This is a genomic window from Massilia sp. AB1 (genome assembly GCF_018119385.1).
Taxonomy (GTDB): Bacteria; Pseudomonadota; Gammaproteobacteria; order Burkholderiales; family Burkholderiaceae_D; genus Telluria.
This window is the reverse complement of sequence record NZ_JAGKSG010000002.1, coordinates 1-57671: the sequence shown is the minus strand read 5'-3', so window position 1 is coordinate 57671 and position 57671 is coordinate 1. Positions and strand designations below refer to the sequence as shown.

General features: G+C 65.2%; 52 protein-coding genes (1 of these 52 running past the window's edge). 37 read left to right on the top strand and 15 right to left on the bottom strand.

What is annotated here, in order from left to right; all coding sequences use genetic code 11:
* The 6 genes from J8847_RS01560 to J8847_RS01535 form a co-directional block, all read right to left on the bottom strand.
* Window positions 1-14, bottom strand: the 5' end (the start) of a protein-coding gene (locus tag J8847_RS01560) for an acyl-CoA dehydrogenase family protein (protein WP_211522934.1). It extends 1114 nt beyond the left edge of the window; the window shows 14 of its 1128 coding nt (coding positions 1-14); it begins with the start codon at window positions 12-14; its stop codon lies off the left edge, out of view.
* 36 nt (window positions 15-50) lie between these two features.
* A complete protein-coding gene (locus J8847_RS01555; RefSeq protein ID WP_211522933.1) occupies window positions 51-719 on the bottom strand; it encodes an SDR family oxidoreductase in 669 nt (222 codons plus the stop codon).
* 72 nt (window positions 720-791) lie between these two features.
* Window positions 792-1991, bottom strand: a complete 1200-nt coding sequence (locus J8847_RS01550; RefSeq protein ID WP_211522932.1) for an acetyl-CoA C-acyltransferase — start codon at window positions 1989-1991, stop codon at window positions 792-794.
* A complete protein-coding gene (aceK, locus tag J8847_RS01545; RefSeq protein WP_211522931.1) occupies window positions 1984-3804 on the bottom strand; it encodes a bifunctional isocitrate dehydrogenase kinase/phosphatase in 1821 nt (606 codons plus the stop codon). The genes J8847_RS01550 and aceK overlap by 8 nt, the downstream gene beginning before the upstream one ends.
* 235 nt (window positions 3805-4039) lie before the next feature.
* Window positions 4040-5224 (bottom strand): isovaleryl-CoA dehydrogenase, encoded by a 1185-nt coding sequence (locus J8847_RS01540; RefSeq protein ID WP_211522930.1) that lies wholly within the window; start codon window positions 5222-5224, stop codon window positions 4040-4042.
* Between the two features lie 117 nt (window positions 5225-5341).
* A complete protein-coding gene (locus J8847_RS01535) occupies window positions 5342-5743 on the bottom strand; it encodes a MerR family DNA-binding transcriptional regulator (protein ID WP_211522929.1) in 402 nt (133 codons plus the stop codon).
* Between the two features lie 127 nt (window positions 5744-5870).
* Between J8847_RS01535 and J8847_RS01530 the strand changes: the two genes are divergently transcribed.
* The 3 genes from J8847_RS01530 to J8847_RS01520 all read left to right on the top strand — a co-directional run bounded on the left by J8847_RS01530 (window position 5871) and on the right by J8847_RS01520 (window position 7914).
* Entirely contained in the window at window positions 5871-6935 is a 1065-nt protein-coding gene (locus tag J8847_RS01530) for an MBL fold metallo-hydrolase (protein WP_211522928.1), read from the top strand.
* 256 nt (window positions 6936-7191) lie between these two features.
* Entirely contained in the window at window positions 7192-7608 is a 417-nt protein-coding gene (locus J8847_RS01525; RefSeq protein ID WP_211522927.1) for a hypothetical protein, read from the top strand.
* Window positions 7609-7740: 132 nt separating this feature from the next.
* Complete coding sequence (locus J8847_RS01520) at window positions 7741-7914, top strand: hypothetical protein (RefSeq protein WP_211522926.1); 174 nt, start codon at window positions 7741-7743, stop codon at window positions 7912-7914.
* Window positions 7915-7937: 23 nt separating this feature from the next.
* Here J8847_RS01520 and J8847_RS01515 read toward each other — a convergent pair whose 3' ends face one another.
* Both J8847_RS01515 and grxD read right to left on the bottom strand, forming a co-directional pair.
* A complete protein-coding gene (locus J8847_RS01515) occupies window positions 7938-8531 on the bottom strand; it encodes a UbiX family flavin prenyltransferase (protein ID WP_211522925.1) in 594 nt (197 codons plus the stop codon).
* Window positions 8524-8838, bottom strand: coding sequence for a Grx4 family monothiol glutaredoxin (gene grxD, locus J8847_RS01510; RefSeq protein WP_020656899.1), 315 nt, complete (start codon window positions 8836-8838; stop codon window positions 8524-8526). The genes J8847_RS01515 and grxD overlap by 8 nt, the downstream gene beginning before the upstream one ends.
* Window positions 8839-8992: 154 nt before the next feature.
* Here grxD and J8847_RS01505 point away from each other — a divergent pair, with 154 nt between their 5' ends.
* Complete coding sequence (locus J8847_RS01505; RefSeq protein ID WP_211522924.1) at window positions 8993-9271, top strand: hypothetical protein; 279 nt, start codon at window positions 8993-8995, stop codon at window positions 9269-9271.
* On the opposite strand, the gene J8847_RS01500 is transcribed toward J8847_RS01505, so the two are convergent.
* Window positions 9272-9718 carry a GNAT family N-acetyltransferase gene (locus J8847_RS01500; RefSeq protein ID WP_211522923.1) on the bottom strand — a complete coding sequence of 149 codons (447 nt, stop codon included), beginning with the start codon at window positions 9716-9718 and terminating at the stop codon, window positions 9272-9274. It abuts the gene before it with no gap.
* A 10-nt stretch (window positions 9719-9728) separates the two neighbouring features.
* Window positions 9729-12083 (bottom strand): Tex family protein, encoded by a 2355-nt coding sequence (locus J8847_RS01495; protein WP_211522922.1) that lies wholly within the window; start codon window positions 12081-12083, stop codon window positions 9729-9731.
* A 254-nt stretch (window positions 12084-12337) separates the two neighbouring features.
* Between J8847_RS01495 and J8847_RS01490 the strand changes: the two genes are divergently transcribed.
* Window positions 12338-15451, top strand: coding sequence for a DEAD/DEAH box helicase (locus J8847_RS01490; protein WP_211522921.1), 3114 nt, complete (start codon window positions 12338-12340; stop codon window positions 15449-15451).
* Window positions 15452-15691: 240 nt separating this feature from the next.
* On the opposite strand, the gene J8847_RS01485 is transcribed toward J8847_RS01490, so the two are convergent.
* Entirely contained in the window at window positions 15692-15940 is a 249-nt protein-coding gene (locus J8847_RS01485) for a DUF3297 family protein (RefSeq protein ID WP_211522920.1), read from the bottom strand.
* A gap of 160 nt (window positions 15941-16100) precedes the next feature.
* On the opposite strand from J8847_RS01485, the gene J8847_RS01480 reads away from it, so the two are divergent.
* From J8847_RS01480 to tatC, 29 genes are all read left to right on the top strand, one after another.
* Window positions 16101-17270 carry a sensor histidine kinase KdpD gene (locus J8847_RS01480; RefSeq protein WP_211522919.1) on the top strand — a complete coding sequence of 390 codons (1170 nt, stop codon included), beginning with the start codon at window positions 16101-16103 and terminating at the stop codon, window positions 17268-17270.
* A gap of 16 nt (window positions 17271-17286) precedes the next feature.
* The gene (locus J8847_RS01475; RefSeq protein WP_211521617.1) at window positions 17287-17967 is read left to right on the top strand and encodes a response regulator transcription factor; all 681 of its coding nucleotides are present in this window, start codon (window positions 17287-17289) and stop codon (window positions 17965-17967) included.
* A gap of 291 nt (window positions 17968-18258) precedes the next feature.
* Window positions 18259-18963, top strand: coding sequence for a transposase (locus J8847_RS01470; protein WP_211522918.1), 705 nt, complete (start codon window positions 18259-18261; stop codon window positions 18961-18963).
* A 256-nt stretch (window positions 18964-19219) separates the two neighbouring features.
* The gene (locus J8847_RS01465; protein ID WP_211522917.1) at window positions 19220-23941 is read left to right on the top strand and encodes a glutamate synthase-related protein; all 4722 of its coding nucleotides are present in this window, start codon (window positions 19220-19222) and stop codon (window positions 23939-23941) included.
* Window positions 23942-24099: 158 nt separating this feature from the next.
* On the top strand, window positions 24100-25563 hold the full coding sequence (locus J8847_RS01460; protein WP_211522916.1) for a glutamate synthase subunit beta: 1464 nt from the start codon (window positions 24100-24102) through the stop codon (window positions 25561-25563).
* Window positions 25564-25934: 371 nt separating this feature from the next.
* A complete protein-coding gene (locus J8847_RS01455) occupies window positions 25935-26738 on the top strand; it encodes an ABC transporter ATP-binding protein (protein ID WP_211522915.1) in 804 nt (267 codons plus the stop codon).
* Window positions 26735-27517 carry a lipid asymmetry maintenance ABC transporter permease subunit MlaE gene (mlaE, locus tag J8847_RS01450; RefSeq protein WP_211522914.1) on the top strand — a complete coding sequence of 261 codons (783 nt, stop codon included), beginning with the start codon at window positions 26735-26737 and terminating at the stop codon, window positions 27515-27517. Before J8847_RS01455 ends, mlaE begins: the two co-directional genes overlap by 4 nt.
* A 30-nt stretch (window positions 27518-27547) precedes the next feature.
* The gene (mlaD, locus tag J8847_RS01445; RefSeq protein WP_211522913.1) at window positions 27548-28021 is read left to right on the top strand and encodes an outer membrane lipid asymmetry maintenance protein MlaD; all 474 of its coding nucleotides are present in this window, start codon (window positions 27548-27550) and stop codon (window positions 28019-28021) included.
* The gene (locus tag J8847_RS01440; protein ID WP_211522912.1) at window positions 28018-28794 is read left to right on the top strand and encodes a VacJ family lipoprotein; all 777 of its coding nucleotides are present in this window, start codon (window positions 28018-28020) and stop codon (window positions 28792-28794) included. Before mlaD ends, J8847_RS01440 begins: the two co-directional genes overlap by 4 nt.
* Before the next feature lie 77 nt (window positions 28795-28871).
* Window positions 28872-29519 carry a phospholipid-binding protein MlaC gene (locus tag J8847_RS01435; RefSeq protein ID WP_211522911.1) on the top strand — a complete coding sequence of 216 codons (648 nt, stop codon included), beginning with the start codon at window positions 28872-28874 and terminating at the stop codon, window positions 29517-29519.
* 17 nt (window positions 29520-29536) lie between these two features.
* Window positions 29537-29794: a lipid asymmetry maintenance protein MlaB gene (locus tag J8847_RS01430; protein ID WP_229512452.1), complete on the top strand. Its 258-nt coding sequence runs from the start codon at window positions 29537-29539 to the stop codon at window positions 29792-29794.
* Window positions 29795-29945: 151 nt separating this feature from the next.
* Entirely contained in the window at window positions 29946-30857 is a 912-nt protein-coding gene (locus tag J8847_RS01425; RefSeq protein ID WP_211522909.1) for an ABC transporter ATP-binding protein, read from the top strand.
* On the top strand, window positions 30854-31621 hold the full coding sequence (locus tag J8847_RS01420; RefSeq protein WP_211522908.1) for an ABC transporter permease: 768 nt from the start codon (window positions 30854-30856) through the stop codon (window positions 31619-31621). The genes J8847_RS01425 and J8847_RS01420 overlap by 4 nt, the downstream gene beginning before the upstream one ends.
* A gap of 24 nt (window positions 31622-31645) precedes the next feature.
* On the top strand, window positions 31646-31882 hold the full coding sequence (locus tag J8847_RS01415) for a BolA/IbaG family iron-sulfur metabolism protein (RefSeq protein ID WP_211522907.1): 237 nt from the start codon (window positions 31646-31648) through the stop codon (window positions 31880-31882).
* A gap of 2 nt (window positions 31883-31884) precedes the next feature.
* Window positions 31885-33138 (top strand): UDP-N-acetylglucosamine 1-carboxyvinyltransferase, encoded by a 1254-nt coding sequence (gene murA, locus J8847_RS01410; RefSeq protein ID WP_211522906.1) that lies wholly within the window; start codon window positions 31885-31887, stop codon window positions 33136-33138.
* 2 nt (window positions 33139-33140) lie between these two features.
* Window positions 33141-33815: an ATP phosphoribosyltransferase gene (gene hisG, locus J8847_RS01405; RefSeq protein ID WP_211522905.1), complete on the top strand. Its 675-nt coding sequence runs from the start codon at window positions 33141-33143 to the stop codon at window positions 33813-33815.
* Between the two features lie 2 nt (window positions 33816-33817).
* Window positions 33818-35140 (top strand): histidinol dehydrogenase, encoded by a 1323-nt coding sequence (gene hisD, locus J8847_RS01400; RefSeq protein ID WP_211522904.1) that lies wholly within the window; start codon window positions 33818-33820, stop codon window positions 35138-35140.
* Window positions 35137-35964, top strand: a complete 828-nt coding sequence (locus tag J8847_RS01395) for a site-specific DNA-methyltransferase (protein ID WP_211522903.1) — start codon at window positions 35137-35139, stop codon at window positions 35962-35964. Before hisD ends, J8847_RS01395 begins: the two co-directional genes overlap by 4 nt.
* Window positions 35961-37049, top strand: coding sequence for a histidinol-phosphate transaminase (gene hisC, locus J8847_RS01390; protein WP_211522902.1), 1089 nt, complete (start codon window positions 35961-35963; stop codon window positions 37047-37049). The genes J8847_RS01395 and hisC overlap by 4 nt, the downstream gene beginning before the upstream one ends.
* Before the next feature lie 45 nt (window positions 37050-37094).
* Complete coding sequence (hisB, locus tag J8847_RS01385) at window positions 37095-37685, top strand: imidazoleglycerol-phosphate dehydratase HisB (protein WP_211522901.1); 591 nt, start codon at window positions 37095-37097, stop codon at window positions 37683-37685.
* 4 nt (window positions 37686-37689) lie between these two features.
* Window positions 37690-38331 (top strand): imidazole glycerol phosphate synthase subunit HisH, encoded by a 642-nt coding sequence (hisH, locus tag J8847_RS01380; protein WP_211522900.1) that lies wholly within the window; start codon window positions 37690-37692, stop codon window positions 38329-38331.
* Window positions 38332-38374: 43 nt separating this feature from the next.
* Window positions 38375-39151, top strand: coding sequence for a 1-(5-phosphoribosyl)-5-[(5-phosphoribosylamino)methylideneamino]imidazole-4-carboxamide isomerase (gene hisA / locus J8847_RS01375; protein WP_211522899.1), 777 nt, complete (start codon window positions 38375-38377; stop codon window positions 39149-39151).
* A 147-nt stretch (window positions 39152-39298) separates the two neighbouring features.
* The gene (hisF, locus tag J8847_RS01370; RefSeq protein WP_211522898.1) at window positions 39299-40060 is read left to right on the top strand and encodes an imidazole glycerol phosphate synthase subunit HisF; all 762 of its coding nucleotides are present in this window, start codon (window positions 39299-39301) and stop codon (window positions 40058-40060) included.
* Window positions 40061-40062: 2 nt separating this feature from the next.
* Window positions 40063-40473, top strand: a complete 411-nt coding sequence (gene hisI / locus J8847_RS01365) for a phosphoribosyl-AMP cyclohydrolase (RefSeq protein WP_211522897.1) — start codon at window positions 40063-40065, stop codon at window positions 40471-40473.
* Window positions 40470-40808 (top strand): phosphoribosyl-ATP diphosphatase, encoded by a 339-nt coding sequence (locus tag J8847_RS01360; RefSeq protein WP_211522896.1) that lies wholly within the window; start codon window positions 40470-40472, stop codon window positions 40806-40808. The genes hisI and J8847_RS01360 overlap by 4 nt, the downstream gene beginning before the upstream one ends.
* Window positions 40809-40929: 121 nt before the next feature.
* Entirely contained in the window at window positions 40930-41304 is a 375-nt protein-coding gene (locus J8847_RS01355) for a histidine triad nucleotide-binding protein (RefSeq protein ID WP_211522895.1), read from the top strand.
* Between the two features lie 104 nt (window positions 41305-41408).
* Window positions 41409-41651, top strand: a complete 243-nt coding sequence (tatA, locus tag J8847_RS01350; RefSeq protein ID WP_211522894.1) for a Sec-independent protein translocase subunit TatA — start codon at window positions 41409-41411, stop codon at window positions 41649-41651.
* Between the two features lie 12 nt (window positions 41652-41663).
* Window positions 41664-42158 carry a Sec-independent protein translocase protein TatB gene (gene tatB / locus J8847_RS01345; protein ID WP_211522893.1) on the top strand — a complete coding sequence of 165 codons (495 nt, stop codon included), beginning with the start codon at window positions 41664-41666 and terminating at the stop codon, window positions 42156-42158.
* On the top strand, window positions 42158-42913 hold the full coding sequence (tatC, locus tag J8847_RS01340; RefSeq protein WP_211522892.1) for a twin-arginine translocase subunit TatC: 756 nt from the start codon (window positions 42158-42160) through the stop codon (window positions 42911-42913). The genes tatB and tatC overlap by 1 nt, the downstream gene beginning before the upstream one ends.
* A gap of 77 nt (window positions 42914-42990) precedes the next feature.
* On the opposite strand, the gene J8847_RS01335 is transcribed toward tatC, so the two are convergent.
* From J8847_RS01335 to J8847_RS01320, 4 genes are all read right to left on the bottom strand, one after another.
* On the bottom strand, window positions 42991-44727 hold the full coding sequence (locus tag J8847_RS01335; RefSeq protein WP_211522891.1) for a PHB depolymerase family esterase: 1737 nt from the start codon (window positions 44725-44727) through the stop codon (window positions 42991-42993).
* Between the two features lie 212 nt (window positions 44728-44939).
* A complete protein-coding gene (locus J8847_RS01330; RefSeq protein ID WP_211522890.1) occupies window positions 44940-46835 on the bottom strand; it encodes a DUF885 domain-containing protein in 1896 nt (631 codons plus the stop codon).
* A gap of 193 nt (window positions 46836-47028) precedes the next feature.
* Window positions 47029-51186 (bottom strand): DEAD/DEAH box helicase, encoded by a 4158-nt coding sequence (locus J8847_RS01325; protein WP_211522889.1) that lies wholly within the window; start codon window positions 51184-51186, stop codon window positions 47029-47031.
* Window positions 51183-53123, bottom strand: a complete 1941-nt coding sequence (locus tag J8847_RS01320) for a prolyl oligopeptidase family serine peptidase (RefSeq protein ID WP_211522888.1) — start codon at window positions 53121-53123, stop codon at window positions 51183-51185. Before J8847_RS01320 ends, J8847_RS01325 begins: the two co-directional genes overlap by 4 nt.
* A 90-nt stretch (window positions 53124-53213) precedes the next feature.
* Between J8847_RS01320 and hemE the strand changes: the two genes are divergently transcribed.
* From hemE to J8847_RS01305, 3 genes are all read left to right on the top strand, one after another.
* A complete protein-coding gene (gene hemE / locus J8847_RS01315; RefSeq protein WP_211522887.1) occupies window positions 53214-54299 on the top strand; it encodes a uroporphyrinogen decarboxylase in 1086 nt (361 codons plus the stop codon).
* A 536-nt stretch (window positions 54300-54835) separates the two neighbouring features.
* Window positions 54836-56845, top strand: coding sequence for a primosomal protein N' (locus tag J8847_RS01310; RefSeq protein ID WP_211522886.1), 2010 nt, complete (start codon window positions 54836-54838; stop codon window positions 56843-56845).
* An 81-nt stretch (window positions 56846-56926) separates the two neighbouring features.
* Window positions 56927-57671, top strand: a 745-nt coding sequence (locus J8847_RS01305) for a hypothetical protein (protein WP_211522885.1), incomplete at its 3' end; no start/stop codon positions are given.

Genomic DNA, 57671 nt, shown 5'->3' with positions numbered 1-57671 from the left:
TCGTTCAGAATCATGGTGTCTCGTTCGTTGTTATATGCGTTGTACTGCGGTTACCACGGGATCGGCGTGCCGTCGTGGTCGAGGAAGGCGCCGTTGGACGAGGCATCCACCCTGGCCAGCGTGGCGCGCAGGTCGCGCACGCTTTCCTCGGGGGTGAGCGGGGCGCCTTCGCCGCCCATGTCGGTCTGCACCCAGCCCGGGTGGAAGGACAGGCAGGTCACGCCCTGCGGTCTCCAGGTGATGGCCGCATCGGCCAGCACGGAATTGAGCGCGGCCTTGCTGGCGCGGTAGAGCGTGCCTTCGGTGCTGTGGCGTGCCCCGATCGAGCCCATCTTCGAGGACAGCACGGCCAGCTTGCCTTGCGTTGCGGCCAGCAGCGGCGCCACGATCGGGATCAGGCGCATCGCCGCCAGCACGTTGGTGTGCATGACGCTGTCGAATTCCTGCTGGGTCGGGAAGCCCGAATGGACCGGGCCGTAGACGCCGGCCACCAGCCAGGCGGTGTCGATCTTTTCGTCGTCCAGCCGCCAGCCCAGGGCGGCGATGGAGTCGGCGTTGGTGACGTCGAGCGGGTGGGCTTCCGCGCCCAGCCGCACGAGCGCGTCGCAGTCTTCCTGCTTGCGGGCGGTGGCGATCACGCGCCAGCCGTCCTGCTTGTACTGGCGCACCATCTCGCGGCCGATGCCGCGCGAAGCGCCGAGGATCAATGCGGTAGGCATGGCAGACTCCCTGGATAACACTGCTGTTGCTTGAATGCGCCGGCGGCAAGCCGCCAGCGCTACGCACTACGCTTAAACCAGCTCGACCGCCATCGCGGTGGCTTCGCCGCCGCCGATGCACAGCGAGGCCACGCCGCGCTTGCCGCCGGTGCGCTTCAGCGCGCCCAGCAGGGTGACGATGATGCGCGCGCCCGAGGCGCCGATCGGGTGACCCAGCGCGCAGGCGCCGCCGTGGATGTTGACCTTGCTGTGCGGGATGTCGAGGTCGCGCATGGCGGCCATCGGCACCGCGGCGAAGGCTTCGTTGATCTCGAACAGGTCGACGTCGCGCGGAGTCCAGCCGGTCTTCTTGAACAGCTTCTGCATCGCGCCGATCGGGGCGGTGGTGAACAGGTTCGGTTCCTGGGCGTGGGTGGCGTGGCCGATCACGCGGGCGATCGGGGTCAGGCCCAGTTCCTTGGCCTTCGATTCGCGCATCATCACCAGGGCCGCGGCGCCATCGTTGATCGACGAGGACGAAGCGGCGGTCACGGTGCCGTCCTTCTTGAATGCCGGCTTGAGCGACGGGATCTTGTCGACCTTGGCCTTCATCGGGCCTTCATCCTTCTCGACTACCAGTTCGCCGGTGCGGGTGGCGACGGAGACCGGCGCCACTTCCCAGGCGAACCAGCCTTCGTTGTTGGCGGCTTGCGCGCGCTTGACCGATTCGATCGCGAAGTTGTCCTGCTCTTCGCGCGAGAACTGGTAGGTGGCCACGCACTCTTCCGCGAAGGTGCCCATCGAACGGCCTTCGCCGGTCTTCTCGTTGCGCGAGTAGGCGTCTTCCAGGCCGTCGAGCATCATGTGGTCGAACATCGGCGCGTGGCCGATGCGGTAGCCGCCGCGCGCCTTCGGGATCAGGTAGGGCGCGTTGGTCATCGATTCCATGCCGCCCGCGACGACGATGTCGGCGCTGCCGGCGACCAGCTGGTCGTGGGCGAAGATCGCGGCCTGCATGGCCGAGCCGCACATCTTGGACAGGGTCACGGCGCCGGTCGACAGCGGCAGGCCGCCCTTGATCAGGGCCTGGCGCGCCGGGGCCTGGCCCTGGCCGGCCATCAGGCAGTTACCGAAATAGACGTGTTCCACGGCTTCCGGCGCCACGCCGGCACGCTCCACCGCGGCCTTGATCGCCACCGCGCCGAGGTCGCTCGCCGTTTTCGAGGAAAAATCGCCCTGGAAGGCGCCCATCGGGGTACGGGCGGCGCCGACGATAACGACTGGATCATTCATTGTGTAGGTTCTCCAAATAGAGTGGCGTCGATGCCACGGTGGGGGTTGCTTGGTGACAGAAACGAATCTGCTGCGGGTAAGGGAAGACGTCGTCGACGAAGCCTTCCAGGATGCGGTCCTTGTGGGATTGCCAATAGTCGCGGGTCAAAAGATCCGCGTGATGTTGCATGAAATGGCGGCGAATGGCCGGATTTCCAAGCAGGAAGCGGCCAAATTGTTCCGGAAACACGTCGTGCTTGCCGATCGGGTACCAGGGTTCCGAAGCCATCTCGTCCTCTTCGTTGCGCGCGGCCGGAATGTCGCGGAAGTTGCAGTCGGTGAGGTATTCGATCTCGTCGTAGTCGTAGAACACGACGCGGCCATGGCGGGTGACGCCGAAGTTCTTGTACAGCATATCGCCAGGGAAGATATTCGCGGCGACCAGGTCCTTGATGGCATTGCCGTATTCGACGATGCCGTGCTCGACCAGCTCCGGCTTGCCCTGCTCCTGGGCCTCGGACAGGAAGATATTCAGCGGCACCATGCGGCGCTCGATGTAGAGGTGGCGGATGACGATGCATTCGCCCTCGATCTCGACCAGCGAGGGTGCGTATTTCTGCAGCTCGCCGACCAGCTCTTCGGAAAAGCGCGCCAGCGGGAAGGCCACGTTCGAGTATTCGAGAGTGTCGGCCATGCGGCCCACGCGGTCGTGGTACTTCACCAGCAGGTATTTTTCCTTGACCTGGGCGCGCGTGGTTTCCTTGGGCGGCGGATAGAAGTCCTTGATCACCTTGAACACATACGGGAAGGACGGCAGCTCGAACACCAGCATCACCAGGCCGCGGATGCCGGGGGCGATGCGGAAATAGTCCGAGCTGTGCTTCAGGTGCTGCAGGAAGTCGCGGTAGAACAGGGCCTTGCCCTGCTTTTGCAGGCCCAGCACGGTGTAGATCTCGCTCCTGGCCTTGCGCGGCATGCAGCTGCGCAGGAAGCTCACGTAGGCCGAAGGCACTTCCATGTCCACCGAAAAGTAGGCGCGCGTGAACGAGAACAGGATGATGATCTGTTCCTGGTCGGTCAGCACGGTGTCGAGCACCAGCTGCCCCTTGCGGTTGTGCAGCACCGGGATCACGAAAGGGTACTCGCGCGCGCCGTTGATGGCGCGGCCGACGATGTAGGCGCCCTTGTTGCGGAAGAACAGGCTGGAGAGCACCTGGAACTGCTGGTTCGATTCGCGCTTGCCGAGGCCGAAGGCGGCGTTCATGCGCTCCTCGACCAGCTGGACGTCGCGGTCCAGGTCGGCGAAGGGGGCGTCGAGCTGGAAGTTGGTGACGATGCGCCTGAGCGCGACGCGCGGGCCGTCCGCGGCGGGGTAGTAGACACGGTAGGTGGGCTGCGGTTCGTCGGTGTCGATGTACTCGGTCGAGACCACCGGCCGCACGAAGATGTAATCGTTGTGATAGTAGGTGCGGTGCAGGATATGGCAGCTGACCGAGTTGAAGAAGGTCTCGGCCAGTTCCGGCTGCTTGTGGCCGGCGAGCAGGCCGATGTAGTGCAGCTTGATCTCGCGCCAGACGCGGTCGGTCAGGTCTTCGGGGGCGTAGTCGTCCTCGAGGGCGTGCACGCATTCCTGGACGCGCTGGTCGTAGAAGCCGATGCGCTCGCGCGCGGCTTGCTGGGCGGCTTTCCAGTCGGCCTTCTCGAACAGGCGCCTGGCCTGCTGGCTGGCCTGGCGGAACAGGCGGTAGTGCTTGTCGAAGCCGTCCAGGATGGCGCGCGCGATGTCGAATGCGATCTGGGAAGACAGCAGTTTGGGGAACGCAACTTGTGTCATCGTTCGTCTCGCGCGGGGCCGGAAAAGACCATTCTACGGCAACTTGTGCAGTGCAGCAGTGGCTGACATTGTTAGCCTCAAAACCGTCGTTCCGGCGAAGGCCGGAACCCAAGTTTTGCGCAAACCGTTAACGTTTGACGATATCGGTTGGCGAGCAAACTTGGATCCCGGCCTTCGCCGGGATGACGGTTTTTAAGCTGGCAAAAGAATATCTATCTTGCCGTGCCAGCTTTATTTACATCGTCTCGCCGAACAGCTCGCGGCCGATCAGCATGCGGCGGATTTCGCTGGTGCCCGCGCCGATCTCGTACAGCTTGGCGTCGCGCCACAGGCGGCCGACCGGATACTCATTGATGTAGCCGTTGCCGCCCAGGGTCTGGATCGCTTCGCCCGCCATCCAGGTCGCCTTCTCGGCGCTGTACAGGATCGCGCCGGCGGCGTCCTTGCGCAGGGCGCGCACCGCCGCCGCGTTATCGGCGCGGTCGCAAGCCTGGCCCACGGCGTACACATAGGCGCGGCAAGCCATCATGGTCGAATACATGTCCGCGATCTTGCCCTGCATCAGCTGGAACTCGCCGATCGCCTGGCCGAACTGCTTGCGCTCGTGGATGTAAGGCACCACCACGTCCATGCAGGCCGACATGATGCCCAGCGGACCGCCCGACAGCACGGTGCGCTCGAAGTCCAGGCCCGACATCAGCACGTTCACGCCCTTGCCCACGCCGCCCAGCACGTTCTCGACCGGCACTTCGCAGTCCTGGAACACCAGTTCGCCGGTGTGCGAGCCGCGCATGCCCAGCTTGTCCAGCTTTTGGGCGATCGAGAAGCCCTTGAAGCCCTTTTCGATCAGGAAGGCGGTCATGCCGCGCGGGCCCGCTTCCAGGTCGGTCTTGGCGTACACCACCAGGGTGTCGGCGTCCGGGCCGTTGGTGATCCACATCTTGGTGCCGTTCAGGACGTAGCGGTCGCCCTTGAGCTCGGCCTTGAGCTTCATGCTGACCACGTCGGAACCGGCGTTCGGCTCGGACATGGCGAGCGCGCCCACGTGCTCGCCCGAGATCAGCTTGGGCAGGTACTTGCGCTTCTGCTCTTCGTTGCCGTTGCGCTTGATCTGGTTGACGCACAGGTTCGAATGGGCGCCGTAGGACAGGCCGACCGAGGCCGAGGCGCGCGAGATCTCTTCCATGGCGACGATGTGCGCCAGGTAGCCCATGTTGGCGCCGCCGTATTCCTCGCCCACGGTGATGCCCAGCAGGCCCAGTTCGCCCATCTTCTTCCACAGGTCCATCGGGAACTGGTCGGTATGGTCGATCTCGGCGGCGCGCGGTGCGATTTCGGCAGCAGCGAACTGTTGGACTGCTTCGCGCAGCGCGGCGATGTCTTCGCCATGGTCAAAGGTCAAGCCTGGGAGATGCAGCATGTCGTCCTCACGGTGAACGGTGGTTGAGCAGAATAGCGTGAATCATACTCGCCTGTGACGTTAACGTAAACGTCAACTAAGCGACAAAAAAAGGACCCGCAAGGGTCCGGGCCAGCCTCAGGCAGCGCTCTTGTCTGCCTCATTTTCGCGCAGCAGGCGGCGGCATTCCTCTTCGTGGGCGGTGATTTCCTCCAGCGCCATCTCGATATCGGCCCGCTGCTGCTCGAGCGTCAGGCGCTGCTGGGCCAGCACGCCGAGGAAGCGGTTGATCTGGGCGTGGGTGTCCTTGGGCGACTCGTACATATCGACGATGCTCTTGATCTCGGACAAAGTCAGGCCCAGGCGCTTGCCGCGTAGGGTCAGCTTGAGCCGGGTGCGGTCGCGCGGGGTGTAAACACGGTTGCGTCCGCCCACGCCTTCGCGCATGGGGCTCAGCAGGCCCTGGTCTTCATAGAAACGGATCGCGCGGGCGGTGATGTCGAATTCGCGTGCCAGTTCGGCGATGGTATAAGTAGCCATGGTGTGCGGTGGCGGTCAAAAGGTAGGCAAACACGGAATCGCTTAAAATCTCAAAGCCGTTTTCCGTTTACGTCAACGTCAATCGCATTGTAGCGCGCCCGCCTTCCCACGAATACGAAAGATTTCCATGAACCCGCTCGAGTCCCAGCTCGCCTATCCCTTCGGCGACACCATTCCCACGCCCGGCGCCCTGCACGAGATCGTTCCCGGACTGCGCTGGGCGCGCATGCCCCTGCCTTTCGCGCTCGACCACATCAACCTGTGGCTGCTGGAGGACGAGCACGAGGGACAACAGGGCTGGAGCCTGATCGACTGCGGCGCCGCTACCGACGCCACCCGCGCCGCCTGGGAACAGGTGCTGGCGGAGGGCCTGGCGGGCGAGCCGCTGGTGCGCGTGTTCGCCACCCATTGCCATCCCGACCACGTCGGCCTGTCCGGCTGGCTGTGCGAGCGCTTCACCGCCCCGTTCTGGACCACCACCGGCGAATTCGCCTTCGCGCGCATGATGGCGGCCGCGCTGCCGGGCGTGGACGGCCCCTCGGCCATTCCCCATTTCGAACGCCACGGCCTGACCGACCCCGCGATGCTGGAGCAGATGCGCAGCCGCCGCAATTACTATCCCTCCCTGGTGCCGGCCGTCCCGGCGTCCTACACCCGCCTGCAGGATGGACAGCAGCTGCGCATCGGCGGCCACAGCTGGCGTGTGATCACCGGCTTCGGCCATTCGCCGGAACATGCCTCGCTCTATTGCGATGCGCTGAAGGTGTTGGTCTCGGGCGACATGGTGCTGCCGCGTATTTCGACCAATGTCTCGGTTTTCGCGGTCGAGCCGGAGGGCAATCCGCTGCAGCTCTACCTCGATTCGCTCGGCAAGTTCGCCGACCTGCCCGAGGACACCCTGGTGCTGCCGGCCCATGGCAAACCCTTCCGCGGCCTGCATACCCGCATCGCACAGTTGCGTGCACACCACGAAGCGCGCCTGGCCGAAGTGGTGGCGGCCTGCGAGGAACCAAAATCGGCGGTCGACATCGTACCCATCATGTTCCGGCGCCAGCTCGACGCCCACCAGCTCAGCTTTGCCTTGGGCGAGGCGCTGGCACATTTACACAAGCTGTGGCGTGATGGTGTCTTGCTGCGTAACAACAACATAGATGGCGTCATACGTTTCCAATGCAACAAGAATAAAATGTAACCGTTGTCCCGCGCGCTTGTAGTCAATACGTCCTCTGTAACGGGCTGCAAATTGTGCGGCATTCTTCGAACATTTCAGTTAGGCTACATTTACGGGAAGGTTTATCCTTCTCCGTGTTGCTACCAGTCATCATTGCAATACCGAAAATTCTCTTAAAAAATCACATCTTTGTTACTTTTTAAGGGTATGATTGCCCCGAGACTTACTCATCAGTAAGAACCGGCCATCCGCTTACGCAACATTAAGTAGTTTTACGATGAATTCGACGAATGAACGGGAGAGCTTCAGCGAGCGACTGCAGCAGGCCCTGAAAAACGCACATTATTCGCCCGACAGCCCAACCCGGCTGGCGCGCGAATTCAATATTCGCTTTGAAGGACGTCCGATCACGGTGCACGCGGCGCGCAAGTGGCTGGTGGGCGAGGCGATTCCGACCCAGGAAAAGCTGCGCATGATCGCCCAGTGGCTGGGTGTGCCGGCCGACTGGTTGCGCTTCGGCGGCGGCGAGCAGGCCGCCAGCACCGAAGCCGGCGGCGGCGCGGCGCGTTTCGAATCGGCCGACGTCAAGCTGATCGCCGACCTGCAGCGCCTGGATGAACACCACCGCCAACTGGCGCGCGAGTTCATCCGCATGCTGGTGCGCATGCACCATCAAAAGACCGACGGCAAGTAACGTTACTCAATAGACGTTGTCGTAGTGCACTTTTCGTGAAGCCGGGTCCGCACAAATGGGCGAACCTGGTTCATAATCTATTCCAGTGGAAGCGATTCGCCGCCACTGGTCACGTCAAGGAGCAGCAGCCGCATGCGAAATAACTACGCCAACACCGCTCAGCTCAAGGAACTGATGACCGCCCCGCCGATGACGGCGGCGCGCCATGCCGAGGTCATGCGAGAACGCAATGCCCGGCGGCGGAAGCTCGAGGAAGCACAAGAGCTTAAAAAGGCCGACAAGGACCTGTTCGAAGAAAAGCGCTGAGCCGCCCGGGCCAGCCATCCGGACTAGGCGTCCGGCGCAGCCTTCATGCCGCCCCAGCGGGCGGCCTGGGCGTTCTCAAGCCCAAGCAAATCCATCACCCGGTCGACACTGTGCTCGACCATCTCCTCGATCGACACCGGCCTGTGATAAAAACTCGGCAAGGGCGGGAAAATAATGCCGCCCATTTCGGTCACGGCCGTCATGTTGCGCAGGTGGGCCAGGTTGAAGGGCGTTTCGCGCACCATCAGGATCAAGCGGCGGCGCTCCTTCAGCATCACGTCCGCGGCGCGGGTAATGAGGTTGTCGGACAGGCCATGCGCGACCGCGGCCAGGGTCTTCATGGAGCAGGGGGCGACCACCATGCCGTCGGTCTGGAACGAACCGCTGGCGATCGAGGCGCCGATGTCGCGGTTGCGGTGGACGACATGGGCCAGTGCCTCGGCGTCGCGCCGCTGCAGGCCGAGTTCCTGGTGCAGGGTGAGGGTGGCGGCGTCGGAGACGACCAGGTGGCTCTCGACGCCTGGCGTGGCGTGCAGCCGCCGCAGCAGCTGCACGCCGTAGGTTGCGCCGGTGGCGCCGGTAATGGCGACCGTTATCCGGCGCGGGCGATCAGCCATTCTTCAGCAGGGTTTGCAGTTCGCCCGATTCGTACATCTCGTTCATGATGTCCGAGCCGCCGATGAATTCGCCGCGCACGTAGAGCTGCGGGATGGTCGGCCAGTTCGAGTAGTCCTTGATGCCCTGGCGGACTTCCGCGTCTTCCAGCACGTTGACGGTGGCGATGTTGTCCACGCCGCATGCCTTCAGGATCTGGATGGCGCGGCCGGAAAAGCCGCACTGCGGGAACTGGGCGGTGCCCTTCATGAACAGCACGACCGGGGTGTTGGTCACGGTTTCTTTGATCCAGGTTTGTACGTCGCTCATTTGTTCTGCCTTTGGGTGGAGGGGTTGATGGCGACATTTTATAAGAATTCGACCTGGAGGGCATAAGCCCGCCAGGTCACCCGGTGACGCCGGCTGACGCCGCCCCATGCTTGCTGTATGATCGCCCGGTTTGAAAGCCGACCGGAGCCGACCCATGCAACAACCCCCCAACCGCGGGCCCTCGACGGGCATGAACCTCGTCATCGCCGTCCTGCTCGGCATCCCCGGCATCATCAACATCGTCGGCGGCGTGACGCACCAGAGCGTCGGCGGCATCGTGGCCGGCATCGCTGCCCTGGCGTATGCCACCCTGCTGGTGCGCGACGCGCTGCATGTGAAGAAGACCGGCCGTCCGGCCATGCCGCAGAAGCAGATGCTGCTGCTCGGCTTCGCCTGCCTGTCGATCTACCTGATCGGCGTCTTCCTCAAGTAATCACAGCCAGCGGCCGAGACAGGCCGACACCTGGCTGCCCACGTACTTGCCGTAGGCCGGCACCGGCACGTAGCCGTTGCGGCGATAGAAATCCATGGCGCGCCGATTGACGCGCCGGGTCGACAGCCATACCTCGGTGTAGCCGAAGATCACGGCATGCCATTCCAGCGCCGCCAGGATATGCTTGCCCGCGTCGCTGCCGGGCCGCGCATACATGCGCTTGAGTTCCGCCACGTCGTCCTGCAGCGGCCGCAGGGCGCCGCAGCCCACCGCATTGCCCTGGTCGTCGCGTGCGATCAGGAAGACCGCGCGCGGGCCGCGCACGTCCTGCGGATCGAAGGATGCGGCGCCGCTGTCGCCGGTGATCGCGCTCAGCGCAGCGCCCAGTTCCGCGAGCAGCACCAGGGCGTCGGGGCTGTCGGGATCGGCGCTGCCGAGCGTGATCATGGCCTGCTCCTTATTTACGCAGCTTGGCGAAAGCCGCCGCCATCGCATTGCCGCTCGGGGGCGCGCTACGCTCCTGGCGCTGCTGATGCTGGGCCAGGCGCTTGCCGTCGTTGCGGTCGGCGCGCTGCTCCGGACGCGAACCCGGCGCCGGCGCGCTGTCGCTCAGGCGCATGGTGAGGGCGATGCGCTTGCGCTTCACGTCCACTTCCAGCACCTTGACCTTCACCACCTGGCCGGCCTTGACCACCGTGTGCGGATCTTTCACGAAGGTGTTCGACAGCGCCGAGATGTGCACCAGGCCGTCCTGGTGCACGCCGATATCCACGAAGGCGCCGAAGGCAGCCACGTTGGTCACCACGCCTTCCAGGATCATGTCCGGACGCAGGTCGGAGAGTTCTTCCACGCCTTCCTTGAAGGTGGCGGTGGTGAATTCCGGACGCGGGTCGCGGCCCGGCTTTTCCAGCTCCTTCAGGATGTCGGTCACGGTCGGCACGCCGAACTTCTCGTCCGCGTACTTGGCCGGGTTCAGGCTCTTGATGAGCGAGCTGTCGCCGATCACCGCCTTCATGTCGCGCTTGATATCGGCCAGGATCTTCTCGACCACCGGATAGGATTCCGGGTGCACGGCCGAGGCGTCCAGCGGGTTCTCGCCGCCCATCACGCGCAGGAAGCCGGCCGCCTGCTCGAAGGTCTTGTCGCCCAGGCGCGGCACCTGCTTCAGGGCCGCGCGCGAGCTGAACGCACCCTTCATGTCGCGGTAGGTGACGATGCTCTGCGCCACGCTGGAGGACAGGCCAGACACGCGCGCCAGCAGCGGCGCCGACGCGGTGTTCACGTCCACGCCGACCGCGTTCACGCAGTCTTCCACCACCGCGTCGAGCGAGCGCGCGAGCTGGGTCTGCGACACGTCGTGCTGGTACTGGCCCACGCCGATCGACTTGGGATCGATCTTCACCAGTTCCGCCAGCGGGTCCTGCAGGCGGCGCGCGATCGAGACCGCGCCGCGCAGCGACACGTCCAGCTCCGGCAGTTCGCGCGAGGCGAATTCCGAAGCCGAGTACACCGAGGCGCCGGCTTCCGACACCACGATCTTGGTCAGCTTGAGCTCGGGGCGCTGTTTGATGAGGTCCTGGGCCAGCTTGTCGGTCTCGCGCGAGGCGGTGCCGTTGCCGATCGAGACCAGGGACACGTTGTGCTTGGCCGCCAGCTGGCCGAGCACGTGCAGGGCGCCGTCCCAGTCGTTGCGCGGCTGGTGCGGATAGACGGTGGCGGTGTCGACCACCTTGCCGGTGGCGTCGACCACGGCCACCTTGACGCCGGTGCGCAGGCCAGGGTCCAGGCCCATGGTGGCGCGCGGACCGGCCGGTGCGGCCAGCAGCAGGGATTTCAGGTTGCGCGCGAAGACCTGGATCGCGTCCAGCTCGGCCTTTTCGCGCAGGGCGCCCATCAATTCGGTCTCGATGTACATGAAGCTCTTCACGCGCCAGGTCCAGCGCGCGGTGTCGAGCAGCCACTTGTCGGCCGGGCGGCCCGCGCCCTTGATGCCGAAGCGCGCCGCGATGCGGCTTTCGCAGGGATTGTGCGGCGCATCCCATTTCGGCTTTTCAAGCTCCGTATCGAGGCGCAGGGTCACGTCCAGCACGCCTTCGCGGCGGCCGCGCATCAGGGCCAGCGCGCGGTGCGAGGGCACGGTGGACAGCGGCTCCGAGTAATCGAAGTAGTCGGCGAACTTCTCGCCTTCGTCTTCCTTGCCGGCGACGACCTTGGACTCGACCACGCCGTGCTCCTGTACATACTCGCGCAGCGACTGCAGCAGCCCGGCATCTTCGGCGAAGCGCTCCATCAGGATCTGGCGCGCGCCGTCCAGCGCGGCCTTGGTGTCCGGCACGCCGGGGTTGGCGCCGCCGTCGGCATTGGTGAATGCTTCGCGCAGGTAGGCGCCGGCGGCTTCCTCGGGATTGAGCGTGGGGTCGGCCAGCAGGCTGTCCGCCAGCGGCGCCAGGCCGGCTTCGATCGCGATCTGGGCCTTGGTGCGGCGCTTCTGCTTGTAGGGCAGGTAGAGGTCTTCCAGGCGGGTCTTGTCTTCGGCGTGGGTGACGGCGTCGAGCAGTTCCGGCGTCATTTTGTTCTGCTCGGTGATCGAGGCGATGATCGCGGCGCGCCGGTCTTCCAGCTCGCGCAGGTAACGCAGGCGCTCTTCCAGGAGGCGCAGCTGGATGTCGTCCAGGCCGCCGGTGGCTTCCTTGCGGTAGCGGGCGATGAAGGGGACGGTGGCGCCTTCATCGAGAAGGGCGACGGCGGCCGCCACCTGGGCAGGTTTGGCGGACAGTTCGAGAGCGAGGCGTTGTTCGATGGATGGCAGCATGATGCAAATGTCAGAAGTCAAGCGGCCAATGATACGCAAACCGGAACGATACACCAGTCTTGACAGCGTCTCGCGAACATGAGAGAACAACCGGTTCTGTATGCGGCATCTGTTACGGCGATGCCGCATGAATGAGAATTGTCCGCTACGTGCGATTCCGAACAAAACGGAAGTGTCCGGATGACGGATAATGTACTTTATTGTCGTTTTGGTTACGCGCAGTTTTACGCACAACGTTAGGTATACGAGACCCCATGCACACAGTCGATTACCCACGCGAGAACGCCGGCGACGCAGCACCGGTCCGCGCTCCCGCAAGAGCTCCCGCCCTGCCCGCGCCGGTGGTGAGCTGGCTGCAACGGGTCGAAGCGGCTGCGCATCCGCAGCCGAAGCTGACCGCCGAGGTCACGGATCCCAAGGCCGCACAGTACAAATTCGTTTACGTGATGGCCCCCACCAGCGGCGGCCGCCATGTCGCCATCTGCCTGTGCAAGGCGCGCCTGCGCCCGAACGGCGACGTGGCCGCGGCCAGCCCGGTGAGCGAGGTGTTCTCGCTGCTGTCGGCGCCGCCCGCCTACCTTGAAGGCGACGACGTCGACCTGGTGCGCTTCTTCATCGCGATGCGCAGCGGCTCCTCGCAGGGCACCAGCGCCACCGAGCCGAAGGGCAAGGTCGGCGCCATCCTGCTGCAGATGCTGCTCGAGCAGGAAAAGCTGCTGTGGGCGAACTCCTGGTCCGACATGGCCAACGGCCTGGTGTATCCGCTGCAGGCGGGCCCGGTGCGCAAGGCCAACCTGGCCTGGCGCGACGAAGGCCGCGTGGCCAAGCTGGGCTGGTCGGTGGAACCGGCCAAGGGCGCCACCCACAGCGCCGCCGACCAGATCGACTACATGCTGCCGACCGACCCGCCGTGGTACATCGACAACCTGTCCTGCGGCGCGCTGGAACTCAACCGCGGCGGGATCGACATTTCGCTGGCCGAGCTGCAGGCGCTGGTGGCCCAGGCCCCGGCCCTCACCGGCAACGACAAGAAGCGCGTCTCGCAGCTGCTGCTGGCGCACGGCCTGCAGCAGCTGATGCCGCTGCCGCAACCGCTCACCCAGCGCCTGCGCAATGATGTAAAACCCATACCGCACCTGCTGCTGGATTCGGTGCAGCTGGCCGACGGCGGCGCGGCGCGCTGGATTGATTTCGCCGTGCTGGCCTACGACTACGACGGCCAGCGCGTGTCCTTCGACCCGTCGCAGCGCGTGGTGCGCCAGATCGGCGACGTCACCGAGATCATCGAGCGCGACCCGAAGGCCGAAAGCGCCGCGCTCACCAGGCTGAACGAACTGGGCTTCCGCAAGCCGGCCACCGCGCCCTTCAACGCCATGGCCGGCGCGCTTCAGCTGGAAAGCCAGGCGCACTGGCTGCGCTTCGCCGAGGGCGACCTGGATGCGCTGTCCGACGCCGGCTGGCATGTGCAGAAGTCCGCCAAGTACCGCTACGACGTGGTGCCGGTCGAGGACTGGTACGCCGACATCGACGAGCCGGAAGAAGCGGGCAATGCCTGGTTCGAGCTGGAGCTGGGCATCGTGGTCAACCGCAAGCGCGTGCCGCTGCTGCCGGTGCTGGTGCAGCTGATCCGCAGCGCGCCGGCCGACTTCGACCCGGCCGTGCTGGCCGCCCATGCGGAAGCCGACCAGATGCTGGCCGTGCTGCCGGACGGCGCCCGCGTGGCGCTGCCCTGGGGGCGCCTGAAGCCCATCCTGTCGACCCTGGGCGAGCTGTATTTCAACGACAAGATCAAGCAGCGCGTGCGCCTGTCCACGCTGGACGCGGCGCGCCTGGAAGAACTGGCGCGCGGCCTGGAACTGAAATGGACCGGCGGCGAGCAGCTGCGCGAGACCGGCCGCAAGCTGAGCCAGTTCGGCTCCGTCAAAAAGGTGCAGGCGCCGAAAGGCTTGCAGGCCACCCTGCGCGACTACCAGCTCGACGGCCTGTCGTGGATGCAGTTCCTGCGCGAGTACGACCTGGGCGGCATCCTGGCCGACGACATGGGTCTCGGTAAAACCGTCCAGACCCTGGCCCACATCCTCACCGAGAAGGAAGCGGGCCGCCTGACCAGCCCGGCCCTGGTGATCGCCCCGACTAGCCTGATGGGCAACTGGCAGGACGAAGCCGCGCGCTTCGCGCCAGACCTCAAGGTGCTGCTCCTGCAGGGCAAGGAGCGGGTCGACCTGTTCGACCAGATCGACCAGGCCGACATCGTGCTGACTACTTATGCGCTGCTGCCGCGCGACGAGGAACAGCTGCGCGAGCACCACTATCACCTGGTGATCCTGGACGAATCGCACTACATCAAGAACACCCGCTCCAAGGCGGCGCAGACGGCCGGCTCGCTGAACGCGCGCCACCGCCTGTGCCTGTCGGGCACCCCGCTCGAGAATCACCTGGGCGAGCTGTGGTCGCAGTTCCACTTCCTGCTGCCCGGCCTGCTGGGCGACGAAAAGACCTTCAACACCCAGTTCCGCCACCCGATCGAGCGCCAGGACGACCCGGTGCGCCGCATGCTGCTGAACCGCCGCATCCGTCCCTTCCTGCTGCGCCGGACCAAGGACAACGTGGCCAAGGAGCTGCCGCAGAAGACCGAGATGGTGCGCCGCATCGAGCTGTCCGGCCCGCAGCGCGACCTGTACGAGGCCGTGCGCCTGGCGATGGACAAGAAGGTGCGCGAGGAGATCGACCGTAAGGGCGTGGCGCGCAGCCAGATCGTGATCCTGGAAGCGCTGCTCAAGCTGCGCCAGGTGTGCTGCGACCCGCGCCTGGTGAAGGCGATGCCGGCCAAGAAGAACACGGCCGCGGTATCGGCCAAGCTGACGGACCTGATGCAGATGGTCGAGGACCTGCTGCAGGAAGGCCGCAAGATCCTGGTGTTCTCGCAGTTCACCAGCATGCTGGGCCTGATCGAGGAAGAACTGGACGCGCGCGACATTCCCTACGCGATCCTGACCGGCGAGACGCGCGACCGCTCGGCCCAGGTGGCTGCCTTCCAGCAGGGCGCGGTGCCGATCTTCCTGATCAGCCTGAAGGCCGGCGGCGTGGGCCTGAACCTGACCGCGGCCGACACCGTGATCCACTACGACCCGTGGTGGAACCCGGCGGCCGAGAACCAGGCCACCGACCGCGCCTGGCGCATCGGGCAGGACAAGCCGGTGTTCGTGTACAAGCTGATCGCCAAGGGTACGCTGGAAGAGAAGATCCAGCAGCTGCAGCAGAAGAAGTCGGAGCTGGCGCAGTCGATCCTGGCGGAAGGCGAATCGCAGAAGATGGCGCTGACGCAGGAGGATCTGCAGGCGATCTTTGCGCCGCTGGACGAGCAGTAAGCGCGGTGATGATAACAATGGCGGACTTTAGGTCCGCCATTTTTTTGATGCCGTGGCCTGCATACGAACTTGGGTCCCGGCCTTCGCCGGGACGACGTGCTATGGCTATTGGCTAGGTCAAACGTAGTGGTTGGCCGATAAACCGTCGTTCCGGCGAAGGCCGGAACCCAAGTTTGCCCGCCCACCACGAACAACAAAAAAGGCCGCCGCAGCGACCTTCGTGTTTACACTGCAAGGCAATCACTTGTAAAACGCCTCGACCTTGCCCTTCAGCTTGATCAGCATCGGCTTGCCTTTGCGATCCAGCGTCTTGCCGGCAGCGACCTTGATCCAGCCTTCGCTGAGGCAGTATTCCTCGACATCATGGCGATCCTTGTCGTTGAAGCGGATGCCGATCTCGCGCTGGAACACGTCCGGGTTGTGGAAAGGGCTGCTCGGGTCGATCGAGAGCCGGTCTGGGAGCGGGGGGAGGGTTGCGGTATCGTTCATAGTGTGCGAATTATCGCGCAAGTCCCCGCTCCGTGGCGTATTTCTTCAAATATGTCATGTCGGCAATATGACGACAGGTGTTGTCGTGCAAATAATGAACGTGAACGATATACTCTCGTTTCAGTCATAATCACCAGCTCGCCCCCAACCGAAAGCCCTGATGAATTTCACTGTCGACGCCGACGAGGCCACCACTGAGCCCGACGTCGGCGTATCCGCCGGACAGTTCCGCACCATGGCCGAACTGGGCGGCGATATCGCATTCGGCATCGCGCTGCCCGGTTTCCAGCTGCGCTATCTGAGCCCGGCCTTCGCGGCGCTGCTCGGCCACGACCCGTCCGCGCTGGAGCAGGCGCTCGCGCACCCGGCAGGGAATGCGCCGCTGGCCGTGCTGGCGGCCTGCCTGCGCGAAGCCGCGGCCGCCCTGCCTGGCGAACGCCGCTCGGCCGAGCTCGACGTTCCGAACCTGGAGGGCCGCGCGCTGCCGCTGGAAGTGCTGTCCACGGTGACGGCGGACACGCCGCCGATGCTGGTCGGCCTGCTGCGCGACCTGTCGCCGCGCCGCGCACAGCAGGCCGAGCAGAAGCGCTTCGCCAGCATGCTCAACCATGAATTCCGCACCCCGCTGGCGACCATCGACGGCGCCATCCAGCGCCTGGAAGCGACGGCGGTGAACGCCGACGAACCGACGCGCCAGCGCTACCGCAAGATCGGCGCGGCGGTCGACCGCCTGATCGGCATGCTGGACGAATACCTGTCGCCGGACCGCATGGCGGCCATCGGCAAGACGCGCCAGGCCAATACCCTGGCGGTCAACGAGCTGGTCGAAGCCGCGGCGGCCCAGGTGCGCGCCGCCGGGCGCGAGGCGATCGTCGACCTTGGTGCGCATGCCTTCCAGCTGCGCGGCGAACCGGCCGGCCTGCGGCTGGCGCTGAAGGTCCTGGTCGACAATGCGCTCGCCTTCTCGCCGCCGGGCACGCCGGTGTCGCTCAGCGTGCGCCCCGCCGCCGGCGGGGTCGACGTCGCCGTGCGCGACCAGGGCGGGGGTGTGCCGCAAGAAGATGCGGCACGCATATTCGACAAGGGTTATCGGGGCAGCAATGCAGCTGGCTTGCCGGGCAGCGGCCTGGGCCTCTATATGGCGCGCTCGATTTTGGACGTCCATGGCGGCAGCCTGCACTTGGCGCCGGGCAAAGAGGGCGAGAATGGCGCCGAATTCCGGCTTTGGTTGCCGTCGAGTGAGGGCAGCGGGCAACAACAGCTTGCTTCAGGAAGTCTCAGCAGTGATAATCGGTCCGGCGCGCCGACTCTGGCCGCCAGGAAAGAATGAATAACATGGCTAAACCATGACGCAGATATTGATTGTTGAAGACAATGGCGAATACGCCGACGACATGGCCGAGTTCTTGCGGGAGCTCGACCATGAGGTCACGATCGCCCGTACCGCCAGCGAGATGTGGGCCGCCCTGACGCGCACCCCTGCCGCCGTGGTGGTGCTCGACCTCGGCCTGCCGGACGAGGACGGCTTCAACGTCATCCCGCGCATGCGCCAGCTGTATCCGGAGATCGGCCTGCTGGTCCTGACCGGCCGGGTGGCCTTCGACAACCGCATCCTGGGCCTGCGCCTGGGCGCGGACCACTACCTGACCAAGCCGATCAAGTTCCCGGAACTGGCGGCCCACATCGAAGCCCTGGACCGCCGCGTGCGTCCGCAGGATCCGGCCCCGGCGCCGAGCAAGTGGACCCTGCGCGTGAGCGCGCGCCAGCTCGAGCTGATGGGCAAAGTGATCGACCTGACCGAAAAAGAGTGCAACTTCCTGCACCTGCTGACGATCAATACCCGTCCTGTCCCGCGCCATGTGATCGTGGCGGGCATGGGCGGCGAGGACCCGGACGCCAGCCGCCGGGTCGACATGCTGGTCTACCGCCTGCGCAAGAAGGCCCGCTCTGGCCTGGGCCAGGACCTGCCGCTGCGCAGCGCCTACGGCGAAGGCTACAGCCTCTCCGCCGGCTTCACGCTGGCCTGATCCGCAAAGGGACCTCCGAGGTCCCTTTTCTTTTAATGAGGGTCAGAGTCGATTTATTGGCCAATAGCCCGGCGGACAATTAGGGTCAGAGTCGAATTACTGGCCAATTTCCTGCTCGATCTGGCTGTCCGGCGAGGATTCTGGTTAATTAGGGACAGAGTCAACTGATTTTCTTCCCTGTATTCAAATAAATGGGGACGGAGTCGCGCTGGTTTGGCTGTGGCTTGAGATTAATTAGGGACAGAGTCAATTTTTCATGTAGAATGCCTGCTCATCGTTTGAGCAGATGCCATGGCACGCCTTCCCCGACTCATCGTTCCGAACCAGCCCTACCACGTCATCCAGCGTGGGAATAACCGTCAGCCTATCTTCCGCGAAGAGGCCGACTACCAGCGCTTCCTGGTCTGGCTGAAGGAGACCGCCCGCTTCTATGAAGTGGCGATCCATGCCTATGTGCTGATGCCGAACCACCTGCACCTGCTGGCGACGCCTTCGAACGACACGGGCCTGGCCCTGATGATGCAGAAGGTGGGCCGCTTCTACGTCCCCTGGTTCAACAACAAGTACGAGCGCACCGGCAGCCTGTTCGAAGGCCGGTTCCGCACCTCGCTAATCGATACCGAACGCTATTTCCTGGCCTGCAGCCGCTACATCGAGCTTAATCCGGTCCGCGCCCAGCTGGTGAATGCGCCGGCGGACTATCCCTGGTCGAGCTACGTCCACCACGCGGGGGTGCGTTCCGACAGCATCGTCACCGAACACTCCCTCTACTGGAGCCTGGGCAACACGCCCTTCCAGCGCGAGGCGGCCTACATCGCCCTGGTGGAGCAGGGCATGTCCCAGCAGGAAGTCGATTTCATCACGACCTCGATCCTGAAGAACGCCCCGCTGGGCTCGGACGCCTTCAAGGCCGATCTCGAGCGTAAAACCAAGCGCCAGATCCTTCCTGCCAAGCGCGGCCGCCCGTTCCGGGAACCGATTCCGCCTCTTCCCTAGCCCTGAGCAAGACTCTCTCCTACTGACGGCACGGTTATCCGTGCCGTTTTCACTTGTATTTTTTGATTCAAAATCAACGGCTTGCGTTTAGGAAAGCTGGCTCTTATCCATCCCGATTGACTCTGTCCCCAATTAATTGACTTCTCAAAAAGTTGTCAAACAATTCGACTCTGACCCTAATTATTCTTGTTGCCGATTCTGCTGCATTGCACTATTCTCGATTTAATACCCCTACCAAAGCTGTGGAGAAAGCCTCATGATTGCCCAAGGTTTGTACGATCCCGCCAATGAACACGACGCCTGCGGCGTCGGGTTCGTCGCCCATATCAAGGGCAACAAGAGCCATTCGATCATCGAGCAAGGCCTGATGATCCTGAAGAACCTGGACCACCGGGGCGCCGTGGGCGCCGATGCGCTGATGGGCGATGGGGCAGGCATCCTGATCCAGATTCCTGACCAGTACTTCCGCGACGAGATGGCCAAGCAGGGCGTCGAACTGCCGCCGCCCGGCGAATACGGCGTGGGCATGGTCTTCCTGCCGAAAGAACACGCCTCGCGCATCGCCTGCGAACAGGAGATCGAGCGCGCCGTGCGCATCGAAGGCCAGGTCGTGCTGGGCTGGCGCAACGTGCCGGTCGACGAAGCCATGCCGATGTCGCCCTTCGTCAAGGCCAAGGAGCCGGTGATCCGCCAGATCTTCATCGGCCGCGGCCCGGACATCATGGTCACCGACGCGCTGGAACGTAAGCTCTACGTGATCCGCAAGTCCTCCGGCCACGCGATCCAGGCGCTCAAGCTCCTGCACGGCAAGGAATTCTTCGTGCCCTCGATGTCGGCGCGCACCATCGTCTACAAGGGCCTGCTGCTGGCCGACCAGGTCGGCGTCTACTACAAGGACCTGCAGGACCCGCGCTGCATCTCGGCCCTGGCCCTGGTGCACCAGCGCTTCTCCACCAACACCTTCCCGGAATGGCCGCTGGCCCACCCCTACCGCCTGATCGCGCACAACGGCGAGATCAACACCGTGAAGGGCAACTTCAACTGGACCCGCGCCCGCGAAGGCATGCTCAAGTCCGCCGTGCTGGGCGAGGACCTGAACAAGCTGTTCCCGCTGATTTACGAAGGCCAGTCCGACACCGCCTGCTTCGACAACGCGCTCGAGCTGCTGGTGATGGCCGGCTATCCGGTCGCCCAGGCGATGATGATGATGATCCCGGAAGCCTGGGAAAACCATACGTCCATGGACGACAACCGCCGCGCCTTCTACGAATACCACGCCGCGATGATGGAGCCGTGGGACGGCCCGGCCGCGATGGCCTTCACCGACGGCCGCCACATCGGCGGCACCCTGGACCGCAACGGCCTGCGCCCGGCGCGCTACGTGGTCACCGAGGACGACCTGGTGGTGATGGCTTCCGAATCCGGCGTGCTGCCGATTCCCGAGTCGCGCATCGTCAAGAAGTGGCGCCTCCAGCCGGGCAAGATGTTCCTGATCGACCTCGAAGCCGGCCGCATCATCGACGACAAGGAACTGAAGGACACCTACTCGAACGCCAAGCCCTACAAGGCCTGGATCAAGTCGGTGCGCATCAAGCTCAACGAAATCAAGCTGTCGGAATCGCAGCTGGCCCTGCACCGCGCCAAGGATGCGCACGCCCAGGGCGAGAAGGCGGCCATCACCCTGCTGGACCGTCAGCAAGCCTTCGGCTATACCCAGGAAGACCTGAAGTTCCTGATGGCGCCGATGGCCGTGCTGGCCGAGGAAGCCACCGGCTCGATGGGCAACGACTCGCCGCTGGCCGTCACCTCGAACAAGCTCAAGCCGCTGTACAACTACTTCAAGCAGCTGTTCGCCCAGGTCACCAATCCACCGATCGACCCGATCCGCGAAAGCATGGTGATGTCGCTGGTGTCCTTCATCGGCCCCAAGCCGAACCTGCTGGACACCAACAACGTCAACCCGCCGATGCGCCTCGAGGTGTCGCAGCCGATCCTGAACTTCGACGACATGGCGCGCCTGCGCCACATCAGCCAGCACACCGGCGGCAAGTTCAAGTCGTATGAGCTGAACATCTGCTACCCGACCAGCTGGGGCAAGGAAGGCATCGAAGCCTCGATCGCCTCGCTGTGCGCCGAAGCCGTCGACGCGGTCAAGTCCGGCCACAACATCCTGATCGTCTCCGACCGCAAGCTGTCGGCCGACATGGTCGCGATCCCCGCGCTGCTGGCGACGTCCAGCATCCACCAGCACCTGGTGGCGCGCGGCCTGCGCGCCTCCACAGGCCTGGTGGTGGAAACCGGCTCGGCCCGCGAAACCCACCATTTCGCCCTGCTGGCGGGCTACGGCGCGGAAGCCGTGCACCCCTACCTGGCGCTGGAAACCCTGGCCGAGCTGGCCCATGGCCTGCCGCACGAGATGTCGGCCGACACCGCCATCTACAACTACATCAAGGCGACCGGCAAGGGCCTGATGAAGGTGATGTCCAAGATGGGCATCTCCACCTACATGTCCTATTGCGGCGCCCAGATCTTCGAAGCCGTCGGCCTGAACAAGTCGCTGGTCGACAAGTACTTCAAGGGCACCTCGTCCAACGTGGAAGGCATCGGCCTGTTCGAAGTGGCGGAAGAGGCGCTGCGCCTGCACACGCTCGCCTTCGGCAACGACCCGGTGCTGGCGAATGCGCTCGACGTGGGCGGCGAATACGCCTACCGCGTGCGCGGCGAGGACCACCTGTGGACGCCGGACGCGATCGCCAAGCTGCAGCACTCGACCCGCGCCAACAACTTCAGCACCTATAAAGAATACGCCCAGCTGATCAACGACCAGACCCGCCGCCACCTGACCCTGCGCGGCCTGTTCGAGTTCAAGATCGACCCGAGCAAGGCGATCCCGCTGGATGAAGTGGAGCCGGCCAAGGAAATCGTCAAGCGCTTCGCCACCGGCGCCATGTCGCTGGGCTCGATCTCGACCGAAGCCCACGCCACCCTGGCGATCGCGATGAACCGCATCGGTGGCAAGAGCAACACCGGCGAAGGCGGCGAAGACCCGGCGCGCTACACCAATGAATTCAAGGGCATCAAGATCAGCAAGGGCGAGACCCTGGCATCGATCCTGGGCAGCGAACGCGTGGTGGCCGACATTCCGCTGGAAGAGGGTGACTCGCTGCGCTCCAAGATCAAGCAGGTGGCCTCGGGCCGCTTCGGCGTGACCGCCGAGTACCTGAACTCGGCCGACCAGATCCAGATCAAGATGGCGCAGGGCGCCAAGCCGGGCGAAGGCGGCCAGCTGCCGGGCCACAAGGTGTCCGAATACATCGCGTCCCTGCGCTTCTCGGTGCCGGGGGTGGGCCTGATCTCGCCGCCGCCGCACCACGACATCTATTCGATCGAAGACCTGGCGCAGCTGATCCACGACCTGAAGAACGCCAATCCGCGCGCCTCGATCTCGGTCAAGCTGGTGTCGGAAGTCGGCATCGGCACCGTGGCTGCCGGCGTCTCGAAAGCCAAGGCCGACCACCTGGTGGTGGCGGGCCATGACGGCGGCACCGGCGCTTCGCCGCTGTCCTCGGTCAAGCACGCCGGCACCCCGTGGGAGCTGGGCCTGGCCGAAACGCAGCAGACCCTGGTGCTGAACGGCTTGCGCAGCCGCATTCGGGTCCAGGCCGACGGCCAGATGCGTACCGGCCGCGACGTCGTGATCGCCGCCATGCTGGGCGCCGACGAAGTCGGCTTCGCCACCGCGCCGCTGGTGGTCGAAGGCTGCATCATGATGCGCAAGTGCCACCTGAATACCTGCCCGGTGGGCGTGGCGACGCAAGACCCGGTCCTGCGCGCCAAGTTCCAGGGCAAGCCGGAACACGTGGTGAACTACTTCTTCTTCGTCGCCGAAGAAGCGCGCCAGCTGATGGCGCAGCTGGGCATCCGTACCTACGACGAACTGATCGGCCGCGCCGACCTGCTCGACAAATCCAAGGCCATCGGCCACTGGAAGGCGCAGGGCCTGGATTTCTCGAACATCTTCTACCAGCCGAAGACCGATTCGCGCGCCCAGCTCTTCCACACCGGCGAGCAGGACCACGGCCTGGACAAGGCGCTGGACCACAAGCTGATCGCGCAGGCGAAAGCGGCGCTGGAAAAGGGCGAGCGCGTCTCCTTCATCTCGCCGGTGAAGAACGTCAACCGCACCGTGGGCGCCATGCTGTCGGGCGAAGTGGCCAAGCGCTACGGCCATGCCGGCCTGCCGGACGACACCATCCATATCCAGCTGCAGGGCACCGCCGGCCAGTCGGCCGCGGCCTTCCTGGCGGCCGGCATCACGATGGACCTGGTTGGCGAAGGCAACGACTATGTGGGCAAGGGCCTGTCGGGCGGCCGCATCATCGTGCGTCCGAACACCGAGTTCCGCGGCTGGGCGGTGGACAACATCATCGTCGGCAACACCGTGCTGTACGGCGCGATTGCGGGCGAGGCCTTCTTCAACGGCGTGGCGGGCGAGCGTTTCGCGGTCCGTAACTCGGGCGCCACCGCGGTGGTGGAAGGCTGCGGCGACCACGGCTGCGAATACATGACCGGCGGTACGGTCGTGGTGCTGGGCGAGACCGGCCGCAACTTCGCGGCGGGCATGTCGGGCGGCGTGGCCTATGTGTACGACCCGAAGGGCGAGTTCGAGGGCAAGTGCAATACCTCGATGGTGAACCTGGAAGCGGTGCTGCCGGCCAAGCAGCAGTCCGACAAGTCCGGCTGGCACAGCCAGACCCGCGACGGCGAGCGCGAATCCGACGAAACCATCCTGCGCCGCCTGATCGAACGCCACTTCAAGCACACGGGTTCCACCCGCGCGCGCAACCTGCTCGACGACTGGGCCAACAGCCGCACCAAGTTCGTCAAGGTCTTCCCGACCGACTACAAGCGGGCGCTCGAAGAGATGCACAACTCGAGCATGGAAGAGGCGAACGACAAGATCGAGATGGCGGCGTAAAGCCTGCCGATAACAGATGAACCGTCGTCCCCGCGCAGGCCGGGACCCAAGTTTGCCAGCGTAGCGTCAGCGCACGCAAAACTTGGATCCCGGCCTGCGCCGGGATGACGGTGGTAGGGCAGCGGGCTGCTCTCTCCGATGGATACAAGGAAAACAACGTGGGCAAAATTACCGGCTTCATGGAATTCGCACGGCAGGAAGAGGGCCACCTCGAGCCGACCGATCGCGTCAAGAACTATAAAGAATTCGTCGTCACCCTGACCGACGGCCAGGCCAAGGTGCAGGGCGCGCGCTGCATGGATTGCGGCATCCCCTTCTGCAACACGGGCTGCCCGGTCAACAACATGATCCCGGACTGGAACGACCTGGTCTACCACGGCAACTACCGCGCGGCCGTGGAGAACCTCCACTCGACCAACAACTTCCCCGAAGTGACCGGCCGCATCTGCCCGGCGCCTTGCGAAGCCGCCTGCACCCTGGGCATCAACAATGAGCCGGTCGGCATCAAGTCGATCGAGCGCAAGATCGCCGACAGCGGCTGGGAACACGGCTGGATCGTGCCGCAGCCGCCAAGCGTCAAGACCGGAAAGAAGGTCGCCGTGGTCGGTTCCGGCCCCGCCGGCCTGGCCGCCGCCCAGCAGCTGGCGCGCGTGGGCCATGACGTGACCGTGTTCGAGAAGAGCGACCGCCTCGGCGGCCTGCTGCGCTACGGCATCCCCGACTTCAAGATGGAGAAGGACCTGATCGACCGCAGGATCGAACAGATGCAGGCCGAAGGCGTGAGCTTCCGCACCAGTGTCCTGATCGGCAAGGACTTCCCGGCCACCGTCAGCAACATGGCGCGCGACACCATCTTCCCGGAAGACCTGGAAAAGGACTTCGACGCCGTGGTCCTGGCCGGCGGCGCGGAACAGCCACGCGACCTGCCGGTCCCGGGCCGCCAGCTCAAGGGCGTGCACTTCGCGATGGAATTCCTGCCCCAGCAAAACCGCGTCAACGCGGGCGACAAGCTGAAGGACCAGATCAAGGCGACGGCTAAGCACGTGATCGTGATCGGCGGCGGCGACACCGGCTCGGACTGTGTCGGCACCTCGAACCGCCACGGCGCGGCCTCGGTCACCCAGTTCGAACTGATGCCCATGCCGCCCGAGCAGGAAAACAAGCCGCTGGTCTGGCCCTACTGGCCGACCCGCCTGCGCACCTCGTCCTCGCACGAGGAAGGCTGCGAGCGCGACTGGGCGGTGGCCACCAAGCGCCTGGAAGGCAAGGGCGGCAAGGTCGAGAAGCTGATCGCCTGCCGCGTCGAGTGGAAGGACGGCAAGATGAGCGAAGTGCCGGATTCGGAATTCGAGATGAAGGCCGACCTGGTGTTCCTGGCCATGGGCTTCGTTTCGCCGGTGCAGCAGGTGCTGGACGCCTTCGGCGTGCAGAAGGACGCCCGCGGCAACGCCCGCGCCACCACCGATGGCGAAGGCTGCTACCAGACCTCGTCGCCGAAGATCTTCGCCGCCGGCGACATGCGCCGCGGCCAGTCGCTGGTGGTATGGGCGATCCGCGAAGGCCGCCAGTGCGCGCGCGCCGTCGACGAATTCCTGATGGGCAGCTCGGTGTTGCCGCGCTAATCAACGGTTTCCAAGGTTTCCGTTTAGGCGGCCTGCGGGCCGCCTTTTTTATTGTTAGCTGAATCAACAGGCATTGCTGCTTTGCAGCAAAGCACGTAGCGGTACAGGCTTTTATGCTTCTTCAGTCGACAACTTCCCCCACGCAGGAGGTGGGTTGCCTATGGGCATTTGTTGATATGATTCAACAAACTGAAGTCTCGTGAGACATACATATCTCTTCAAAAACAACCACTTACGATCATCAAATTAGTGACTCGTGAGTTAGTTGTGTTGTAATTGCACGTCGATCCAGCCTCCAAAACGGAGGTGCCGCCAGCAAGGCTTGCCCTTTCTGCACTACAATACCGGATTCCTCAAAAATTAATCACGCTGTGCCAAACCTAGTCGAAATTCGCGATCTGCACTTTGCGTACGGAGAGCGTTCCATCCTGTCGAACCTCCGCATGGATTTCCCACGCGGTAAGCTCATTGCCGTCATGGGCGGCTCGGGCTGTGGCAAGACCACCGTGCTGCGCCTGATCGGCGGCCAGATCCGCCCCCAGCGCGGCGAAGTCCGCGTGGGCGGCGAAGTCGTGCACCAGCTCGACACCGACGGCCTGTACCGCCTGCGCCGCCGCATGGGCATGCTGTTCCAGTTCGGCGCCCTGTTCACCGACCTGTCCGTCTTCGATAACGTTGCCTTCCCGTTGCGCGAACACACGAACCTGCCGGAAGAGCTGATCCGTGACCTGGTCCTGATGAAGCTCAACGCCGTCGGCCTGCGCAATGCGCATCGCCTCAAGCCCGCCGAGATCTCGGGCGGCATGGCGCGCAGGGTAGCAGTAGCTCGCGCGGTCGCTTTGGATCCGGAACTGATCATGTACGACGAGCCCTTTGCCGGCCTCGACCCGATCTCGATGGGCGTCACCGCCAACCTGATCCGCAACCTGAACGACGCCCTCGGCTCGACCTCGATCCTGGTCTCGCACGACGTGCACGAATGCTTCGCCATCGCCGACTATGTGTACTTCATGTCGGCAGGCAAGATCGTCGCCGAAGGCACGCCGGCCGAGCTGCGCGTCTCGGAAGATCCGTACGTGAAGCAGTTCGTCAACGCGGCCCCGGACGGCCCCGTGCCCTTCCACTATCCCGGCAAGTCGCTCGCCGAGGACCTGGGCCTGGGAGTGAGCAAATGATCGCCCGCATCCTCGAAAGCATCGGCCGCACCGTGCGCGAAAGCGTCGCCAGCCTGGGCTTCGCCACTCGTTCCTTCTTTACCCTGCTGGGTTGCTCGCCCGGAGCCTTCCGCCGGCCCGCGCTGATCTCGGAACAGGTCCATTTCATCGGCAACTATTCGCTGGTGATCATCGTCGTGTCCGGCCTGTTCGTCGGCATGGTGCTGGGCCTGCAGGGCTATTACACCCTGAACCAGTACGGCGCCGAACAGAAGCTGGGCCAGGTCGTGGCGCTGGCGCTGACCCGCGAACTGGGCCCGGTCGTGACCGCGCTGCTGTTCGCCGGCCGCGCCGGCACCTCGCTCACCGCGCAGATCGGCCTGATGAAGGCCGGCGAACAGCTGTCCGCCATGGAAATGATGGCGATTAACCCGGTGCAGCGCGTGCTCGCGCCGCGCTTCTGGGCCGGCGTGATCGCCATGCCGGTGCTGGCCACCGTGTTCTCGGCCGTCGGCGTGCTGGGCGGCTACCTGGTCGGCGTGCAGCTGATCGGTGTCGACGAAGGTGCGTTCTGGTCGCAGATGCAATCCGGCGTCGATGTGCGAGCTGACGTACTGAACGGTGTGCTGAAGAGCTTTATCTTTGGTGTCGCGGTGACCTTTACTGCCCTGTTCCAGGGCTACCAGGCCCAGCCGACGCCGGAAGACGTGTCGCGCGCCACCACGCGCACCGTCGTGATCGCTTCGCTGATGGTCTGGGGGCTGGACTTCATCATGACCGCCCTGATGTTCAACAAGTAAAGAATTAACTAAGTTCCGTAAGGTATTCACATGCATCGCAAAACTATCGACGTTTGGGTCGGCCTGTTCGTCCTGCTGGGCCTGGCATCGCTGCTGTTCCTGGCCCTGAAAGCCGGCAACATGAGCACCATTTCGTTTGGCAAGACCTATGCCGTGACTGGCAAGTTCGACAACATCGGCGGTCTCAAGCCGCAGGCGCCGGTCAAGAGCGCGGGCGTGGTGGTCGGCCGCGTGGGCGAGATCAGCTTCGACGACAAGACCTACCAGGCCTTGGTGCGCCTCGATCTCGAGCCCTCGTATAAATTCCCTAAAGATAGTTCGCTGAAGATCTTGACCGCTGGCCTGCTCGGCGAGCAGTACATCGGCATCGAACCGGGTGGCGACACCCAGAACCTGGTCGACGGCGACCGCATCAACCGTACCCAGTCGGCTGCGGTGCTGGAAGACCTGATCAACCAATTCATCTATAGCAAGGCCGCTGAAGGAAAGGAAGGTAGCGAATGACCCACGTTTCCCGTACCGCCCGCCGCGCCTCCGCGCTCGCCGCCGTCGCGGCGATGCTCGCGCTCACCGGCTGCGCCTCGACCGCGACCAATCCACAGGATCCGCTCGAAGGCTACAACCGTGCCGTGTTCAGCTTGAACGATGCGGTCGACCGCACCGTGCTCAAGCCGACCGCCACCGTCTACAAGGATTACACCCCGGGTCCCGTCCAGACCGGCGTGAACAATTTCTTCGGCAACTTGTCGGATGCCTGGAGCGGCGTCAATAACCTGCTGCAAGGCAAAGGCCAGGCCGGCATGGGCGATTTGACCCGTTTCGCCTTCAACTCGACCTTCGGGCTGCTCGGCGTGCTCGACATCGCTTCGGAAGCGGGCATTCCGAAGCACAACGAAGATTTCGGCCAGACCCTGGGCGTCTGGGGCGTTCCAAGCGGCCCCTACTTGATGTTGCCATTGTTGGGCCCATCTACGGTACGTGACACCGCGGCCTTGCCGGCCGACATCGGCGCCGACATCTGGAAATACAAGCAGCCTGACAACTGGCGCAACATCGGCAACGCCGTGCGCGTGGTCGACAAGCGCGCCACCCTGCTGGACGCCACCAGCCTGCTGGAAGACGCCGCCCTGGATCGCTATGACTTCATCCGCGACGGCTACATGCAGCGCCGCCAGAGCCAGGTCTACGACGGCAATCCGCCGCAAGCGGCGGAAGACAAGGATGCGGACGCCAATTCGCAAGTCGTTCCGCAACCGGTGTCATCCGAAAAGCAGTAAGAAGAGTTAACCGGTCAGTGCCGCGAACCGTCCCACCGGGCCGGTTGCGCGGCTGCCAACGAAAGGAAAAGCCCTACATGAAGCCTATCATCCAGTTGATCGCCACCGCGACCGCCAGCGTCGCCTTCGCCACCGCCGCCATCGCCGCGCCGGCCGCCACCGCAGAAGCGCCGGACGTCTTCGTCAAGCGCATCTCCACCGAGATCCTCGACGCCGTCAAGGCCGACAAGGAGATCCAGGCCGGCAACCGCAACAAGATCATGGGCCTGGTGAACACCAAGATCCTGCCCTACGTCGATTCCGAAAAGATGACCCAGCAGGCGGCCGGCCGCTTCTGGCGCCAGGCCACCCCGGAGCAGCAGAAGCGCCTGTCGGACGAGTTCCGCACCCTGCTGGTGTACACCTATGCCGGCGCGCTGTCGCAGGTCGACAACCAGACCGTCGAGTTCAAGCCGCTGCGCGCCGAACCGGGCGCCACCGACGTCGAAGTGCGTTCGCAGGTGAACGTCTCGCGCGGCGAGCCGGTCACCCTGAACTACCGCGTCGCCAAGGGCCCGCAGGGCTGGAAGATCTATGACCTGAACGTGATGGGCGCCTGGCTGGTCGAGACCTACAAGGGCACCTTCACCAGCCAGATCAACAAGGGCGGCATCGATGGCCTGATCAAGACCCTGGCCGAACGCAATGCGCAGCTGGCCAACAAGCCGCTGAAGGCGCCGAAGTAATGGCCGAGGCCAATGCGATGCTTTCGCTCGATGCACTGACCTTCCAGAGCGCCCGGGCGGCACTCGAACAGGGTGCGCTCGCGATCAAGGCCGGCGAGACCGTGTTCGATCTGGCGGGCATCCAGGCGGCCGACTCCTCGGGCGTGGCGATGCTGCTGGCCTGGCAGCGCCGCGCACAGGCGGCGGGCCAGCGCCTGCGCTTCATCAACATGCCGGACAACGTCCGCAAGCTCGCGGCCCTGTACGGGGTCGACTCGCTGCTGCCGCAGCAATGATGCGCGGCGGGTTCGCCCGCCGCCTTCTTTTCTTCCGCCGGCACTGCTTCGGCGCGTCCCGAAAATCCCCTGTCGCTCTTGACATTGCGAATTCCCCTATAATGGGCTGTTTCACCGCACCGTCCCGCGCGTCCGCGCCTCCCCAACAAGAATGACAGCGATCCAGATCAGCAACGTCGAGAAAAGCTACAAGGGCTTCAAGGCCCTCAAGGGCGTTTCCCTGACCATCGAGGAAGGCGAATTCTTCGGCCTCCTCGGCCCCAACGGCGCCGGCAAGACCACCCTGATTTCCACCATCGCAGGCCTGATCCGCCCCGACGCGGGCAGCGTGCGCGTGCACGGCCACGACGTGGTGAGCGACTTCCGCGAAGCGCGCATCCGCCTGGGCGTGGTGCCGCAGGAGCTGGTGTTCGATCCCTTCTTCACGGTGCGCGAGACCCTGCGCCTGCAGTCCGGCTACTTCGGCATCAAGAACAACGACGCCTGGATCGACGAGGTGATGCACAACCTCGACCTGACCAACAAGGCCGACGTCAACATGCGCGCCCTGTCCGGCGGCATGAAGAGGCGCGTGCTGGTGGCCCAGGCCCTGGTGCACAAGCCGCCCGTGATCGTGCTCGACGAACCCACCGCCGGCGTCGACGTGGAGCTGCGCCAGACCCTGTGGAAGTTCATCTCGCGCCTGAACCGCGAGGGCCACACCGTGGTCCTGACCACCCACTACCTGGAAGAAGCCCAGGCCATGTGCCAGCGCGTGGCCATGCTCAAGCTGGGCCAGGTGGTGGCGCTGGACACCATGCCGAACCTGCTGCGCCGCGTGTCGGGCTCGCAGCTGGTGGTGCACCTGAAGAGCGGCGACCTGCCGGACGGCCTGCGCCACCTGGTCTCGCACGACGAACATAACAACGGCAACAAGTACACCCTGCGGGTGAACGACTATTCCGAGGTCGAGACTATCCTGGCGCGCCTGCGCGAATCCGGCGCCGTCATCGACGAGATGCAGCTGGAGCAGGCCGACCTGGAAGACATCTTCATCCAGATCATGGAGGAGGGCAAGCAATGAACCTGTTCTCCGTGGGCTTCCGCACCCTGTTCTACAAGGAGTCGCTGCGCTTCTGGAAAGTCGCGACCCAGACCGTGGCCGCGCCGATCGTCACCGCCATGCTCTACCTGCTGATCTTCGGCCACGTGCTCGACGGCCGCGTCGAGATGCTCGAAGGCGTGTCGTACACTGCCTTCCTGATTCCGGGCCTGGTGATGATGAGCGTGCTGCAGAACGCCTTCGCCAACTCGTCTTCCTCGCTGATCCAGTCCAAGATCACCGGCAACCTGGTCTTCATCCTGCTGCCGCCGCTGTCGCATGCCGAGATCCTGTCGGCCTATGTGCTGGCCTCGGTGCTGCGCGGGATCGTGGTCGGGGCCGGCGTGTTCCTGGTCACGGCCTGGTTCGCCCACCTGAGCTTCGTGGCGCCGCTGTGGATCGTCGCCTTCGCCTTCCTGGGCGCGGCCATCCTCGGCACCATGGGCGTGATCGCCGGCATCTGGGCCGAGAAATTCGACCAGCTGGCCGCCTTCCAGAACTTCCTGATCATGCCCGCCACCTTCCTGGCCGGCGTCTTCTATTCGATCCAGAAACTGCCGCCCTTCTGGCTCGCCGTCTCGCATTTCAACCCGTTCTTTTATATGATTGACGGGTTCCGCTACGGTTTCTTCGGCAAGTCCGATGTCTCGCCCTGGACCAGCCTGGCCATCGTCGCCGTGTTCTTCGCGGTGCTGGCGGCAATTGCAATCAACATGCTCAAGCGCGGCTACAAGCTGCGCCACTAACAAAGAATCTACCCAGGAGTTGTCGTGGAAACCACACCAGAACTGATCCACAGCTACATCAGCGCCGGCCTCGAATGCACCCATTTGCAGGTGGAAGGCGACGGCCGCCATTTCACGGCCGTGATCGTGTCGCCGGCCTTCGCCGGCAAGCGCCCGATCCAGCGCCACCAGCTGGTGTACGCCGCGCTCGGCGACCGCATGCGCGAGGAAATCCACGCGCTGTCGATGAAAACCCTGACCCCTGAAGAATTCGGAGGCTAAGCATGGACAAGCTCCAGATCGTCGGCGGCAAGCGCCTGAACGGTGAAATCCCTGTGTCCGGCGCCAAGAACGCGGCGCTGCCCATCCTGTGCGCCGGCCTGCTGACCGCGGGCGACGTGCGCCTGTCGAACGTGCCGCGCCTGCACGACGTACGCACCATGCTGCGCCTGCTCGAGCAGACCGGCCTCAAGGTCGACCAGGACGACGAAAACGTCACCCTGAACGGCGCCAATATCACCTCGCTGGAAGCGCCCTACGAGCTGGTCAAGACCATGCGCGCCTCGATCCTGGTGCTCGGCCCGCTGCTGGCGCGCTTCGGTGAAGCCAAGGTCTCGCTGCCGGGCGGCTGCGCCATCGGCTCGCGCCCGGTGGATCAGCATATCAAGGGCCTGCGCCAGATGGGCGCCGAGATCACCATCGAAGGCGGCTACATCTATGCCAAGGCGCCCAACAAGCTGCAGGGCGCGCGCATCCACACCGACATGATCACCGTCACCGGCACCGAGAACCTGCTGATGGCCGCCACCCTGGCCCAGGGCGAGACCGTGCTGGAAAACGCCGCGCGCGAGCCGGAAGTGACCGACCTGGCCAACCTGCTGGTGGCCATGGGCGCGAAGATCGAAGGCATCGGCACCGACCGCCTGGTGATCCAGGGCGTGCAGGAGCTGCACGGCGCCGAGCACGCGGTGATTTCGGACCGCATCGAAGCCGCCACCTTCCTGTGCGCGGTCGCGGCCACCGGCGGCGACATCCTGCTGACCAATACCCGCACCGACATCTTCGACGTGGCCCTCGACAAGCTGCGCGAGATGGGCCTGCAGCTCGCCGTGTCCGGCAATACTATCCGTGCGCGCATGGACGGCCGTCCGAACCCGGTGTCCTTCCGCACCACCGAGTACCCGGGCTTCCCGACCGACATGCAGGCCCAGTTCATGGCCGTGAACACGATCGCCTCGGGCCCGAGCCGCGTGACCGAGACCATTTTCGAAAACCGCTTCATGCACGTGCAGGAAATGAACCGCCTGGGCGCCTCGATCCACACCGAAGGCAACACCGCCTTCATCAAGGGCGTGGACCGCCTGGTCGGCGCGCCGGTGATGGCGACCGACCTGCGCGCCTCGGCCTCGCTGGTGATCGCCGGCATGGCGGCCGAAGGCACGACCCTGGTGGACCGCATCTACCACCTGGACCGCGGCTACGACCGCATGGAAGTGAAGCTGTCGGCCGTGGGCGCCGACATCGTCCGCATCAAGTAAGCATGAATCCGAATAGCCAAAACACGAGTTCCGGCCTGATCCTGGCGCTGTCCAAGGGCCGCATCTTCGAAGACACCCTGCCGCTGCTTGCGGCGGCAGGCATCGAGGTGCTGGAAAACCCCGAGACCTCGCGCAAGCTGATCCTGCCGACCAACGATCCCGGCGTGCGCGTGCTGATCGTGCGCGCCAGCGACGTGCCGACCTATGTCCAGCATGGCGCCGCCGACTTCGGCGTGGCCGGCAAGGACGTGCTGCTCGAGCATGGCGGCGAAGGCCTGTACCAGCCGATCGACCTGCAGATCGCCAAGTGCCGCATGTCGGTCGCGGTGAACGCCGGCTTCGACTACGACACCGCCGTGCGCCAGGGTGCGCGCCTGCGCGTGGCGACCAAGTTCGTCAACACCGCGCGCGAGCACTTCGCCGCCAAGGGCGTGCACGTCGACCTGATCAAGCTGTACGGCTCGATGGAACTGGCGCCGCTTGTCGGCCTGTCGGACGCCATCGTCGACGTGGTCTCGACCGGCGGCACCCTGCGCGCCAATAACCTGGTCGAAGTCGAAAAGATCATGGACATCTCCTCGCGCCTGGTGGTCAACCAGGCCGCGCTCAAGCTCAAGCGCGAGCGCCTGCAACCGATCCTCGACGCCTTCCAACGCGCGTCCCAACAAGTAGGCTGAACATGGCAGTACAGATCCGCAAGCTCGACTCCACCGCTCCCGATTTCAAACCCACCCTGGATGCGCTACTGGCATTCGAGGCGGAGACCGACGACGCCATCGAAACGGCGGTCGCGAAGATCCTTGCGGACGTCAAAAAGCGCGGCAATGCCGCCGTGCTGGAGTACACCAACAAGTTCGACCGCATCCCGAACGGCGGGGCATCCTCGATGGACGCCTTCGACATCAAGCAGGCCGAACTCATTGAGGCCCTGGACTCGCTGCCGGAAGCCCAGCGCGCCGCGCTGCGTACCGCCGCCGAACGCATCCGCGTGTTCCACGAGCGCCAGAAGCAGGAACTGAACGGTTTTACATTCACCGAGCCTGACGGCACCGTCCTGGGCCAGCGCGTGACCCCGCTGGACCGCGTCGGCATCTATGTCCCGGGCGGCAAGGCAGCCTATCCTTCCTCGGTGCTGATGAACGCGATTCCGGCCCAGGTGGCCGGCGTCAAGGAAATCGTCATGGTGGTCCCGACCCCGGACGGCGTGAAGAACCGCATGGTGCTGGCCGCCGCGGCGATTGCCGGCGTGACCCGCGTGATCACCATCGGCGGCGCCCAGGCGGTCGGCGCGCTGGCCTATGGCACCGAGACCATCCCGGCCGTGGACAAGATCGTCGGCCCGGGCAATGCCTTCGTGGCTTCGGCCAAGCGCCGCGTGTTCGGCACCGTGGGCATCGACATGATCGCCGGCCCGTCCGAGATCCTGGTGCTGTGCGACGGCACCACCGACCCGGACTGGGTGGCGATGGACCTGTTCTCGCAGGCCGAGCACGACGAGCTGGCGCAAGCCATCCTGCTGTGCCCGGACGCCGGCTACATCGCGCAAGTCGAAGCCAGCATCCACAAGCTGCTGCCGGCCATGCCACGCGCCGAAACCATCACCACTTCGTTGACCGACCGCGGCGCGCTGATCAAGGTGCGCGACATGGATGAGGCGTGCGAAATCGCCAACGCGATCGCCGCCGAACACCTGGAAATCTCGGCCGCGGAGCCGATGCAGTGGGCAGATAAGATCCGCCACGCGGGCGCCATGTTCCTGGGCCGCTTCTCGTCCGAATCGCTGGGCGACTACTGCTGCGGCCCGAACCACGTGCTGCCGACCTCGCGCACGGCGCGCTTTTCCTCGCCGCTGGGCGTGTACGACTTCCAGAAGCGCTCGTCCATCATCCAGGTGAGCGAGCAGGGCGCGCAAACCCTGGGCAAGGTGGCGGCTGAACTGGCCTATGGCGAAGGCCTGCAGGCCCACGCCCGTAGTGCCGAACTGCGTATCAAAACGTCATGACGGACTGGGTCAACCAGGTCTTCTGCGAGGATGCGCTCGAAGGAATCGCGCGCATCCCGGATGCATCCATCGACCTGATCCTGACCGACCCGCCCTACAACCTCGGCAAGGACTACGGCAACGCGTCCGACCAGCAGAGCGTCGAAGCCTACCTGGCCTGGACCGAGCAGTGGATAGCCGCCGTGCTGCCCAAGCTGAAGGCCAACGGCAGCCTGTACATCTTCCTGACCTGGCGCTTCGCACCCGAGATCTTTGTCATGCTCAAAAAGCGCATGACGATGATGAACGAGATCATCTGGGACCGCCGCGTGCCCTCGATGGGCGGCAGCGTGCGCAGCTTCAGCTCGGTGCACGACACCATCGGCTTCTTCGTCAACCGCAAGGACTACTACTTCGACCTGGACGCGGTGCGTATTCCCTACGACGCCGAGACCAAGAAGGCCCGCTCGCGCTCGATCTTCGTCGGCGCCAAGTGGCTCGAAGTGGGTTACAACCCGAAGGACGTATGGAGCGTGTCGCGCCTGCACCGCGAGCATCCGGAGCGCGCCGACCACCCGACCCAGAAGCCGCTCGAGATCATCGAGCGCATGGTCAAGGCCTCCTGCCCGCCGGGCGGCGTGGTGCTCGATCCCTTCATGGGCAGCGGCACCACGGCCATCGCGGCCAAGCGCCTGGGCCGGCAGTTCACCGGCTTCGAGCTGAACCCGGCCTATTGCGAGATCATCCAGGCGCGCCTTGCCGCGCCGGAAGTTCCGCTGGCTGCAAAGAAACGCAAGGCGGCGGCCAAAGGGGCTATCGCCATTACCTCTGAAGGAAATCCATGAGCGCCATCGACAAGCTGATCGACAACACCATCCGTGCCGACGTGCGTGCGATCGGCAGCTACCATGTGCCGGACGCCAGCGGCTACATCAAGCTAGATGCGATGGAGAATCCCTACGAGCTGCCGGAAGAACTCCGCCGCGAACTGGGCGCGCGCCTGGCCGACGCGGCCCTGAACCGCTATCCGGTGCCGTCCTACCGCACCGTCAAGAACAAGATCTGCGCCAAGCTGGGCGTGCCTGCCGGCTATGACGTGCTTCTGGGCAACGGTTCGGACGAGCTGATCGCCATCATGGCGACCGCCGTCGCAAAACAAGACCAGCGCGCCGTGGTCATGGCGCCGGTCCCGGCCTTCGTGATGTTCTCGCGCTCGGCCCAGTTCGCCGGCGCCGATTTCGTCGGCGTGCCGGTCAAGGAAGATTTCTCGCTCGACCGCGAAGCGATGCTGGCCGCCATCGAGCAGCACAAGCCCTCGCTGGTCTTCCTGGCCTACCCGAACAATCCCACCGGCAACCTGTTCGACGCCGCCGACATGGAAGCGGTGATCCGCGCCCTGGGCGACACCGGTATCGCCGTGGTCGACGAGGCTTACCAGCCCTTCGCCCACAAGAGCTTCATGGGCCGCCTGCCGGAATTCGACAACCTGGTCGTGATGCGCACCCTGTCCAAGCTGGGCCTGGCCGGCATCCGCCTGGGCTACCTGTCGGGCCACGCCGCGCTGCTGGAACAGTTCGAAAAAGTCCGTCCGCCCTACAACGTGAACGTGCTGACCCAGGTGGCGGCCGAGTTCGCGCTCGACCACCTCGACGTGCTCGACCGCCAGGCCGAGCAGATCAACGCCGAGCGCAGCCGCCTGGCCGCCGAACTGGCGGCCTTGCCGGGTGTCGAAGTCTTCCCGTCGGCCGCGAATTTCATCTCGCTGCGGGTGCCGGACGCCGATGCCGTCTGCGCGCATCTCCATGGCGAGAAGGTCTTGATCAAAAATTTGAGTAAAATGCATAAGCTGCTGACGAACTGCATCCGCGTCACGGTGAGCACCCCGGAAGAAAACACCCAATTCCTGACTGCCCTGAAAGCGTCCCTGTAACCGGTCTCTCCCCGATGGGGGAGGCCGACTGACGAGCACCCTGCAATGACCCGCACCGCCGAAATCACGCGCAACACCAACGAGACGCAGATCCGCGTCGCGATCAACCTCGACGGCACCGGCCGCCAGAAACTCAATACCGGCGTCCCCTTCCTCGACCATATGCTGGACCAGATCGCGCGCCACGGCATGATCGACCTGGAAGTCGAAGCCGTCGGCGACCTGCACATCGATGCGCACCACACCGTCGAGGACACCGGTATCACGCTCGGCATGGCGGTGGCCAAGGCCGTCGGCGACAAGAAAGGCATCCGCCGCTACGGCCATTCCTACGTGCCGCTGGACGAGGCGCTGTCGCGCGTGGTCATCGATTTCTCCGGCCGCCCTGGCCTGGAAATGCACATTCCCTTCACGCGCGCCATGATCGGCACCTTCGACGTCGACCTGACCGGCGAGTTCTTCCGCGGCTTCGTCAACCATGCGGGCGTGACCCTGCACATCGACAACCTGCGCGGCGTGAATGCGCACCACCAGTGCGAAACCGTGTTCAAGGCTTTCGGCCGCGCCCTGCGCATGGCCACCGAGCTGGACGAGCGCGCCGCCGGCATCATCCCTTCGACCAAAGGCAGCCTCTGACGCCATGACGAACAAGATTGTTGTGGTGGACGGCCTCGGCAACCTGCGCTCTGTGGCGCAGGCCCTGCGCGCGGCCGCGCCCGAAGCCGATGTGCTGGTCTCGAACAATGCCGGCGACATCGACGCGGCCGACCGCATCGTCCTGCCCGGCCAGGGCGCGATGCGCGACTGCATGACCAGCCTGCGCGAATCCGGCGCCGAGGAAGCCCTGCTGCGCGCCGTCCGGAACAAACCCGTGATGGGCGTGTGCGTGGGCGAGCAGATGCTGTTCGATGCCAGCGAAGAAAACGACGGCACCCCCGGCCTGGGCCTGCTGCCCGGCAAGGTGGTGCGCTTCCAGCTCGACGGCAAGCTGCAGCTTGATGGCTCGCGCTTCAAGGTGCCTCAGATGGGCTGGAACCGCGTACGCCAGTCGCGCGCCCACGCGCTGTGGGAAGGCGTCGCCGACAACAGCTATTTCTATTTCGTGCACAGCTATTACGCGGTGCCGGACAACCCGTCCGACACGATAGGCGAAGCCGACTACGGCGCGCCGTATTGCTGCGCGGTGGCGCGCGACAACCTCGTCGCCACCCAGTTCCACCCCGAGAAGAGCGCCGCCGCAGGGCTGCGCCTGTACCGTAATTTCATCCACTGGAAACCGTGAACGCCCGCGTTCGCTCCCAACCGTCAACCAACCGACCACCATCATGCTGCTGATCCCCGCCATCGACCTGAAAGACGGTCACTGCGTTCGCCTGAAACAAGGCGATATGGACCTCGCCACCGTGTTTTCCGAAGATCCCGCCGAGATGGCGCTGCATTGGCTCAAGAAGGGCGCGCGCCGGCTGCACCTGGTGGACCTGAACGGCGCCTTCGCGGGCAAGCCCAAGAACGAAGAAGCGATCAAATCGATCCTGCAGGTCGTGCAGGAGTACGCCGAACAGAATGAACTGGAAGAAATTCCGGTCCAGCTGGGCGGCGGCATCCGCGACCTCGACACCATCGAGCGCTACCTGGACGACGGCATCAGCTACATCATCGTCGGCACTGCCGCCGTGAAGAACCCGGGCTTCCTGCACGACGCCTGCGGCGCCTTCCCTGGCAGCATCATCGTCGGCCTGGACGCCAAGGACGGCAAGGTCGCGACCGACGGCTGGAGCAAGATGTCGGGCCACGAGGTCATCGACCTGGCCAAGAAGTTCGAAGGCTACGGCGTGGAATCGATCGTCTACACCGACATCGGCCGCGACGGCATGATGGCGGGCGTGAACATCGAAGCCACCGTCAAGCTGGCGCAAGCCGTGCGCATCCCGATCATCGCTTCGGGCGGCGTGCACAACCTGTCCGACGTGGAAGCGCTGTGCGCGGTGCAGGACGAAGGCATCGAAGGCGTGATCTGCGGCCGTTCGATCTATGAAGGCACGCTGGACCTGACCTCGGCGCAGGTGCGTGCCGATGAACTGACCGAGGGTGCGGACGCTTAATCCCCAGGGCCGATAGTCACCGGTTCAAATACACCGTCATTCCCGCGAAGGCGGGAATCCAAGCTTGCATGAGCAGCCGAAACGCTGGCAGAACTTGGGTTCCCGCCTTCGCGGGAACGACGAACAAGCGCTAACGCAAAAAATTTTATGCTCGCAAAACGCATCATCCCCTGCCTCGACGTCACCGGCGGCCGTGTGGTCAAGGGCGTCAACTTCACCGAGCTGCGCGATGCCGGCGACCCGGTCGAGATCGCCCGCCGCTACGACGGGCAGGGCGCCGACGAAATCACCTTCCTCGACATCACCGCCTCGAGCGACGGCCGCGACCTGATCCTGCCGATCATCGAAGCCGTGGCCTCGACCGTCTTCATTCCGCTCACCGTCGGTGGCGGCGTGCGCAAGGTCGAGGACGTGCGCCGCCTGCTCAATGCCGGCGCCGACAAGGTCAGCATGAACACCTCGGCCGTCACCAACCCGCAGCTGGTGTTCGACGCCTCGCAAAAGCACGGTTCCCAGTGCATCGTGGTCGCGATCGACGCCAAGCAGGTCGCGCCCGGCAAGTGGGAAGTCTTCACCCACGGCGGCCGCAACGCCACCGGCCTCGACGCCGTCGAATGGGCGCGCAAGATGGAAAGCCTGGGCGCCGGCGAACTGCTGCTCACTTCCATGGACCGCGACGGCACCAAGGTCGGCTTCGACCTCGGCCTGACGCGCGCCGTCTCGGACGCGGTCGGCATCCCCGTGATCGCCTCGGGCGGCGTGGGCGGCCTGCAGGACCTGGCCGACGGCGTCCTGGAAGGCCACGCCGACGCGGTGCTGGCGGCCAGCATCTTCCACTACGGGCAGCACACGGTCGGCGAAGCCAAGCGCTTCATGGCCGAGCGTGGCATCCCCATGCGCCTGGAGTGAACATGCCGACCAATGCCAAATGGCTGAACAAGGTGCGATGGGACGAGCACGGTCTGGTGCCGGTGATCGCCCAGGAAGCGGCCACCGGCGACATCCTGATGTTCGCCTGGATGAACCGCGAAGCGCTGGCCAGGACCGCCGAGCTGGGCGAAGCCGTCTACTGGAGCCGCTCGCGCAAGAAGCTGTGGCACAAGGGCGAAGAGTCCGGCCACATTCAGAAAGTGCTGGAAATGCGCCTCGACTGCGACGAGGACGTGGTGCTGCTCAAGATCGAGCAGCTAGGGGGCATCGCCTGCCACACGGGGCGCCACTCCTGCTTCTTCCAGAAATTCGACGGGGCCGACTGGCAGACGGCCGAGCCGGTGCTGAAGGACCCCGACACCATTTATTCCGCGGATAAGAAACCCTCATGAGCGTTACCCTGGCCCGTGTCGCGGCCGTGATCGAATCGCGCAAGCTGGAAAACGGCGGCGACCCCGACAAATCCTATGTGGCCAAGCTGTTCGCCAAGGGCGACGACGCCATTCTCAAGAAGATCGGCGAAGAAGCCACCGAGACCGTGATGGCCGCCAAGGACGCGCGCGTCTCGGGCGACACTTCCAAGGTCCTGTACGAGTGCGCCGACCTGTGGTTCCACTCGATGGTGCTGCTGGCCCAGTTCAAGCTGACGCCGCAGCAGGTGCTCGACGAACTGGCGCGCCGCGAAGGCTTGTCCGGTCTCGACGAAAAGGCCGCGCGCAAAGAGTAAGCGCCTACTTACCCTTGCGGCGCTGGCATCCGGTGTCATAATCGTCATCCCAATGTCATGCGGCGCTGGTAGGATAGCTAGGTTTTCCAAACGGAAAGCACTGTAATCATCTGGAGAGAAGATGGACAACTGCATTTTTTGCAAGATCGTCGCCAAGCAGATCCCGGCTGCCGTCGTCTATGAAGATGACGATGTGCTCGCGTTCAAGGATATCAACCCGGCCGCTCCGGTGCACCTGCTGGTGATTCCGAAGCAGCACGTGGACACCTTGTCCGACTGCACGAACGAGCACGCCGCCGTACTGGGCAAGATGCTGGCGCTGGCGCCGAAGCTTGCCGAGGAGCATGGTGTCGCGGTGAAATCCGACGGCAACGGCGGACGCAGCGGCGGCTTCAAGACCCTGATCAACAGCGGGCCGGACGGCGGGCAAGAGGTGTATCACCTGCACCTGCATGTGTACGGCGGCAAGCGTCCATGGCGCGGTCTGGGCACCTAAGTCCAGCCTAAGCTTTATATGGGGGCAAGTGTCCCCACATCGCGTATACTGAAACATACGCATTTCCGATTTACAGGCGCCCGGCGCCTTGCAAGGAGACAAACATGGGTTCGATGAGTATTTGGCACTGGGTGATTGTCCTGGTCGTCGTGATGCTGATTTTCGGCACCAAGAAGATCGGCAATATCGGTTCCGATCTCGGCAAAGCAGTGAAGGGCTTCAAGGACGGCGTGAAGGGCGAGGAAGAGAAGGCCAACGGCTCTACCACCGCCTCCACGACCCCGCCGCAGCAGGTCGCCGACAAGACGACCATCGACGTGGAAGCCCGCGACAAGACCCGTTCGTAATCCGCGGGTCCCATGATCGATCTCGGACTGTCCAAACTCGCGATCATCGGCGTTGTCGCGCTGATCGTGATCGGCCCTGAAAAGCTGCCGAAGGTGGCGCGCATGGCCGGCACCCTGTACGGGCGCGCCCAGCGCTACCTGCACGACGTGAAGTCCGAAGTCAGCCGCGAGATCGAGCTGGACGAACTGCGCAACCTGCACAAGGAAGTGCAGGAGAGCGCGCAATCGTTCAAGGACGAGGTCGAGCACACGGTCCACAGCCACGTCGACGAGGTCGAGGCGCTGTGGGACGGACGCGCGGCCCATGACAGCGGCATCAACGTGCCGGCCACGCCGCAGGACATCGAGCGCAAGGCGCGCGACTTCCGCCGCAAGAAGCTGGTGCGCACCTCCAGCGTGCCGGCCTGGTACAAGAACCGCCATGGCACCAAGCGCCATGTGATGTCGGGCGCCGCACGGGTGCGCAAGTTCCGCCCTGGCGCCAAATCCAATACTTCCTTCTTCTGATGACTGAGCAAGCCGCCGGCGAAGAAACCTTCATCTCCCACCTGGTCGAGCTGCGTGACCGCCTGGTCAAGGCGTCGATCGGGATTGCGCTCGTGTGCGCGGCGCTGATGCTGTGGCCGGGTCCTTCGCAGATCTACGACCTCCTCGCCGCCCCGATGATCGCTTCGCTGCCGGTGGGATCGAAGATGATCGCCACTGGCGTGATTTCGCCCTTCCTGGTGCCGATGAAGGTCACCCTGCTGCTGGCCTTCATCCTGTCGCTGCCCTGGGTGTTCTACCAGGCCTGGGCGTTCATCGCGCCCGGCCTGTATGCCCACGAAAAGCGCCTGGTGCTGCCGCTGGTGATCTCGTCCTCGCTGCTGTTCATCGCCGGCGTGGCGTTCTGCTACTTCTTCGTGTTCGGCCGCGTGTTCCACTTCATCGGCGAGTTCGCGCCGCAGTCGATCGCGGTGACGCCGGACATCGAGAACTACCTGGACTTCGTGATGTCGATGTGCCTGGCTTTCGGGGTCACCTTCGAGGTGCCGGTGGTGGTGGTGATCCTGGTGCGCATGAACATGGTCAGCCTGCAGAAGCTGCGCGAAATCCGCTCCTACGTGATCGTGGGCGCGTTCGTGATCGCCGCCATCGTGACGCCGCCGGACGTGGTCAGCCAGCTGGCGCTGGCGATTCCGATGTGTTTGCTCTACGAACTGGGGCTGCTGCTGGCGCCGGTGTTTGTCAGGGCGACGCGGGCGCCGGAAGAGACGGCCTAAACCTACCTCAAAGCATATCAACGTCATCCCCGCGCAGGCGGGGATGACGTTTTAAAGCAGCGGGTTGGTAATAGACGTTACGGGCAATTCCCGATGACGTAATACCCCGCCGACGTCTGCGCCAAGGTCGTCGTATAGAACGTATTGTTCAGCCCCATATTCTGATTCGACCCGTTCGCCAGCGCGTAGCCGCCGCTGTTGTGCGCCCGTCCGGCCGTCACGTGCGCATAGTTGCTGGCCGTCGTCGCCGTGCACACGAAGCCCGACGTGGTCGTCCCCGTCACCGCTGGAGACAGCGCGCTTTCCACCCCATTCCCCAACGCCGATACCTGATAGCTGTAGCTGGTCGACGCCGCCAGCCCCGTATCGGTATAGCCCGTCGAAGTGAGCGCAGACGCATTCAGCTTCGCCCCATTCCGGTAAACGTTGTATCCCGTCGCCCCGCTGGCCGCATTCCACGACAAGGCGATGCTGTTCGCCGTACGCGTCCCGACCGCCAGGCCGGCAGGCGGCTGCAAGGCCGGCGCCGTCCCGACCAGGAATTGCGCAATCGCGCAGGCCGCCGACACCTGGCCGGTGCTGGAGGTCGCCGTGACGCTGCCCGTGTAATAGCCATCGGCACGCGCGCTGTACGCCTTGCTGAAGCTGGCGCCGCTCCCGGCCGCGGCATCGTCCACCGGCGTCGCCCCGTTCAGCACCACCCGGTAGCTGGCGATCGAGCCGCCGGCCACCGTGGCCGCGCCATTCACCGTCACCGTCGATCCCGAGACGCTGGCGCTGCACGAGCTCATGGCCGGCGGCGCCGCGCGCGCCACGCGCAGGTTGTTCTTGAACCAGAAATCCATCACGAAGGACGGATAGTTCACCGTGGTCGCATTGACGTAGTTGCTGTTCTGGCCACCGCTGCCGGCCGGCCAGGCGTGGCCCATGCCGCTGACCGAGATCTCCGAAGTGCGTACTTTGCCGTTCGCATCCGTGTAGGGCGTGTTCGTGCCGCCGGTCGGCACCGTGCTCGTCGCGCCCTTGGTAAAGCTGCCACCGTAGACCAGGCGCATCGCGGCCGCATCCAGCGGACCGTAGCCCTGGGCCACCGTGTAGTCGCTGGTACCCCAGATCACACTGGCGACCTGGCTCGTGAAGCTGGGTGCATAGGAACCCGACATGTTCTTGCAGTTGTTGGCCGCCGTGCTGGCCGTGTACCCCGACGGCACCATCGAGATTTGCGAGGTCGTCACGCCCGGCGGCGGCCCGGCGTTGATGCCGATCCCGGCGAAGATGTCGGGCGCCACGCAGCCCAGCACCATGGTCTGGGCGCCGCCCGAGGACAGGCCGGCCACGTAGACCTGCTTGGGATCGATGGCGTACTGGGGATTGCTGAGGAAGCGGTTGACCAGGTCGAGCAGCACGGCGTTGTGGCCATAGCCGCGGCTGCGGTTCGTATTCGCCCAGTCCCAGCAGTGGGCGCCGTACAGGTTGCCGGTGGCGTTGGGCGCCAGGATCACGGCGCCATACTGGTCGGCCGCGGCCTTCCAGTTGTAGCCCTTGTCGCTGGTCCCATCGATGACGTCGCCGGCGGCGGTCTGGGCGCAGCCGTGCAGCACCAGCACCAGCGCGCGCTTGCCGTCCAGGACCGGCTGGGTGGCCGGCCAGTAGTAGTAGCCGGTCAGGGCGCCGCCGTTGGCGGTGTCGGTGGCCCAGGTCTGGTTGCCACTCCAGCTTCCCGGTCCGGCCTGGACCTGGGCCTGGGCGGGCGTCCAGGATGCGAGTAAAGCCAGGCAGGCGGCTGCCGCCGCCCGATTCATGCGTAATGCCATTGAAGCCTCCGTTCATTGCGTGAGACTGCGGGGATGACAAACAGGAAAAGACTGGCGGCCCGCAGCGCTAGGACGGCGGCGAAGAAATGAGGGTCATGAAGAGTCTCCGGTTGTCATTGTTGTGGATCTGGGTCCGCAGGCATTATGCAACCGGAGTAATGCGCACAAGCTGGGCGTGCAGGCACGCCGCTTGTGCGCATTTGCACAGCAGATTACTGCATCAGCTCCGCGATCATCTTGACCGGGGCGTTGCCGTAGCTGAGGAACTGGTCGTGGAATTCCTTCAGGTTGAAGCGCTCGCCCAGCTGCTGCTTGCGGCGCTCGCGCAGTTCCACGATCTGCTCGTAGCCGCTGAAGTAGCTGGTCAGCTGCACCGAGGTCAGGGTCGCGCGGCGCCACTTCTCGTCGGCTTCCTGGCGGGTCTGGAAGGCCTGGCGGGTCAAGAGGTCGATCGCCTCGTTCTGCTGCATGCCCAGCACGTGCACGCTGTAGTCGAGGATGGTGTTGGTGACGCTGCGCAGGTTCCACTTCGAGTACATCAGCCACATCTCGGGCGCGTTGCCGCCGTAGCCCGATTCCAGCATCATGCGCTCGCCGTACACGGCCCAGCCCTCGACCATGGCGCCGTTACCGAACAGGGACTTGATCAGGGAAGGCGACTTGTTGGCGTGGACCAGCTGCGCGTAGTGGCCGGGGATCGCCTCGTGGATATTCAGGATCTGCAGGATCCACTCGTTGTACTCGCGCAGGCTGCTCTCGGCCTGTTCCGGCGTCAGGTTGTCCATCGGCGTGACGTTGTAGTACGTCTTGTCCTTCGGACGGTAGGGGCCGGGCGCGTCGATGCTGGCGCCGGCCACGCCGCGCTGGTACATCGGGGTCTCGCGCACTTCGAGCGGCTTGTCCGGGTCCAGGGTCAGCAGGTCGTTCTTGATCACCCAGTCCTGCAGCAGCGGGATCTGGCGGCGGATCTCGGGGAAGAAGTTCTCGCGCGCGACGTGGCGGGCGGAGAGCTTGTCGATCATCATGCCGATCTTCTGGAAGCGGTCCTGCGGCTTGTTCACGCCCGCCATGTAGCGCGGCCACAGCTCGTCCGAGATCGCGTTCATGCGGGTGAGCAGCTCTTCGCGCGTGGCCAGGGCCTTGCGGTAGGTCTGCTCGGCGCTGCTGGCCGACTGGATCTCGAGCGCGAACTTCTGCTCGTACAAGTCCTTCCCGATGCGGAAGGGACGCGCGTCCTTGGCTGCATTCAGGTTCTTGTCCAGCTGGGTGAGGAAATCGACATAGCCCAGCACCGCGGTGCCGGCGTTGGCGATGCGCTGGGCGAAGATCGCTTTCTCCTGCGGGGTGAGGGTCGATTCCTGGGCCGCCTTGCCCAGGTCGGCCAGCACCGCGATGGTGCCCGGCGCCTGGGTGATGGCAAGCTGGGTGTGCTCGATGGTCGGCTTGGTGATCGAGGCCTGGGCGGCCTGGTAGAAGGCCGGCACGTTGGCCAGGCGCCTGAGGATGGTGCGCAGGCGCTGCGGCTTGGCCGCGTATTCGGTGGTGAGGATCAGGTCGAGCGGCTGGGCCACGTTGTACAGCGAGGGGTTCCACTCGAACTCGCGCCAGGTGGTCAGGTTCCAGCGGTCCTTTTCCAGCTTGTTGACCAGGAGAGCCAGGTCGGTGCGGTGGCGCGGCGAGAGCTGCTTCGGATCGAGCTTGCCGAATTTTTCCAGCCATTCCTCGGCGAAGGCCACTTTCCTGGCGCGGGTGGCGGCATCGGGAATGGTCAGGTTGGCGGCCTGGTCGAACTTGCCGGCGTAGATGCCGCCTTCCGGATCCATGCGCCACTGCGCGGTCAGGAACTGCATGCTCAGCGTGTCCATGCGGCGGTCGAGGCGGAAGGCGGAAGCTTGCGTGGCCGGGGCGGCAGCAGTAGCAGCAGCGGTGGCCGCCGTAGCGACGGCGGCTTTCTTCACCGGCGCCTTCTTGCGCTTGTCGGTGCTTTTCGCCTTGACTACTTTCGAGGTTTTCGCCTTGCCCTTGGCAGGCTTGGTGGTCTTGGCGCTGGCCGGCGCCAGTGCGAAACTCGCCAGCAGCACTGCCAGCGCGATTTTCGTTTTCATCATCGTATTCGGCCCTGTAACAGAAAAAAAGCGGGGCGCCCGGCGCATACTGCTGTGCGGGGGCGCGTGAAGAGTAGCACCATTCCGGTCGCTTGCGGGCGGCTGAAACATTACGACACGTTGTCGTGGAGGGAAGTGTTAACTCTTCGGCAAAACGCCGGATGATAACGTAGGGTCGGCGGCGGAGCCGCCAACCCTACGACGCAGCGTTCCCGGCAGCGCCGAGCCCTGTCCGCAGCATCTCGAGCATGTCCTGCGGCGACATGCGCGCCGCCATCTCGGTCCCTTCGAGCAGGCTGTCGGCCAGGTCGCGCTTGTGGTGGTGCAGCTCCACGATGCCTTCCTCGATGGTGCCGCGCGCCACCAGGCGGTAGATCGTCACCGGCCGCTGCTGTCCCATGCGGTGGGCGCGGTCCGAGGCCTGGTCTTCCACCGCCGGATTCCACCACGGGTCCATATGGATCACGTAGTCGGCCGCCGTCAGGTTGATGCCGACCCCGCCCGCCTTCAGGCTGATCAGGAACAGCTCGCCCTCGCCGGCCTGGAAGGCGTCGACGCGGCGCTTGCGCTCCTGGATCGGGGTGGAGCCGTCCAGGTACTGGTAGGGGATGCCCTTCTTGTCCAGGTACTGGCGGATCAGGGTCAGGTGGTCGACGAACTGGCTGAACACCAGCACCTTGTGGCGGTTCTCCAGCAGGTCGTCCGTCAGGCGCGCGAAAGCGGCCAGCTTGCTGCTGGCGATGCCCGCGCCCGGCGCCACCAGCTCCGGATTGCAGACCGCGCGCCGCAGCCGCATCATCTCGGCCAGGATCGCGATCGACTTCTGGCTCTCCGGCGCTTCCAGCGCAGCCAGGGTGTCGAGCGCTTCGCGGCGCAGCGATTCGTACAGCGAGCTTTCTTCCGCGGTCAGCTCCACCGGCAGCACGATCTCGGTGCGCGGCGGCAGCTCGGTCAGCACCTGCGCCTTGGTGCGGCGCAGGATGAAGGGCGCGGTCAGCCTGCGCAGGCGCGCGCGGGCTCCGGCCTCGGCGCGTTTATCCTGCGCTTTTTCGATGGGGCCGGCGAAGCGCAGCTGGAACTGGTCGGCGCTGCCCAGCAGGCCCGGATTGATGAAGCGGAACAGGTTCCACAGCTCGCCCAGGTGGTTTTCCAGCGGCGTGCCGGTGGCCGCCATGCGGAAGTCGCCCTGCAGCGCCATCACCGCCTGCGAGCGCTTGGTGTGCATGTTCTTCACCGCCTGCGCCTCGTCCAGCACGATGCTGTGCCAGCGGCGCCCGGTGAACAGCGGCGCTTCCAGCTGCAGCAGGCCGTAGCTGCCGACGATCACGTCGAAGGGGCCGGCTTCCTCCACCATCGCCTTGCGGTCGCCGGGGCCGAACAGCTTCAGGTTCAGGGTCGGCGCGAAGCGCTGGGCCTCGGCGATCCAGTTCAGGCAGACCGAGGTCGGGGCCACCACCAGGGCCGGGCCGTTGGGCGCGCGCGTCAGCAGCAAGGCCAGGGCCTGCAGGGTCTTGCCCAGGCCCATGTCGTCGGCCAGGCAGGCGCCCACGCCCCAGTGGGCCAGGCGCCCCAGCCATTCGAAGCCCTCGCGCTGGTAGTCGCGCAGCTCGGCCTGCAGGGTGGAGGGAAGGGGGGGCGTGTAGGCCTCGGTCTCGGCGATGCGTGCCAGGTGGGCGCGCCAGGCCCCGTCGGTGTCGGCGCGGCCCGCTTCGCGCGCCAGTTCTTCCAGCGAGAAGCTGGCGAGCGCATGCAGGCGCACGCCGTCGCCGTGCATCTCGCCGTACGAGAACAATTCCGTCAGGCGCCGGTGCAGCTCGTCGCTCAGGGCCAGGTATTCGTTGTCGCCCAGGGCCACGAAGCGGCTGCCGTCTTCGCGCAGGCGCTCCAGCAGGGCGCGCAAGTCCATCACGCGCTGCTCGTCGATCACCACTTCGCCGCTGGCCGCAAACCAGTCGCGGTCGCGCCGGATCTGGATGCGCACGGATTTGGTCGTGGCCTTTTTGGAAACGCGGAACTTCTCGCCTTCCGGCCAGGCCACCACCACGCTCGCGGGATCGAGGGTGCGCAGCTGGTCGACCAGCTCCAGGCACAGCAAGGGCTGGCCCAGCAGCCATTCGCCGTGGTCCAGTTCCGCCTGTTCCAGCGCCTGGCAGGCGCCAACCAGCTGGCGCTCGGCTTCGCGCTCCGCGTTCAGGTTGCGCTTCGCTTCCGTGCGCACGCCGGCCACGTCGGCGATCACGTTTTCCGCGCCTTCGCCCGGCGCGTAATAGGCGCCGGCGTCCGGCAGCGGGCGTACCAGCACCTGCATGCGCATGCCCTGCTGGTAGGGACGCAAGAGCACGTGCAGGCGCGGATCGGCCGCGACCTGCTCGATGTCGCTGGCGCTGGCGCCGATGTCCGACTGCACGGTGACGATAGCCGAGATGGCGCCGACCGCGCGCAGCACGCGGCGCTCGGCCGCCAGCGGTACTTCCAGGCCCGCTTCGCCGAGGATGGCGGCGATGCGGCGGTGTTCTTCCTTGATGTGCACCAGGCGCAGGCGGGTAGACGTCTCGCGCGTGACGACCACGTCGCCGTCCTGGTCTTCCAGCGATGGCTGCAGCGTGATCAGCACGGTGCCGCCCTGGGCCTTGACCCGCAGCTCAGGTTCTCCCGGCAGCAATTCCACGCGCGTGCCGGGCGAATCCATCCAGAACAGCAAGGGATGGCCGACCAGGGCGGCGAGCGCTTTGCCGCGCTCGAATTCGAAACGCACGCTGCTGCTGCCGTAGTAGCGCCGGCCGGCAATCGCCTGCACTGCTTGCAGGTCCTGGGCGCTCAGGAAGTCCAGCACGGCGCCTTCCTCGGCCAGGCGCTTGAGACCGACCGCACGGCCGCGGGTCCAGCCGCCTTGCGCGTCGCGCTTTTGCTCGCGGGGTTCGATCTCCTGCACGCCCAGGGTCGGGTCGTAGCGGATCATCCACACCAGGCGCGACTCGCGGACCACTTCGGCGTTGACGGCCGGCTGCAGGTTGATCAGGGCGTTGAGCTGGCGCTCCCAGGCTTCTTCGCGCTCGAACCAGAGCGCCATGTCGCCGAAGCGGTGCCGGCGGCGCAGTTCGCTGGCGCGCTGCTCGTGGCCGACATAGCCCAGCTGGCCCAGGAGCCCCGCCAGCTGGGCCGAGATGAAATCGAAGCCGGCGCGTTCGGACTGCTCCAGCATTTCTTCGAGTTGGGTGCGCTTGCCAGCCAGCTGCGGCAGCCCGAGCCAGTAATGCAGCAGCGCGCGGAACATGAAGGGCTCCAGCATCAGTTCCCAGTTGCGCGAAGCCAGTACTTCGGCATCGACCGTGCCGCACCGGATCGAGCGCAGCAACGCGAGCTGGTTGTTCACCGAATTTTCCGGGCGCTGCACGCTGCGTATGACGGTGTCGAACCACGCTTCCGTCAATTTGATGGAAGCAGGCTGCTTGCTCCGTAACAGGGCCGCGAGCGCAAGATGCGCGCCGATTCCTTCGAAGAAGGCTTTGCGCTTGCCGGTTTCGCGGCGCAGCAGCTTGATCGCCTGCTCGATGCCGGCCAGGCCGGCGTCGAGGTCGTCGCGCAGAATCGCGATCACGCTGCGCAGGAACATGGCGGGCGAATCCGCCACCTCGATCAGCAAGGCAAGCGCATCGTCCAGCCGCCCGCACAGGATGAAGTGTTCGGCCAGCGCCAGGCGCAGGGCGACCGAGGGCTCGCCGTCGGCCGCCTGGCGCTCGGCCGCCGCGCGGATAGCCGGCGCGGCCAGCGGTTCGCGCTGGCAGTGCATGACCAGCACCGCCAGCACGTTGTCGCGCACGCCGCGGTGGAGGCGCCCGATGATTTCGGGATGGAAGACGGGGCGGGCGCAGACCTCGACCAGCGGGTGCAGGTAGTTAGCCTCGTGGCAGCGCAGGCAGGCGTCCAGGATCCCGGACACGGTCTCGCTGCCCTCGCCGTTGAGGAGGGCGATACGCAGCAGGGCCAGGCCCTGGCGGTAGCTGCGCAGCATGAGGTTTCCCTGCCAGTCGCTGCGTATCGGCGTCACCTGGGCATAGGCGGCGACCGCGAAGTCGAAGGCGCCGTCGTCGAGCGCACGGTCCAGCACCGGCCAGGACGCCTCGGGCGCGATGACGAAGCCGCGGCCGGTCACGTCCGCGACCAGGCCAAGCTCGCGCAGGTGGGCCAGTTCGGCTGCCCACTGCCCCGTGGGGAGTTTGACGCCCATCGCCGTCATGTGCTCGAGGACGCGTTGCCGTCCCATCGGCTCGCCGGCGAGCGCCAGCAGCACCAGGATCAGGAACTGTTCGGCGCTACAGGCGGCCAGGCGTTCGTTCAGGTCAGCTGCGTTCATGCGTCTCCAAGATTCTCGATCGCCACCGGCTGCAGGCCGGCGGGGATGGGCACGCCGAACACGCTCAGGTAGAAATACAGCTCCGCTTCCAGGGTGCAGATCACGCTCTCGGCCTTCCTGAAGCCGTGGCCTTCGCCCTCCAGGGTCAGGTAGGCCACCGGCAGGCGGCGCGCGCGCAGCGCTTCGACCATGCTTTCCGACTGCTGCGGCGGCACCACCTTGTCGTCCAGGCCCTGGAAGAAGATCATCGGGTGGCGCAGCTTGTCGGTGTGGTGGATCGGCGAGCGCTCGCGATACACGGTGTCCGCGCGCTCCGGCGGGGCGATCAGGTACTGGTTGTAGTGCGACTCGAACTTGTGCGAGTCCGCGTCCAGGCCCTTGAGGTCGGACACGCCGTAGTAGCAGGCGCCGGCCTTGAACACGTCGTGGAAGGCGAGGGCGCTGAGCACCGTCAGGCCGCCCGCGCTGCTGCCGCGGATCAGCAGGCGCTGGGGGTCGACCAGGCCTTGCTCCGCCAGGTGGCGCGCGCCGGCCACGCAGTCCTCGACGTCGACCACGCCCCACTGGCCCTTGAGCAGGTCGCGGTAGGCGCGGCCGAAGCCGGTGCTGCCGCCGTAGTTCACGTCCAGCACCGCGAAGCCGCGGCTGGTCCAGAACTGGATGGCCAGCTTGAGGGTGGAAGCGGCCATGCCGGTCGGGCCGCCGTGCCCGATCACGATCAGGGGCGGCAGCTCGCCCGCCAGCGGCGCGTAATGCGCATTGCAGGGCGGGTAATGGAAGGCATGGGAAGTGCGCCCGCCCGCGCTGGGGTAGCTGACGGCCTGCGGGACCGACAAATAGACCCCCTCCGGCAGGCGCTCGATGGAGCGCGCCAGCACCGTGCACTGATTGGTGGACAGGTCGATGCAGGCCAGTTCCAGCGCGATCGTGGGCGCGCCGCCCAGCAGCGCCACCAGGGAGCCCTCGACGCGCAGCTCGCGGATCTCCTGGTAGGGCGTGGCGATGGGCGCCAGTTCGCCGCCGCGCAGCGCCAGGCGCGCCAGGCGGCTCACGCCCGCCTCGATATAGGTGCACACGATCTCGTCCGGCGAAGAGAAGCCGTACAGCGAGCCGCCGAAAGTCCATTGCGGGCCGCCGAATTCCGCTTCGCGCGGACACAGCGGGTGCACCACGCCGTGCTCGTAGCGGTACAGGTTCCACCAGCCGCTGCGGTCGGAGACGAAGTGCAGCACGCCGTCCGGCGACCATTCCGGCTGGCAGATCGATTCCTGCGCGCCGCCCGCGATCAGGCGGCCGTTCACCAGGCTGCCGTCGGCGGCCACGTCGGCCAGCCACAGCTCGGTGCCTTCCCAGGGCATGCGCGGATGGTCCCAGCACAGCCAGGCCAGATGGGCGCCGTCGGGCGACAGGCGCGGCGCGGCATAGAAGTCGTTGCCGTCCACCAGCACGGTTTCGCTGCCGTCGAAGCCGATCGCGCACACCGTGTTGTCGGGATACTGCGCGCCGGAGGAGTGGTCTTCGCGGATGCCGACCAGGCGCTGGCGCGGGGCGTCGATCACGAAGTCGGCGTAGCGGCGCTCGCCCTCGGCGGTGACGGCGACAGGCTGGCCATCCGCGCCCACGCGGTAGAGCCGGTTGTCGCCATGGTGCGAGAAGAACACCTGGCCGCCGGCCACCGCATAGGCGCCGCCGCCGTACTCGTGCACGCGGCTGCGCACATTGAAGGGCAGGGGGGTGAGCTCGGCCCTGGCCGTGCCTTGCCCGCCCATCAGGGTCGAGCGCCCGGCTTCGCTGGCGCGGCCTTCCAGCCAGTAGACGCTGCCGCCATCCACGGCCAGCTGGGACAGCGGGGTGGCGCCGGCGGCGACGACTGCCGCCGTGATCGACGAGGTCCAGGCGCCGCAGGGCGCGGGTTGTTTGCTGGTGGCAACTGTCATGGCAGTGTCTTTCGATAGTTGGAATGGCATTATAAGTTGCCGCCGCAGGATGCGATAATAGGGGTTTCCCTTCGATCCGGATTGCCCGTCATGCCCCAATTTGCCCCGCTCCAGAACGACACCTTCCTGCGTGCGCTGCTGCGCCAGCCGACCGATTACACCCCGGTATGGCTGATGCGCCAGGCCGGCCGCTACCTGCCGGAATACCGCGCCACGCGGCAGCAGGCGGGTTCCTTCCTGGGCCTGGCCAAGAATCCGGATTTCGCCACCGAAGTGACCCTGCAGCCGATCGACCGCTATCCGCTGGACGCCTCGATCCTGTTCTCGGACATCCTGACGGTGCCGGATGCGATGGGCCTGGGCCTGTACTTCGCCGATGGCGAGGGTCCCAAGTTCGAGCGCCCGCTGCGCAGCGAAGAGCAGGTGATGGCGCTGGAAGTGCCCGACATGGCCTCGCTCGACTACGTCTTCAAGGCCGTGACCCAGATCCGCACCGCCCTCAATGGCCGCGTGCCGCTGATCGGCTTCTCCGGCAGCCCCTGGACCCTGGCCTGCTACATGGTCGAAGGCGGCGGCTCGCGCGAATTCCACACCATTAAGAAGATGCTGTATTCGCGCCCGGACCTGATGCACCGCATCCTGGACGTGAACGCACGCGCGGTGGCCCAGTACCTGAACGCCCAGATCGACGCCGGCGCCCAGGCCGTGATGATCTTCGATTCCTGGGGTGGCGCGCTGGCCGACGGCGCCTACCAGGAGTTCTCGCTGCGCTACATGCAGCAGGTGCTGTCCCAGCTGCAGCGCGAGAAGGACGGCGTGCGCATCCCGGCGATCGTGTTCACCAAGGGCGGCGGCCTGTGGCTTGACGAGATGGCCGGCATCGGCGCCGACGCGCTGGGCCTGGACTGGACCGTGAACCTGGGCCGTGCGCGCGCCCTGGTGGGCGACCGCGTGGCGCTGCAGGGCAACCTGGATCCGGCCATCCTGTTCGCCGAACCGGAACAGATCCGCGCCGAGGTGGAGCGCTCCCTCAGCGCCTATGGCAAGCCTGCGGCCGGCCACGGCCACGTGTTCAACCTGGGCCATGGCATTTCGCAGTTCACGCCGCCGGAATCCGTCAGCGCCATGGTCGAGGCTGTTCACAGCTTCAGCCGCCGCCAACGCGCCGCAGCTTGACTTATTCAGGGATACCTGCCCGGTATCCTGGTGCAAAGTCTCACTTGTTCACAACTTCGTAAAACCGGGCAAAAATTCCTGTGGACATCTCGGCACCGTCTGGGCAAGCGTAAAACGATGATTTATAAGCGTTTTTTGCATGAGCAGCCGGTGTCGTTCCCTCCCAACCACAAGCTTGTCCCAAGGAATTCGGCACATTTTGGGCCATTGTTCACAAAGTTATTCACAGGAGCTGGAAATGTGGGGAAAAGTGCTTCGTTTACCGTGACTTAGCGCCGAACTTCAAGTAACGCGTGAAGATTTTGATGCAATGCAGCGAGTTTTCCACGAGGACATCCCTACTTATGCACAACAACGCCATTCCAGCCCAGCTTGTTAACAGGTCTGTGCTTCTTAATGTAAGTAATTGAAAACAATAAGAAAAATAGAATTGACTAGAAGAATTTTCAGTTTTGGCTTGATTTAACGTAAACCTTTAGCGGGGTCAAGCCCCACGCTATTCACAAAGTTTTCCACAGTTTTGCACAGGGCCTCACTTGCCAGAATGCATCCTTGAAGTCGTGCTCGACACGCCGCTCAACAGCAGCTTCGATTACCGCTGGGTTTCCCAGTCGGGCGAGGCGCCGGCGGTCGGCCAGCTTGTGCTGGTCCCCTTCGCCCGGCGCGAGGTGGTCGGCCTGATCGTGGGCGTCAAGCACGAGACCGATGTGCCGCCGGAAAAGCTCAAGGATGCGCTGGCCGTGCGCAGCCAGCTCTCGCCCTTGCCGGAGCGCTGGATCGCCCTGGCGCGCTTCGCCGCCGACTACTACCAGCGCCCGGTCGGCGAAGTGGCCCTGCCTGGCCTGCCCAAGAACCTGCGCGTGCCCAAGACCGTCGCGCTGGACCGCGCGCTGAAAAAAATGGCCAAGCTCGATATCGTCCAGGATGTCGCCGCCGCCAACATGCCGGTGCTGAATCCGGCCCAGCAGGAAGCCGCCGCCGCGATCGGCCAGGCGCAGGGTTTTGCGCCGCTGCTGCTGTGGGGCGTGACGGGCAGCGGCAAGACCGAGGTCTATCTGCAGGCCTGCGCCCAGGTGCTGGCGCGCGACCCGCAGGCCCAGATCCTGATCATGGTCCCCGAGATCAACCTGACGCCCCAGCTGGAAGGGAATATCCGCGCGCGCTTCCCCGGCGCCATGCTGGCCACCCTGCACAGCAGCCTGTCGGAAGGCGAGCGCATGCTGCACTGGCTGGCCGCGCACCAGGGCCATGCGCGCATCGTGCTCGGCACCCGGCTGGCGATCCTGGCCTCGCTGCCGAATCTCAAGCTGATCGTGATCGATGAGGAGCACGACCCCTCCTACAAGCAGCAGGAAGGCCTGCGCTATTCGGCGCGCGACCTGGCCGTGTGGCGCGCGCGCCAGCTGGATATCCCCATCGTGCTGGGTTCGGCCACGCCTTCGCTGGAAACCTGGCACCACGCGCAGTCGGGCCGCTACAAAAGGCTGGAGCTGCGCGAGCGCGCCGTGCGCGACGCCGTGCTGCCGCGCGTGCGCCTGGTCGACATGGAGCGCGACCGCCCGCGCGACGGCCTGACCGGCGACCTGCTGGCGGCGCTGCGCTCGCGCCTGGAGCGTGGCGAGCAGTCGCTGCTGTTCCTGAACCGGCGCGGCTATGCGCCCGTGATTTCCTGCGACGCCTGCGGCTGGATCAGCAACTGCACCCGCTGCACCTCCTTCATGGTGCTGCACAAGCTGGAGCACCGGCTGCGCTGCCACCACTGCAGCCTGGAGCTGCGCATCCCGCGCCATTGCCCCACCTGCGGCAACGTCGACCTGCAGCCGCTGGGGCGCGGCACCCAGCGCATCGAGGAGGGCCTGCAGGCCATGTTCCCCGAGGCGCGCGTGCTGCGCATCGACGCCGATTCCACGCGCCGCAAGGGCAGCGCCCAGGAAGCCTTCGACACCGTGCACCGCGGCGAGGTGGATATCCTGATCGGCACCCAGATGGTCGCCAAGGGCCACGATTTTAAAAAACTGACCCTGGTCGGCATCCTCAACCCGGACACCGCGCTGTTCTCGCAGGACTACCGCGCGGCCGAGCGCCTGTTCGCCCAGCTGATGCAGGTGGCGGGACGGGCCGGCCGCGCCGGCGGCGCGCAGTCCGACGTGCTGGTGCAGACCCGCTACGCCAGCCATCCGCTGTACGGCGCGCTGGTGCGCCACGACTACGAGCGCTTCGCCGGCGGCCAGCTGGCGGAACGCCGCGAAGCCGGCCTGCCGCCCTTCATGTACCAGGCGTTGCTGCGCGCCGAGGCGCGCGAGCTGGCCACCGCCATCGCTTTCCTGGAACAGGCGCGCGACTGCCTGCCGTCCGAGACCATCCTGATCAACGACCCGATTCCGATGACCATGACGCGGGTCCACAACGTCGACCGCGCCCAGCTGCTGGTGGAATCGAGCTCGCGGCCCGCCCTGCAGGCCTTCCTGCGCGAATGGGTGGAGCTGCTGCGCGCCATGAAATCGCGCGTCAAGTGGTCGCTCGAGGTCGATCCGCTCGATATTTGAGCCTTTGTTGCGATCGGTGAGAATCTGGCGCGGTCGAACTGCTAGAGTGGCCGGTTTGGAAAAACGTCACCCGGAGCCGCCATGCCTTTCCGTACCGCCCGCCTTGCCGCCTGTGCCGCCGGCCTGCTTCTGCTGTCCCTGCCGGCGGCGGCGGCCACGCCGGGCGAGAACGCCGTGGCCGGCATCACCCACCGCATCCAGTCGCGCGACTGCAGCGGTGCGGTGGAACGGCTCAAGGATGGGCTGAAAGAAAACCACCGCGAAGTGGCGCTGTTGGCCGGGACCATGTTCGAGCACGGCGTCTGCCTGCGCCGCGATTGGATGCGCGCCGTCGATTTCTACACGCAAGCGCACACGGCAGGGATGCCGGAAGGGGCGGAGCGCCTGGCCGCCGGTTTTGCCGATCCCGCCAACGGGCCGGATATCGCTGCCGCGCTGTGGTGGGGGGCGAGAGGCCGTGTGGTCAGGCCCACGGACTGCGTGGTCGGCAAGGACGCAGCCGACGACCCCGACCGCTTCGTGGCCGAGGTGAATACCTGGCGCCCGGAGCGCATGGCCTACTGCAACTACATGATGGGCGTGATGTCGACCATCGCCTCCGAGATGCGCTATCCGGAACTGGCGCGCGCCCATGCCCTCGGCGGCGACATCGTCCTGCGCTTCCTGCCCGCCGTGCCGCGCATGGAATTGCGGAAGGCCGAGTCGCGCGAATACGCCATGATCGGCGTGGTCAGCGGCGAAACGCTGCGCGACCGCAAAAGCAAGCCGGTCACCGGCAGTATCGAGAAGGGGGGGGGGGGCCACCCCCCCCCCCCCCCCCCGCGCC

Coding starts and splice junctions, on each gene's coding strand:
- J8847_RS01425 (WP_211522909.1), top strand. CDS start 29,946: ATGACAGCGATCCAGATCAGCAACGTCGAGAAAAGCTACAAGGGCTTC.
- J8847_RS01525 (WP_211522927.1), top strand. CDS start 7,192: ATGAATTCGACGAATGAACGGGAGAGCTTCAGCGAGCGACTGCAGCAG.
- J8847_RS01420 (WP_211522908.1), top strand. CDS start 30,854: ATGAACCTGTTCTCCGTGGGCTTCCGCACCCTGTTCTACAAGGAGTCG.
- J8847_RS01475 (WP_211521617.1), top strand. CDS start 17,287: ATGACGCAGATATTGATTGTTGAAGACAATGGCGAATACGCCGACGAC.
- grxD (WP_020656899.1), bottom strand. CDS start 8,838: ATGAGCGACGTACAAACCTGGATCAAAGAAACCGTGACCAACACCCCG.
- J8847_RS01520 (WP_211522926.1), top strand. CDS start 7,741: ATGCGAAATAACTACGCCAACACCGCTCAGCTCAAGGAACTGATGACC.
- J8847_RS01500 (WP_211522923.1), bottom strand. CDS start 9,718: ATGATCACGCTCGGCAGCGCCGATCCCGACAGCCCCGACGCCCTGGTG.
- mlaD (WP_211522913.1), top strand. CDS start 27,548: ATGCATCGCAAAACTATCGACGTTTGGGTCGGCCTGTTCGTCCTGCTG.
- tatA (WP_211522894.1), top strand. CDS start 41,409: ATGGGTTCGATGAGTATTTGGCACTGGGTGATTGTCCTGGTCGTCGTG.
- J8847_RS01470 (WP_211522918.1), top strand. CDS start 18,259: ATGGCACGCCTTCCCCGACTCATCGTTCCGAACCAGCCCTACCACGTC.
- J8847_RS01320 (WP_211522888.1), bottom strand. CDS start 53,123: ATGACAGTTGCCACCAGCAAACAACCCGCGCCCTGCGGCGCCTGGACC.
- hisB (WP_211522901.1), top strand. CDS start 37,095: ATGACCCGCACCGCCGAAATCACGCGCAACACCAACGAGACGCAGATC.
- J8847_RS01490 (WP_211522921.1), top strand. CDS start 12,338: ATGCACACAGTCGATTACCCACGCGAGAACGCCGGCGACGCAGCACCG.
- hisA (WP_211522899.1), top strand. CDS start 38,375: ATGCTGCTGATCCCCGCCATCGACCTGAAAGACGGTCACTGCGTTCGC.
- J8847_RS01535 (WP_211522929.1), bottom strand. CDS start 5,743: ATGGCTACTTATACCATCGCCGAACTGGCACGCGAATTCGACATCACC.
- hisD (WP_211522904.1), top strand. CDS start 33,818: ATGGCAGTACAGATCCGCAAGCTCGACTCCACCGCTCCCGATTTCAAA.
- hisF (WP_211522898.1), top strand. CDS start 39,299: ATGCTCGCAAAACGCATCATCCCCTGCCTCGACGTCACCGGCGGCCGT.
- tatB (WP_211522893.1), top strand. CDS start 41,664: ATGATCGATCTCGGACTGTCCAAACTCGCGATCATCGGCGTTGTCGCG.
- J8847_RS01330 (WP_211522890.1), bottom strand. CDS start 46,835: ATGATGAAAACGAAAATCGCGCTGGCAGTGCTGCTGGCGAGTTTCGCA.
- J8847_RS01485 (WP_211522920.1), bottom strand. CDS start 15,940: ATGAACGATACCGCAACCCTCCCCCCGCTCCCAGACCGGCTCTCGATC.
- aceK (WP_211522931.1), bottom strand. CDS start 3,804: ATGACACAAGTTGCGTTCCCCAAACTGCTGTCTTCCCAGATCGCATTC.
- J8847_RS01540 (WP_211522930.1), bottom strand. CDS start 5,224: ATGCTGCATCTCCCAGGCTTGACCTTTGACCATGGCGAAGACATCGCC.
- murA (WP_211522906.1), top strand. CDS start 31,885: ATGGACAAGCTCCAGATCGTCGGCGGCAAGCGCCTGAACGGTGAAATC.
- hisI (WP_211522897.1), top strand. CDS start 40,063: ATGCCGACCAATGCCAAATGGCTGAACAAGGTGCGATGGGACGAGCAC.
- J8847_RS01480 (WP_211522919.1), top strand. CDS start 16,101: ATGAATTTCACTGTCGACGCCGACGAGGCCACCACTGAGCCCGACGTC.
- hisC (WP_211522902.1), top strand. CDS start 35,961: ATGAGCGCCATCGACAAGCTGATCGACAACACCATCCGTGCCGACGTG.
- J8847_RS01360 (WP_211522896.1), top strand. CDS start 40,470: ATGAGCGTTACCCTGGCCCGTGTCGCGGCCGTGATCGAATCGCGCAAG.
- J8847_RS01465 (WP_211522917.1), top strand. CDS start 19,220: ATGATTGCCCAAGGTTTGTACGATCCCGCCAATGAACACGACGCCTGC.
- J8847_RS01505 (WP_211522924.1), top strand. CDS start 8,993: ATGCAACAACCCCCCAACCGCGGGCCCTCGACGGGCATGAACCTCGTC.
- J8847_RS01530 (WP_211522928.1), top strand. CDS start 5,871: ATGAACCCGCTCGAGTCCCAGCTCGCCTATCCCTTCGGCGACACCATT.
- hisG (WP_211522905.1), top strand. CDS start 33,141: ATGAATCCGAATAGCCAAAACACGAGTTCCGGCCTGATCCTGGCGCTG.
- J8847_RS01515 (WP_211522925.1), bottom strand. CDS start 8,531: ATGGCTGATCGCCCGCGCCGGATAACGGTCGCCATTACCGGCGCCACC.
- mlaE (WP_211522914.1), top strand. CDS start 26,735: ATGATCGCCCGCATCCTCGAAAGCATCGGCCGCACCGTGCGCGAAAGC.
- J8847_RS01325 (WP_211522889.1), bottom strand. CDS start 51,186: ATGAACGCAGCTGACCTGAACGAACGCCTGGCCGCCTGTAGCGCCGAA.
- tatC (WP_211522892.1), top strand. CDS start 42,158: ATGACTGAGCAAGCCGCCGGCGAAGAAACCTTCATCTCCCACCTGGTC.
- J8847_RS01550 (WP_211522932.1), bottom strand. CDS start 1,991: ATGAATGATCCAGTCGTTATCGTCGGCGCCGCCCGTACCCCGATGGGC.
- J8847_RS01355 (WP_211522895.1), top strand. CDS start 40,930: ATGGACAACTGCATTTTTTGCAAGATCGTCGCCAAGCAGATCCCGGCT.
- J8847_RS01440 (WP_211522912.1), top strand. CDS start 28,018: ATGACCCACGTTTCCCGTACCGCCCGCCGCGCCTCCGCGCTCGCCGCC.
- hemE (WP_211522887.1), top strand. CDS start 53,214: ATGCCCCAATTTGCCCCGCTCCAGAACGACACCTTCCTGCGTGCGCTG.
- J8847_RS01395 (WP_211522903.1), top strand. CDS start 35,137: ATGACGGACTGGGTCAACCAGGTCTTCTGCGAGGATGCGCTCGAAGGA.
- J8847_RS01435 (WP_211522911.1), top strand. CDS start 28,872: ATGAAGCCTATCATCCAGTTGATCGCCACCGCGACCGCCAGCGTCGCC.
- J8847_RS01335 (WP_211522891.1), bottom strand. CDS start 44,727: ATGGCATTACGCATGAATCGGGCGGCGGCAGCCGCCTGCCTGGCTTTA.
- J8847_RS01495 (WP_211522922.1), bottom strand. CDS start 12,083: ATGCTGCCATCCATCGAACAACGCCTCGCTCTCGAACTGTCCGCCAAA.
- hisH (WP_211522900.1), top strand. CDS start 37,690: ATGACGAACAAGATTGTTGTGGTGGACGGCCTCGGCAACCTGCGCTCT.
- J8847_RS01430 (WP_229512452.1), top strand. CDS start 29,537: ATGCTTTCGCTCGATGCACTGACCTTCCAGAGCGCCCGGGCGGCACTC.
- J8847_RS01555 (WP_211522933.1), bottom strand. CDS start 719: ATGCCTACCGCATTGATCCTCGGCGCTTCGCGCGGCATCGGCCGCGAG.